Origin of the sequence: Rhizobium changzhiense (assembly GCF_013087625.1) — a bacterium.
Lineage (GTDB): Bacteria > Pseudomonadota > Alphaproteobacteria > Rhizobiales > Rhizobiaceae > Rhizobium > Rhizobium sophorae.
The window spans coordinates 1,340,861-1,396,598 of the sequence record NZ_JABFCQ010000001.1; the positions used below are offsets into that span (position 1 = coordinate 1,340,861).

The 55,738-nt window shown below is 61.6% G+C and carries 56 protein-coding genes and 1 pseudogene (1 of these 57 only partly in view); 27 read left to right on the top strand and 30 right to left on the bottom strand.

The window, feature by feature from the left end; genetic code table 11:
- The 7 genes from G9X68_RS06670 to G9X68_RS06700 form a co-directional block, all read left to right on the top strand.
- Positions 1 to 138: the 3' end of a UxaA family hydrolase gene (locus tag G9X68_RS06670; RefSeq protein ID WP_171601733.1), read on the top strand. The gene continues 1,365 nt to the left of window position 1, outside the view; only the last 138 of its 1,503 coding nucleotides appear in the window; the start codon falls outside the window, past its left edge; its stop codon occupies positions 136 to 138.
- Positions 139 to 185: 47 nt separating this feature from the next.
- Positions 186 to 1,205: an aldo/keto reductase gene (locus G9X68_RS06675; protein ID WP_171601734.1), complete on the top strand. Its 1,020-nt coding sequence runs from the start codon at positions 186 to 188 to the stop codon at positions 1,203 to 1,205.
- A gap of 9 nt (positions 1,206 to 1,214) precedes the next feature.
- Positions 1,215 to 1,661: an RbsD/FucU family protein gene (locus tag G9X68_RS06680; RefSeq protein WP_171601735.1), complete on the top strand. Its 447-nt coding sequence runs from the start codon at positions 1,215 to 1,217 to the stop codon at positions 1,659 to 1,661.
- A 208-nt stretch (positions 1,662 to 1,869) separates the two neighbouring features.
- Positions 1,870 to 2,859, top strand: coding sequence for an ABC transporter substrate-binding protein (locus G9X68_RS06685; protein WP_171601736.1), 990 nt, complete (start codon positions 1,870 to 1,872; stop codon positions 2,857 to 2,859).
- Between the two features lie 104 nt (positions 2,860 to 2,963).
- Positions 2,964 to 4,517 (top strand): sugar ABC transporter ATP-binding protein, encoded by a 1,554-nt coding sequence (locus G9X68_RS06690; protein WP_171601737.1) that lies wholly within the window; start codon positions 2,964 to 2,966, stop codon positions 4,515 to 4,517.
- 121 nt (positions 4,518 to 4,638) lie between these two features.
- The gene (locus tag G9X68_RS06695; RefSeq protein WP_003545129.1) at positions 4,639 to 5,613 is read left to right on the top strand and encodes an ABC transporter permease; all 975 of its coding nucleotides are present in this window, start codon (positions 4,639 to 4,641) and stop codon (positions 5,611 to 5,613) included.
- 63 nt (positions 5,614 to 5,676) lie between these two features.
- Positions 5,677 to 6,696: a zinc-binding alcohol dehydrogenase family protein gene (locus G9X68_RS06700; RefSeq protein WP_171601738.1), complete on the top strand. Its 1,020-nt coding sequence runs from the start codon at positions 5,677 to 5,679 to the stop codon at positions 6,694 to 6,696.
- Between the two features lie 397 nt (positions 6,697 to 7,093).
- On the opposite strand, the gene G9X68_RS06705 is transcribed toward G9X68_RS06700, so the two are convergent.
- Positions 7,094 to 7,819, bottom strand: a complete 726-nt coding sequence (locus tag G9X68_RS06705; protein WP_171601739.1) for a copper homeostasis protein CutC — start codon at positions 7,817 to 7,819, stop codon at positions 7,094 to 7,096.
- A complete protein-coding gene (locus G9X68_RS06710; protein WP_171601740.1) occupies positions 7,816 to 9,060 on the bottom strand; it encodes a LysR family transcriptional regulator in 1,245 nt (414 codons plus the stop codon). Before G9X68_RS06710 ends, G9X68_RS06705 begins: the two co-directional genes overlap by 4 nt.
- Before the next feature lie 420 nt (positions 9,061 to 9,480).
- Between G9X68_RS06710 and osmF the strand changes: the two genes are divergently transcribed.
- The 6 genes from osmF (at position 9,481) to G9X68_RS06740 (ending at position 16,311) form a co-directional block, all read left to right on the top strand.
- A complete protein-coding gene (osmF, locus tag G9X68_RS06715) occupies positions 9,481 to 10,389 on the top strand; it encodes a glycine betaine ABC transporter substrate-binding protein OsmF (protein WP_077977455.1) in 909 nt (302 codons plus the stop codon).
- A gap of 85 nt (positions 10,390 to 10,474) precedes the next feature.
- Positions 10,475 to 11,641, top strand: coding sequence for an ABC transporter permease (locus G9X68_RS06720; protein ID WP_171601741.1), 1,167 nt, complete (start codon positions 10,475 to 10,477; stop codon positions 11,639 to 11,641).
- On the top strand, positions 11,638 to 12,582 hold the full coding sequence (locus G9X68_RS06725; protein WP_171601742.1) for an ABC transporter ATP-binding protein: 945 nt from the start codon (positions 11,638 to 11,640) through the stop codon (positions 12,580 to 12,582). The genes G9X68_RS06720 and G9X68_RS06725 overlap by 4 nt, the downstream gene beginning before the upstream one ends.
- Positions 12,579 to 13,328 (top strand): ABC transporter permease, encoded by a 750-nt coding sequence (locus G9X68_RS06730; RefSeq protein ID WP_171601743.1) that lies wholly within the window; start codon positions 12,579 to 12,581, stop codon positions 13,326 to 13,328. The genes G9X68_RS06725 and G9X68_RS06730 overlap by 4 nt, the downstream gene beginning before the upstream one ends.
- A 49-nt stretch (positions 13,329 to 13,377) precedes the next feature.
- A complete protein-coding gene (locus G9X68_RS06735) occupies positions 13,378 to 13,773 on the top strand; it encodes a VOC family protein (protein ID WP_168307861.1) in 396 nt (131 codons plus the stop codon).
- An 81-nt stretch (positions 13,774 to 13,854) separates the two neighbouring features.
- Positions 13,855 to 16,311 carry a glycoside hydrolase family 2 protein gene (locus G9X68_RS06740; RefSeq protein ID WP_171601744.1) on the top strand — a complete coding sequence of 819 codons (2,457 nt, stop codon included), beginning with the start codon at positions 13,855 to 13,857 and terminating at the stop codon, positions 16,309 to 16,311.
- A 141-nt stretch (positions 16,312 to 16,452) separates the two neighbouring features.
- Here the strand turns inward: G9X68_RS06740 and G9X68_RS06745 are convergent, their stop codons facing one another.
- The gene (locus G9X68_RS06745) at positions 16,453 to 16,845 is read right to left on the bottom strand and encodes a PRC-barrel domain-containing protein (protein ID WP_171601745.1); all 393 of its coding nucleotides are present in this window, start codon (positions 16,843 to 16,845) and stop codon (positions 16,453 to 16,455) included.
- Between the two features lie 244 nt (positions 16,846 to 17,089).
- Between G9X68_RS06745 and G9X68_RS06750 the strand changes: the two genes are divergently transcribed.
- The 3 genes from G9X68_RS06750 to otsA all read left to right on the top strand — a co-directional run bounded on the left by G9X68_RS06750 (position 17,090) and on the right by otsA (position 22,650).
- Complete coding sequence (locus tag G9X68_RS06750) at positions 17,090 to 18,790, top strand: long-chain fatty acid--CoA ligase (protein WP_171601746.1); 1,701 nt, start codon at positions 17,090 to 17,092, stop codon at positions 18,788 to 18,790.
- A 137-nt stretch (positions 18,791 to 18,927) separates the two neighbouring features.
- Positions 18,928 to 20,553, top strand: a complete 1,626-nt coding sequence (gene pgi, locus G9X68_RS06755) for a glucose-6-phosphate isomerase (RefSeq protein ID WP_171601747.1) — start codon at positions 18,928 to 18,930, stop codon at positions 20,551 to 20,553.
- A gap of 690 nt (positions 20,554 to 21,243) precedes the next feature.
- Positions 21,244 to 22,650 (top strand): alpha,alpha-trehalose-phosphate synthase (UDP-forming), encoded by a 1,407-nt coding sequence (gene otsA / locus G9X68_RS06760; protein WP_171601748.1) that lies wholly within the window; start codon positions 21,244 to 21,246, stop codon positions 22,648 to 22,650.
- Positions 22,651 to 22,789: 139 nt separating this feature from the next.
- Here otsA and G9X68_RS06765 read toward each other — a convergent pair whose 3' ends face one another.
- From G9X68_RS06765 to G9X68_RS06775, 3 genes are all read right to left on the bottom strand, one after another.
- A complete protein-coding gene (locus G9X68_RS06765) occupies positions 22,790 to 23,716 on the bottom strand; it encodes a carbohydrate kinase family protein (protein ID WP_171601749.1) in 927 nt (308 codons plus the stop codon).
- Between the two features lie 62 nt (positions 23,717 to 23,778).
- Positions 23,779 to 24,468, bottom strand: coding sequence for an orotate phosphoribosyltransferase (locus tag G9X68_RS06770; protein ID WP_168307867.1), 690 nt, complete (start codon positions 24,466 to 24,468; stop codon positions 23,779 to 23,781).
- Between the two features lie 71 nt (positions 24,469 to 24,539).
- A complete protein-coding gene (locus G9X68_RS06775) occupies positions 24,540 to 25,196 on the bottom strand; it encodes a TetR/AcrR family transcriptional regulator (protein WP_171601750.1) in 657 nt (218 codons plus the stop codon).
- A 101-nt stretch (positions 25,197 to 25,297) separates the two neighbouring features.
- Here G9X68_RS06775 and G9X68_RS06780 point away from each other — a divergent pair, with 101 nt between their 5' ends.
- The 3 genes from G9X68_RS06780 (at position 25,298) to G9X68_RS06790 (ending at position 27,699) form a co-directional block, all read left to right on the top strand.
- The gene (locus tag G9X68_RS06780) at positions 25,298 to 26,119 is read left to right on the top strand and encodes an NmrA family NAD(P)-binding protein (RefSeq protein WP_171601751.1); all 822 of its coding nucleotides are present in this window, start codon (positions 25,298 to 25,300) and stop codon (positions 26,117 to 26,119) included.
- A gap of 2 nt (positions 26,120 to 26,121) precedes the next feature.
- Positions 26,122 to 26,604, top strand: coding sequence for an anthrone oxygenase family protein (locus G9X68_RS06785; RefSeq protein ID WP_244956116.1), 483 nt, complete (start codon positions 26,122 to 26,124; stop codon positions 26,602 to 26,604).
- Between the two features lie 537 nt (positions 26,605 to 27,141).
- A complete protein-coding gene (locus G9X68_RS06790; protein ID WP_171602173.1) occupies positions 27,142 to 27,699 on the top strand; it encodes a hypothetical protein in 558 nt (185 codons plus the stop codon).
- Positions 27,700 to 27,734: 35 nt separating this feature from the next.
- Here the strand turns inward: G9X68_RS06790 and G9X68_RS31815 are convergent.
- From G9X68_RS31815 to G9X68_RS06830, 8 genes and pseudogenes are all read right to left on the bottom strand, one after another.
- Positions 27,735 to 27,890 (bottom strand): annotated as a pseudogene (locus G9X68_RS31815) (diguanylate cyclase domain-containing protein); the annotation flags it as partial.
- A 29-nt stretch (positions 27,891 to 27,919) separates the two neighbouring features.
- The gene (locus G9X68_RS06800; RefSeq protein ID WP_168307871.1) at positions 27,920 to 28,456 is read right to left on the bottom strand and encodes a glyoxalase superfamily protein; all 537 of its coding nucleotides are present in this window, start codon (positions 28,454 to 28,456) and stop codon (positions 27,920 to 27,922) included.
- A gap of 204 nt (positions 28,457 to 28,660) precedes the next feature.
- Entirely contained in the window at positions 28,661 to 29,839 is a 1,179-nt protein-coding gene (locus G9X68_RS06805; RefSeq protein ID WP_168307872.1) for a GGDEF domain-containing protein, read from the bottom strand.
- A 180-nt stretch (positions 29,840 to 30,019) separates the two neighbouring features.
- On the bottom strand, positions 30,020 to 31,066 hold the full coding sequence (gene pyrC / locus G9X68_RS06810; RefSeq protein WP_171601753.1) for a dihydroorotase: 1,047 nt from the start codon (positions 31,064 to 31,066) through the stop codon (positions 30,020 to 30,022).
- Positions 31,067 to 31,241: 175 nt separating this feature from the next.
- Positions 31,242 to 31,874: a nucleoside triphosphate hydrolase gene (locus G9X68_RS06815; protein WP_168307874.1), complete on the bottom strand. Its 633-nt coding sequence runs from the start codon at positions 31,872 to 31,874 to the stop codon at positions 31,242 to 31,244.
- Entirely contained in the window at positions 31,871 to 32,653 is a 783-nt protein-coding gene (locus G9X68_RS06820; RefSeq protein WP_131619478.1) for an ATP-binding cassette domain-containing protein, read from the bottom strand. The genes G9X68_RS06815 and G9X68_RS06820 overlap by 4 nt, the downstream gene beginning before the upstream one ends.
- Positions 32,654 to 32,655: 2 nt before the next feature.
- Positions 32,656 to 33,720, bottom strand: coding sequence for an ABC transporter permease (locus tag G9X68_RS06825; protein ID WP_168307875.1), 1,065 nt, complete (start codon positions 33,718 to 33,720; stop codon positions 32,656 to 32,658).
- 155 nt (positions 33,721 to 33,875) lie between these two features.
- Positions 33,876 to 34,895 (bottom strand): sugar ABC transporter substrate-binding protein, encoded by a 1,020-nt coding sequence (locus G9X68_RS06830; protein WP_003545066.1) that lies wholly within the window; start codon positions 34,893 to 34,895, stop codon positions 33,876 to 33,878.
- Positions 34,896 to 35,120: 225 nt separating this feature from the next.
- Here G9X68_RS06830 and G9X68_RS06835 point away from each other — a divergent pair, with 225 nt between their 5' ends.
- The 4 genes from G9X68_RS06835 to G9X68_RS06850 all read left to right on the top strand — a co-directional run bounded on the left by G9X68_RS06835 (position 35,121) and on the right by G9X68_RS06850 (position 39,676).
- Complete coding sequence (locus G9X68_RS06835; RefSeq protein WP_168307877.1) at positions 35,121 to 36,368, top strand: ROK family transcriptional regulator; 1,248 nt, start codon at positions 35,121 to 35,123, stop codon at positions 36,366 to 36,368.
- Positions 36,352 to 36,828 carry an RbsD/FucU family protein gene (locus tag G9X68_RS06840; RefSeq protein WP_168307878.1) on the top strand — a complete coding sequence of 159 codons (477 nt, stop codon included), beginning with the start codon at positions 36,352 to 36,354 and terminating at the stop codon, positions 36,826 to 36,828. Before G9X68_RS06835 ends, G9X68_RS06840 begins: the two co-directional genes overlap by 17 nt.
- Before the next feature lie 228 nt (positions 36,829 to 37,056).
- A complete protein-coding gene (locus G9X68_RS06845; RefSeq protein WP_171601754.1) occupies positions 37,057 to 37,731 on the top strand; it encodes a hypothetical protein in 675 nt (224 codons plus the stop codon).
- 397 nt (positions 37,732 to 38,128) lie between these two features.
- Positions 38,129 to 39,676: a putative bifunctional diguanylate cyclase/phosphodiesterase gene (locus G9X68_RS06850; RefSeq protein WP_171601755.1), complete on the top strand. Its 1,548-nt coding sequence runs from the start codon at positions 38,129 to 38,131 to the stop codon at positions 39,674 to 39,676.
- A 53-nt stretch (positions 39,677 to 39,729) separates the two neighbouring features.
- On the opposite strand, the gene G9X68_RS06855 is transcribed toward G9X68_RS06850, so the two are convergent.
- Entirely contained in the window at positions 39,730 to 40,695 is a 966-nt protein-coding gene (locus tag G9X68_RS06855) for an SDR family NAD(P)-dependent oxidoreductase (RefSeq protein WP_171601756.1), read from the bottom strand.
- A 50-nt stretch (positions 40,696 to 40,745) separates the two neighbouring features.
- Positions 40,746 to 40,919: a hypothetical protein gene (locus G9X68_RS06860; RefSeq protein ID WP_244956117.1), complete on the bottom strand. Its 174-nt coding sequence runs from the start codon at positions 40,917 to 40,919 to the stop codon at positions 40,746 to 40,748.
- 118 nt (positions 40,920 to 41,037) lie between these two features.
- Here G9X68_RS06860 and G9X68_RS06865 point away from each other — a divergent pair, with 118 nt between their 5' ends.
- Positions 41,038 to 41,634, top strand: a complete 597-nt coding sequence (locus tag G9X68_RS06865; protein WP_171601757.1) for a TetR/AcrR family transcriptional regulator — start codon at positions 41,038 to 41,040, stop codon at positions 41,632 to 41,634.
- A 63-nt stretch (positions 41,635 to 41,697) separates the two neighbouring features.
- Here G9X68_RS06865 and G9X68_RS06870 read toward each other — a convergent pair whose 3' ends face one another.
- Positions 41,698 to 42,111: a winged helix-turn-helix transcriptional regulator gene (locus G9X68_RS06870; RefSeq protein ID WP_244956141.1), complete on the bottom strand. Its 414-nt coding sequence runs from the start codon at positions 42,109 to 42,111 to the stop codon at positions 41,698 to 41,700.
- 175 nt (positions 42,112 to 42,286) lie between these two features.
- Between G9X68_RS06870 and G9X68_RS06875 the strand changes: the two genes are divergently transcribed.
- Positions 42,287 to 42,583, top strand: coding sequence for a YciI family protein (locus tag G9X68_RS06875; RefSeq protein ID WP_171601759.1), 297 nt, complete (start codon positions 42,287 to 42,289; stop codon positions 42,581 to 42,583).
- 179 nt (positions 42,584 to 42,762) lie between these two features.
- A complete protein-coding gene (locus tag G9X68_RS06880) occupies positions 42,763 to 43,578 on the top strand; it encodes an oxidoreductase (RefSeq protein WP_171601760.1) in 816 nt (271 codons plus the stop codon).
- A 145-nt stretch (positions 43,579 to 43,723) separates the two neighbouring features.
- On the opposite strand, the gene G9X68_RS06885 is transcribed toward G9X68_RS06880, so the two are convergent.
- Positions 43,724 to 44,464 (bottom strand): SDR family NAD(P)-dependent oxidoreductase, encoded by a 741-nt coding sequence (locus tag G9X68_RS06885; RefSeq protein WP_171601761.1) that lies wholly within the window; start codon positions 44,462 to 44,464, stop codon positions 43,724 to 43,726.
- A gap of 81 nt (positions 44,465 to 44,545) precedes the next feature.
- On the opposite strand from G9X68_RS06885, the gene G9X68_RS06890 reads away from it, so the two are divergent.
- On the top strand, positions 44,546 to 45,214 hold the full coding sequence (locus tag G9X68_RS06890) for a TetR/AcrR family transcriptional regulator (protein WP_171601762.1): 669 nt from the start codon (positions 44,546 to 44,548) through the stop codon (positions 45,212 to 45,214).
- Between the two features lie 132 nt (positions 45,215 to 45,346).
- Here G9X68_RS06890 and G9X68_RS06895 read toward each other — a convergent pair whose 3' ends face one another.
- The 12 genes from G9X68_RS06895 to G9X68_RS06950 form a co-directional block, all read right to left on the bottom strand.
- The gene (locus G9X68_RS06895; protein ID WP_171601763.1) at positions 45,347 to 45,700 is read right to left on the bottom strand and encodes an ADP-ribosylation/crystallin J1; all 354 of its coding nucleotides are present in this window, start codon (positions 45,698 to 45,700) and stop codon (positions 45,347 to 45,349) included.
- Positions 45,701 to 45,936: 236 nt separating this feature from the next.
- On the bottom strand, positions 45,937 to 46,359 hold the full coding sequence (locus tag G9X68_RS06900) for a hypothetical protein (RefSeq protein ID WP_171601764.1): 423 nt from the start codon (positions 46,357 to 46,359) through the stop codon (positions 45,937 to 45,939).
- A gap of 28 nt (positions 46,360 to 46,387) precedes the next feature.
- The gene (locus G9X68_RS06905; protein WP_171601765.1) at positions 46,388 to 47,425 is read right to left on the bottom strand and encodes a 4-hydroxyproline epimerase; all 1,038 of its coding nucleotides are present in this window, start codon (positions 47,423 to 47,425) and stop codon (positions 46,388 to 46,390) included.
- A 15-nt stretch (positions 47,426 to 47,440) separates the two neighbouring features.
- A complete protein-coding gene (locus G9X68_RS06910) occupies positions 47,441 to 48,151 on the bottom strand; it encodes an SDR family oxidoreductase (RefSeq protein ID WP_171601766.1) in 711 nt (236 codons plus the stop codon).
- Between the two features lie 9 nt (positions 48,152 to 48,160).
- Entirely contained in the window at positions 48,161 to 49,411 is a 1,251-nt protein-coding gene (locus tag G9X68_RS06915; RefSeq protein WP_171601767.1) for an NAD(P)/FAD-dependent oxidoreductase, read from the bottom strand.
- 177 nt (positions 49,412 to 49,588) lie between these two features.
- Positions 49,589 to 50,866: an alpha/beta hydrolase gene (locus G9X68_RS06920; RefSeq protein ID WP_171601768.1), complete on the bottom strand. Its 1,278-nt coding sequence runs from the start codon at positions 50,864 to 50,866 to the stop codon at positions 49,589 to 49,591.
- A 642-nt stretch (positions 50,867 to 51,508) separates the two neighbouring features.
- Positions 51,509 to 52,390: an aldo/keto reductase gene (locus G9X68_RS06925; protein ID WP_003545036.1), complete on the bottom strand. Its 882-nt coding sequence runs from the start codon at positions 52,388 to 52,390 to the stop codon at positions 51,509 to 51,511.
- Positions 52,391 to 52,698: 308 nt separating this feature from the next.
- Complete coding sequence (locus G9X68_RS06930) at positions 52,699 to 53,334, bottom strand: TetR family transcriptional regulator (RefSeq protein WP_171601769.1); 636 nt, start codon at positions 53,332 to 53,334, stop codon at positions 52,699 to 52,701.
- Between the two features lie 19 nt (positions 53,335 to 53,353).
- Positions 53,354 to 54,025: a class I SAM-dependent methyltransferase gene (locus G9X68_RS06935; RefSeq protein WP_171601770.1), complete on the bottom strand. Its 672-nt coding sequence runs from the start codon at positions 54,023 to 54,025 to the stop codon at positions 53,354 to 53,356.
- Between the two features lie 292 nt (positions 54,026 to 54,317).
- A complete protein-coding gene (locus G9X68_RS06940; protein ID WP_171601771.1) occupies positions 54,318 to 54,623 on the bottom strand; it encodes a hypothetical protein in 306 nt (101 codons plus the stop codon).
- A 154-nt stretch (positions 54,624 to 54,777) separates the two neighbouring features.
- Complete coding sequence (locus G9X68_RS06945; protein ID WP_171601772.1) at positions 54,778 to 55,149, bottom strand: cell surface protein; 372 nt, start codon at positions 55,147 to 55,149, stop codon at positions 54,778 to 54,780.
- Positions 55,150 to 55,338: 189 nt separating this feature from the next.
- Positions 55,339 to 55,659 (bottom strand): hypothetical protein, encoded by a 321-nt coding sequence (locus tag G9X68_RS06950; protein WP_171601773.1) that lies wholly within the window; start codon positions 55,657 to 55,659, stop codon positions 55,339 to 55,341.
- Positions 55,660 to 55,738 lie beyond the last annotated feature (79 nt).

The window sequence follows — 55,738 nt, forward strand, 5'->3', positions numbered from 1 at the left end:
GATGCGACGATCAGCGGCAAGGGCCGCGAGATCTTCGAGCTCATCGTCGATACGGCCTCGGGCAAGAAGACCAAGAGCGAGCTCTTCGGCTACGGCGATAATGAATTCGTGCCATGGCATCTCGGTGCGACGCTCTGAAATCTGCGCGCGACGCTTAAATAGACAGTTCTTCGCGAGGAGGCGTGATGAAGACGAGAAAGATCGGCAAGACCAAGCTGGAGGTGACCGAAATCAGTTTCGGTGCGGCCGCTCTCGGCGGCCTCTACCGCGCCTGCCCGCGCGAGCAGGCGATGGAGACGCTGCAGGCGGCCTGGGACAGCGGCATTCGCTATTTCGACGTGGCGCCCTGGTATGGGCTCGGCCTTGCCGAGCGGCGGGTCGGCGATTTCCTGCGCGACCAGCCGGATGGCAGTTACGTGCTTTCCACCAAGGTCGGCCGGCTGCTTCGGCCGGTGCCGACCGGCACCGTGCCTGATTACAGCTATGTCGATTCGCTCTCCTTCGATGCCGACTACGACTATTCCTATGACGGCATCATGCGCTCGGTCGAGTTCAGCTATGCGCGCCTCGGCCTCAACCGCATCGATATTCTTTATGTGCACGATCTCGGCGTCTACACACACGGCGCGGCGAAGAATGCGGTCCACCAGAAACAGTTTCTCGATTCCGGCGTCAAGGCGCTGGAGGAACTGAAGTCGTCTGGCGCGATCTCCGCCTTCGGCCTCGGCGTCAACGAGGTGCCCGTCTGCCTCGAGGTCATGCGCCATTCCGATCTCGACTGCATCCTGCTCGCCGGCCGCTACACGCTGCTCGACCGCTCGGCCGTTGCCGAACTGCTGCCGCTCTGCCGGCAGAAAGGCACGTCGCTCGTCGTCGGCGGCGTCTTCAACTCCGGCATCCTCGCCACCGGCCCGGTGCCGGGTTCGCATTTCGACTATATGCCGGCTGATGACGAGGTGCTTGCCAAGGTCGGCGCCATGGAGACGATCGCCAAGAGCCACGGCGTGCCGCTGGCAGCGCCCGCCCTGCAGTTTCCGCTGCGCGAGGCGATCGTCGCATCGGTGCTGATCGGCACGGCCAAGCCCTCGAGCCTGACGCGCAATATGGAGATCGTCGAGCCGCGGCTTGCCGACGAGATCTATGCCGAATTCGAACCCTATACGCTGGTTGCGCCGCCGCTCGGCGCCGAAGCCGTCCGAGTCTGAGGAGAGACTATGCTCAAGGGTATTCATCCGCTGCTTGGCCCCGACCTGCTCCATGCATTGAAGACCATGGGACATGGCGACGACATCGTCATATCGGACGCCAATTTTCCCTCGGGCTCTATGGGCCCGCCGGTCATTCGTGCCGACGGCGTCAGCGCCACGGCGATGGCCGAGGCCATCCTGACCCATATGCCGCTCGACACTTTCGTGCCGGAAGCGGCGTGGCGGATGGAGGTGGTCGGCGATCCCGATGCGATGCCGGAGGTCTGCACCGAGTTCCAGCAGATCGTTTCCAAGCACGCCGGCGATTTCCGCATCGTCCCGGTGGAGCGTTTTGCGTTTTACGCGATGGCCCGCAAGGCCACCTACATCGTCGCGACGACGGAATTCCGGCTCTACGGCAACCTGATCTTGAAAAAGGGGGTCGTCCATCCGCACGAGGTCGACAAGGCCTGATCCCTATTTTAGGGTATCATTGTATTGGAATAAAATCAGTTGCTTGGCGGGAGTTTACCAAAGCAAAAAAGCCGGTTTGGCACTCTTGCAATTTGATTGCGCCTCGGCTAGCTTCACCTGGCAAATGTTTTTTATCGATAAAAATCGTCCGCCTGCGTTCAGCGGCCGATTTATTCGGAGGAGAACGCACCCTGAGAGGAGAACCCTTATGAGCATCGTGAAATCCCTTCTGTCCCGCCGCGCCTTTACCGCGCTTGCGGGCGCCGCCGTCATCGCCACGGCGATGCCGGCACCGTCGTTTGCCGCCGACGTGACGATCCCGATCATCGTCAAGGACACGACGTCCTTCTACTGGCAGATCGTTCTGGCCGGCGCCCGCAAGGCCGGCAAGGATCTCGGCGTCAACGTGCCGGAACTCGGCGCACAGGCCGAATCCGACGTCAACGGCCAGATCAGCATTCTTGAGAACGCCGTCGCCGGCAAGCCGGCGGCCATCGTCATTTCGCCGACTGAATTCAAGGCGCTCGGCAAGCCGATCGACGAAGCCGCCAAGTCGGTACCGATCATCGGCATCGACTCGGGCGCCGACTCCAAGGCATTCAAGTCGTTCCTGACGACCGACAACGTCCAGGGCGGCCGCATCGCCGCCGACGGTCTTGCCGCCGCCATCAAGGAGATGACGGGCAAGGAAGAAGGCGAAATCGTCATCCTCACCAACCTTCCGGGCGTCGGCTCGCTGGAGCAGCGCCGCGAAGGCTTCCTGGATCAGGTCAAGACCAAATATCCGGGTCTGAAGGTGATCGCCGACAAGTACGGCGACGGCCAGGCGACGACCGGCCTCAACATGATGACCGACCTGATCACGGCCAACCCGAACCTCGTCGGTGTCTTCGCCTCGAACCTGATCCTGGCGCAGGGCGTCGGCCAGGCGATCGCTGAAAACAAGCTGGGCGACAAGATCAAAGTCATCGGCTTCGACAGCGACGACAAGACGGTCGGCTTCCTCAAGGACGGCGCGATTGCCGGCCTCGTCGTTCAGGACCCCTACCGCATGGGCTATGACGGCATCAAGACCGCGCTTGCCGTCTCCAAGGGCGAGAAGGTTCCGGAAAATGTCGATACCGGCGCCAACCTCGTGACCAAGGCGAATATGGCCGATCCGAAGATCGACGCGCTCCTGAACCCGAAGATCAAGTAAGACGAGAGAGGCCGCGCCGGCTCAAAAACCGGCGCGGCCTTTTCCATCCGTGCTATGTTTTGCAGGGGATGGAGAGCAGACGCGACACAAGGAGGAGAGGTCCCATGATCGGACTGGAAGAGGTCAGTCATCGCCATGATGACAGCGCGACGCTGAAAGAAGCCAATCGAATTCCCGCCGGATCGCCTATCCTCGAACTCAAGGGCCTGCAGAAGAATTACGGTCATGTGCAGGCGCTGAAGCCAGCGACACTGACCTTTCTTGCCGGCGAAATCCACGCGATCGTCGGCGAAAACGGCGCCGGCAAATCCACCCTCATCAAATTGCTGACCGGCGTCATTACCCGCACCGCCGGCGAAGTGCTGTGGTGCGGCCAACCAGTGGCACTGGCGACGCCGAACGAGACAATTGCGCGCGGCATCAACGCCGTGCACCAGGAGGTCGTGCTCTGCCGGCACCTGACGGTCGCCGCCAATCTCTTCCTCGGAGACGAGGTCAACCGCTTCGGCCTGATGCGCAAGAAGCAGATGGAGAAGATGGCACAGGCCGTGCTCGACGATCTCGGCTTCGGCCTGCCGGCGGGTGCACTGCTGAGCGAGCTGACCATCGGCCAGCAGCAGCTGGTGGCAACCGCGCGCGCGGCGATGCGCGGCACGCAATTCCTGATCTTCGATGAACCCACCGCCTATCTCACCCGCCAGGAATCGGCGCAGCTCTTCAAGCTGATCCGACGCTTGCAAGGCGAAGGCGTCACCATCGTCTATATCAGCCACCGCATGGAGGAAGTCTTCGAGCTTGCCGACCGTGTCTCGGTGCTGCGCGACGGCACGCATGTCGGCACGCGCCTGATCGGCGAGACCAACGATGCCGAACTGATCTCGCTGATGATCAACCGCTCGATTGAACAGATCTACCACAAGGAAGAAATTGCGATCGGCGAGACGATCCTCACTGTCAACGGCCTCTCCGGCCCGGGCTTCGAAGATGTATCGCTGAGCGTCAAGGCGGGACAGATCGTCGGCCTCTACGGCCTGATCGGCGCCGGGCGCAGCGAATTTGCGCTCGGGCTCTACGGCCGCCAGCCGACGACATCCGGCGATGTCGAATGGATGGGCAAACGTGTCGACATCCGCAATGAACGCACCGCCATGGAGCTCGGCATTGCGCTGGCGCCGGAAAGCCGGCGCGACCAGGGGCTTTGCCTCAACCTGCCGATCGGGCTGAACATCAACCTGCCGGTGTTCGGGCGGCTGAGCCACGGGCCGGTGATCAACCACGCGCGCGAATCGGCCAATGCCGACCAGCAGATCCGCAATCTCAGCATCAAGACACCGAGCCGGCGCGTTCCGGCCTCCAGCATGTCGGGCGGTAATCAGCAGAAGATCGTCATCGGCAAGTGGCTGAGCCACGGCGCCCGGCTTTTCATCTTCGACGAGCCGACCGTCGGCGTCGACGTCGGCACCAAGGCGGAAATCTACCGGCTGTTCGCCCAGCTTCTGAAGGACGGCGCCGGTATCATCCTGATCTCCTCCTACCTGCCTGAGGTCTACGAACTGGCCGACCGGCTGCACGTCTTCCGCGCCGGCACAATCGTCGCGAGCCATGATTATCACGCGGCGACGCATGAAGAAGTGCTCAGCGAAGCGATCGGCGTCTGAGCACAAGCAATTCCAGCAAAAGTGCGCTGCGGTTTTGCGTCCGGAAATTGCGTAAAACAAATAGATGGAGAATTCCCGCGCTTCGGAGAAAAGCGGAAATTCTCTAAGAGGGAGAAAATTCATGACTGCCACCCCCACCGAAATCGTCGCGCCGCCGCCGCGCCGGAAAATGAACATCCTGTTCGGCCTGACGCTGATCGGCCTGCTGATCTTCCTCTGGATCGTGCTTGGCGTCGTCACCCCGAGCTTCTGGACGCCGCTCAATATCTCGAACCTGCTGCGTCAGGGCGCGATGACGGCAATCCTGGCGCTCGGTCAGACCTTTGTCATCATCACCGCCGGCATCGACCTTTCGGTCGGCGCCATCGTCGGCTTCTGCACCGTGATCATCGCCTGGCTGCTGCAGGCGGGCGTGCCGGTCTGGGGTGCGATCGCCCTGACGCTGCTGATGGGTGTGGCGATCGGCGCCTTCCACGGCTTCGGCATCGTGCATATGGGCCTGCCGCCGTTCATCATCACGCTGGCAACCCTGACATCCCTGCGCGGCATCGGTCTGCTGATCACCAACGGCTCGACGATCAACATCACCAATGAAGGTTTCAGCAATTTCGCCCGCGCCGATTTGCTCAGTATTCCGAGCCTGTTCTGGATGGTCATCCTGGTGGCGGTCCCCTCCTTCATCTTCCTGCATTTGAGCCGCTGGGGCCGGTATCTCTTCGCGGTCGGTTCGAATGCCGAGGCGGCGCGCCTATCAGGCGTCAATGTCAAGGGCATGATCTACCTCGCCTATATCCTGTCTGCCTCCTTCGCCGCCTTCGTCGGCGTGCTGCTTGCCTCGCGCATCGCCATCGGCAATGCGACACAGGCGGACGGCTGGGAACTGCAGGCGATCGCCTCCTCCGTCATCGGCGGCACCAGCCTGTTTGGCGCGGTCGGCTCGGTGCATGGCCCGCTGATCGGCGCCTTCATTCTCGCCACGATCAACAACGGCGCGAACCTTCTGAACGTCAACTCCTTCTGGCAGCGCATCATCACCGGTCTGCTGATCATCGTGATCGTGTTCTTCGACCAGCTGCGACGCCGCCGGAGCAATTGAGCGACAAGAGACAGCCGGCCTGAACAAGCCGGCTTCCTCCATCTCAGGAATGCGAGATCCGTCATGAAAGCAGTTCTTTGCCGGGAGCCCGGCGTGCTCGATATCGTCGAGCGTCCTTCGCCAGCGGCTCCCGCCGCCGGCTGGGTGCGGCTTGCCGTCAGCCATGTCGGCATTTGCGGCACCGATTACCACATCTTCGAGGGCAAACATCCCTTCCTCGAATATCCGCGGGTGATGGGGCACGAGATCTCGGCAACGGTGCTGGAAGCGGGCGACGGCGTTGCCATGGCGGTCGGCACGCCCGTCATCGTCAATCCCTATCTCTCCTGCGGGCAGTGTATCGCCTGTCGTCAGGGCAAGCCGAATTGCTGCACCAATATCAAGGTGCTCGGCGTCCATACGGATGGCGCCTTCTGCGAGGAGATTTCAGTCCCGGCCGAGAACCTTTATGCCGCCAAAGGTGTAAGCCTCGAAGCGGCGGCGACGACCGAGTTCCTGGCGATCGGCGCCCATGCGGTGCGCCGTTCGATGACCGGCGCCGGCGCGCGGGCGCTGGTCATCGGCGCCGGGCCGATCGGGCTCGGGGCGGCGATCTTCTCGCGCATTGCAGGACATGAGGTGACGCTGCTCGATACCAGCACCGAGCGGCTGCAGATGGCGTCGGAACGCTTCGGCTTCACTTCCGGCATCGTTGCCAACGAGGTGACAGCGGAGGCCGTACGGGAAAAGACCAATGGCGACGGTTTCGACGTGGTCTTCGACGCAACGGGTTACGGGCCTTCGATGGAAAAGGCCTTCTCCTTCGTCGCCCATGGCGGCGCGCTGGTGCTGGTCAGCGTCGTCAAGGACGATATCCGCTTCTCCGACCCCGAATTCCACAAGCGCGAGATGATGGTGATCGGCAGCCGCAACGCCACTCGCGTCGATTTCGAACATGTGGCGGATTCAATCGCCAAAGGCCTGGTGCCGGTGGACAAACTCATCACCCACCGCACGACGCTTGCCGATGCGCCGCGCGACCTCGCGCGCTGGGCGCACGAAAAGAATGGCCTGATCAAAGCGGTGATCAGGGTGGGCGCTTAGGGCAATTTCCGGAACAGTCAGAAGCGGCTGAGTTCTGTTCAGGAGCACGGCTGTCCGGTTCGCGCTTGTGGCTGCCCCTCACCCTACCGGGCGTGCCATGCGAGAGCATGAGGGGAACGGCGAGGGCGCGGCATATCCTCTTCTCCCCTCGGGGAGAAGGTGCCGGCAGGCGGATGAGGGGGCCGCACGGCACACCCTTCACGTAAAACCTATTCCGCCGCGCCGATGGTAAGCGCCTGAACACGGTTGATCCGATGCCGGCCCGGTCGAAGTCCGCATAAGCGTTGTTGAGAAGACCGGCTTCGCCGACCCCCTCATCCGCCCTACGGGCACCTTCTCCCCGCTGGGGAGAAGAGGGAATCGAGATGTTGCGGCATATCCCTTCTCCGCAGTCGGGCTAACCCGCCGCCTCAATCGCCCTGCGCATCTGCCTGACGACGGCGACATCCGTCTTGTTTGTGCTTTTCGCCTCGAAACCGAAAGCCACGGCGCGCGGATCGCGGCTTTCAACCGGTGAGCTGCAGGAACCGTGGACCTCGCGGGCGCCGGTCGCCCGTAATATTTCACCGACATTGGCGGGGCGGATGCCGCTGCCAGGCATGATCGAAATGCGCCCGGCCGCCTTTGCCGAGAGGCGCTTCAGCGTTTCGAGACCGTCGGTAGCCTTCAGCGAGCAGCCGGAGGTCAAAATGCGTTCGCAGCCGAGCTCGACCGCCTGTTCCAGCGCCTGGTCGGCATCCGGCACCAGATCGAAAGCGCGATGCAGCGTCGAGCCGAGGCCTGCGGCATGCGCCTTCAAACCGTGGATCAACGGCATGTCGAGAGTGCCATCCGGCCGGTTGGCGCCGATAACCACACCGGCAAGGCCAGCGGCGCGCACGGCATCGATGTCGATCATCATCGCCTCCTCATCTGCCCCGTCGAAGATGAAGGGGCCGGCATGCGGGCGGATCATCGCGTAGACCGGAATGGGTGCCCGGGCGGCGATCCGCATCAGGCTCGGCACCGGCGTCAGGCCGCCGAGTTCCAGCGCCGAGCAGAGCTCGATGCGCCCGGCGCCACCCTCGATCGCGGCGGCAAGGCCTTCGGCGCTGTCGACGCACACTTCCAGCAAGATCGTCACGCTGCAGTCTCCCTGGCTCCGGCGTCCGTCAGCGTTATGGTACGCGCGACGGATTCCGACGTAATTCTCGCCGCCGCCTCGATGATCATTGCGCAGGCATCGGCGGCGGCTTTGCGATGGTTGAAGGCGACGTGATAGGACATCGGCAGATGCTCGTCGAGATCGACGATGCGCACCTTGTCGGCAATCGGCATGGCGCTGACGCGGCCGAGGAAGGAGACGTAACCGTGATTGGCGACGAGGTCGACGATGACAGGCAGTGAATCCGCCGCGGTGATATCCTGGCCGCGCAGGCGCCGGTTGGGCGCGCGTTCATAGCTGAAGGCCATGGCAGCATGGCCGAGGCCGGTACGCGGGCTCGGCATGCAGATCGGGTGGCCGGCGACGAGATCGGCGACACTGGTCTCGGTGCTATCAGGCGGGGCGATCACCACCATGTCGGTCTGCAGCAATTCGCGATGGCGGAAGCTTTCCAGCCCGAAGACCGAATCCAGGATCGCGACATCGATGCGGCCGCTCTTCAGCGCCTCGCGCAGATCGTCGGCGGTCATCGAGACCAGCGAGATCGCATTGTTATTGCGGCGGAGATTCCATTCCGAGACTAGAGTGCCCAGGCAGCGCGCCACCCAGCTTTCCGATCCGGTCGGGATGATCGAGCCGATGCGCAGCGACCGGGCGGTGCGCCGATAACGCTCGTCGGCCGACGATTTCAGGTCGTTCCACGCCTGGCTGATCGCCATGAAGATCTGGTAGGCGCGCCTGCCCTCCTCCGTCAGCACCGAGCCCTGCGCCTGGCGCTCGAACAGGCGGTGCTTAAGAAATTTCTCAAGATTGGCAAGCTGAAGCGAAAGCTGCGGCTGACCGAGGCGAAGGCGGCGGGCGGCCCGGTTGATGCTGCCCTGGTCGGCAACTTCGAGAAAACGCTCCATGGTGACGATCTTGACGGGAATGCGCGATGCCCAGGCCCCGTCGATCTCGGCGGCGGCGCCGTGACCGGCCCATTGGCCGAGCTCAGCGATCGCAGCCATGATCGGCTCCAGGCCTTCCAGCACCCTGCCGCTCGCAATCAGCGTCGCCAGCTCGCCTGAGGCGCGTTCCGTCAGCGTCATCGCCAGTTCGGTCTCGAGATTATGGATTGCCGTCGAGACGGTGGAGGGCGACAGCTGGAACCGCCGCGCGGTCTCGCGGACCGAACCGGAGGTCAGGACATGGCTGGCAATGAACAAGGCACCAAGATGCAAACGGCCACCTCCGGAAAGCGCTGGAAAAACTGGACGATATGATGTGTTCACGAAAAAAGATATCCCTGCCTCCGGAGAGGCGGGCTATCGTTCCCGTCATAAAAAATCCCGGCGGCGGGAAACCGCGAAAGAGCCGGGGAATATCGTGGAAACACGCAAGGGGACAAAAACAAATCGCGCCGGCCTTGGAAAAGGGAATGCGTTTCCGCGCGCGGAGGTGCATTCGCCGCCATAATCGTGCCGCGACCGCAAATACTGGAGGGGGCTTGCATCGATTTTTCGGGCATGCACGCTATTTCCATCACGCACGCAATTCCGGCATGATGGCGGCTTGGTCGCCCTCGCCGGCGGATTTCCTATGCGCAGGCCTCCCGCCTGGGGCTTGAGCCACATTCAACGGGTTTGAAAAGGGGACTTTCTATGCTGAAGAAACTCGCACTTGCCGTATCGCTCTCCGCCTTCGCGGCGGGCGCGGCCCATGCCGCGGATGTCGTCGTCTCGTCGAAGATCGACACCGAAGGCACGCTGCTCGGCAACGTCATCGCGCTCGCTCTCGAAGCGAACGGCATCAAGACGCAGGACCGCATCGCGCTTGGCGCAACACCCGTCGTGCGCAAGGCGATCACCGCCGGCGAAATCGACATCTATCCGGAGTATACCGGCAATGCCGGCTTCTTCTTCAACAAGGCCGATGACGCCGCCTGGAAGAACATCGACCAAGGTTATGAGCTGGCGAAGAAGCTCGACTACGACGCCAACAAGATCGTCTGGCTGACGCCGTCGCCTGCTAATAACACCTGGGCGCTCGCCGTACGCAGCGACGTCGCCGGCCCGAACAACTTGAAGAGCCTCACCGACTTCGGCAAATGGGTTGCCGGCGGCGGTGCTGCCAAGCTTGCCGCCTCCGCCGAATTCGTCAATTCGGCCGGCGCGCTTCCCGCCTTCCAGACGACCTACGGCTTCCAGCTGAAACCCGACCAGATGGTCGTTCTTTCCGGCGGCGATACCGCGGCAACGATCAAGGCGGCCGCCGATCAGACGAACGGCGTCAACACCGCCATGGTCTACGGCACTGATGGTGCGATCGAAGCGGCCGAACTGACCGTTCTCGAAGACGACAAGAATGTGCAGCAGGTCTATGCCCCGACGCCGATCATCCGCGAAGAGGTGCTGAAGGCCAATCCGAAGATCGAGGAAGTGCTCTCGCCGATCTTCAAGAGCCTGACCGCCGACGAGTTGCGCAAGCTCAACGCCAAGATCCAGGTCGACGGCGAGCCGGCAAAGTCGGTTGCCGAAGCCTATCTCAAGGAAAAAGGCTTCCTGAAGTAGTCATAGCCCGCTCCGCCCATCAAGGGCGGAGCCTCCTTTGCTGACAGGGTTGGGCTGACAGGGTTGGCCAGACAGGGTTGATTTGATGGAAGAAACCTTAGCGGTCCGCAAACTGGACCGGCTCGGCGTGGCTCTGGTGGCCGGCGGTATCGCGGCGACAGCACTGATGCCCTTCATCTACGTGAAGGCGAACCGCATTGCCGCCGGCAAGCCGATGCTGCTGATGCAGCTTCTTCCCCAGCCTTCCGTCATCATCCTGACCGTGCTTCTCCTTCTCACCGCCTTCGCCACGCTGTTCCTCACCAATGCGGTAGCCCGGCTTGTTATCGCCACGCTCTGCCTTGCGGCGCTGATCGTGGCGATCGGCCTCGTCTCGACGGCGGCAACGCCGCCCGGCAGCACGGTGGCGCGCATGACGCCCGGCGGCGGCTTCTGGGTGCTGTTTGCCGTGATCGGCCTCGTCATATCCGATGCGCTGGTGAAGATCCGGTTGGCGCCCTGGATGCGGGTCGCAGCCCTTGCAGCCTACACGGCGCTGCTCTTCATCTCGCTCTCCTCCGGCCTGCTCGACAGCCTTTCGATCATGAAGGAATTCTCAACGCGGGCCCCGCAATTCGAGACCGAAGCGATCTCGCATCTGCTGCTGGCGTTCGGCTCGCTTGCCATCGCCATTATTCTCGGCCTGCCGCTCGGCATCCTCTGCTTCTGGGTGCCGAAGCTGCGGGCCATCGTGCTGCAGGGGCTCAGCCTCATTCAGACGATCCCGAGTCTGGCACTCTTCGGTCTGTTGATGCTGCCGCTCGGTTACCTCGCCACCCATGTGCCGCTCGCCGCCGCGATTGGCATCCGCGGCATCGGCACGGCGCCTGCCTTGATTGCGCTGGTGCTCTATTCGCTGCTGCCGATCGTCGCCAACACCGTCGTCGGCCTCCAGGGCGTCGATCCCTCGGTGCGGGATGCTGCGGCCGGCATGGGGCTGACTCGCTTACAGATCCTGACCGGCATCGACATGCCGCTCGCCTTCCCGGTTATCCTCACCGGCATCCGCATCGTGCTGGTGCAGGCGATCGGCATGGTGACGATCGCCGCGCTGATCGGCGGCGGCGGCTTCGGCATCTTCATCTTCCAGGGGCTCGGCCAGACGGCCATGGACCTCGTCCTGCTCGGCGCCGTGCCGACCGTCTTCTTCGCCTTCTCATCGGCCGTCATCCTCGATGCGGTCATCGACAGCATCCGGGGATCCGCCGCATGACCATGATCGAGATCAGGAACGTCACCAAGCGCTATGGCGCCGCCACTGTCGTCGACGACGTCTCGATGAGCGTCGAAAAGGGCGAGATCACCGTCATCGTCGGCACGTCGGGCTCGGGCAAATCGACGCTGATGCGGATGATCAACCGGCTGGTGCCGATCACCGAAGGCGAGATCTTCGTCGGCGGGCAAAATGTGATGGACGTGCCGGTGACCGAGCTTCGCCGCAAGATCGGCTATGCCATCCAGGGGCACGGCCTCTTTCCGCACCGGACCGTGGCGCAGAATATCGCCACCGTCCCGCAGCTCCTCGATTGGGATTCCGCCCGTATCGCCAAACGGGTCGAGGAACTGCTCGGGCTTTTCAACCTCGATCCGGCAACATTTGCCGACAAATATCCGCATCAGCTCTCCGGCGGCCAGCAGCAGCGCGTCGGTGTCGCCCGGGCGCTGGCGGCCGAACCGGAACTGCTGTTGATGGACGAACCCTTCGGGGCGCTCGATCCCGTCATCCGCGGCAAGGCGCAGGACGATCTGTTGGCGATCCAGAAACAGTTCGGTACGACGGTTATTCTCGTCACCCACGACATGGACGAGGCCTTCCATCTCGGCAACCAAATCGCGGTGATGAGCCAGGGCAGATTGCTGCAATGCTCGACGCCGGAAAAGATCCTCACCGACCCGGCCGATCCCTTCGTGCAGCAATTGACCGGCACCTCCGACCGGGCGCTGAAGCTGATGTCGCTGTTGCCGCTGAAGGAAAGCATGGAGCCGGCAAAGAACGGTCTCGCCTATGCCCTGCCGCAATCGCTCAGCCTGCGTGATGCGCTGGCCGAAATGATCTGGCAGGGGGTCGACGAGGCGGCCGTTGAGAACGGCGAGAAGGCTCCGGTTGGATCGATCTCGATGACCCGGCTTCTCGAACTGGGCCGCAAGGCATGAAGCTCGTCGTCGCCAATCTCTTCCGCCTGGCGGCGCTCGCCCTGCTCCTGATCCTGCTGTTCAGGACGGAGTGGCTTTCCTTCCTGCTCACGCCGCTGACCAGCAACAATGCGCCTGCCGTCTATACGCAGAACAGCCTTGCTTCGCTTGCCGCCGGCCACCTGCAGCTGGTGATCGGATCAATCGTCTGCAGCGCCGTGCTTGCCGTTGTCGGCGGCATCTTCGTGACGCGGGAAAGCGGGGCTGACTTCCTGCCGCTGTCGCGTGCCATCGCCAATGCCGGACAGACCTTTCCGCCGGTCGCGGTGCTGGCGCTCGCCGTTCCCGCCACCGGCTTCGGCGCCATGCCGACTCTGATTGCGCTCTTTCTCTACGGCCTGTTGCCGATCTTTGAAAACACCGTCGCCGGCTTGAAGCAGGTTTCGCCGCAGGTGCTCGATGCCGCCGACGGCATGGGCATGAACGGCACGCAGCGGCTGTTTCGCGTCGAGCTGCCGCTTGCCCTGCCGCTGATCCTCGAGGGGCTGAAGGTCGCGACCGTGATCAATATCGGCACGGCGACGATCGGCTCGACGGTGGCGGCCAAGGGCCTCGGCGAGGTGATCATTGCCGGGCTGATTTCCGACAACACCGCCTTCATCCTGCAGGGCGGCCTGATCGTCGGCCTGATGGCGGTGCTGATCTATGATGCCATGGGCTTGGTCGAAGGAGCGATTACGCGAAGAATCGGCTTGCGCGCGGCGTGAGAGGACGGGTACCAAGACTGCGGCGCTGGTAGGGCAATGGGAGGCAGACTTGGCGAAGATGATCCACTCTATGATCCGCGTTCTCGATGAGGCGCGCTCCGTCGAATTCTACGAGAAGGCATTCGGCCTTTCGGTCGCCGACCGCGTCGATTTCGAAACCTTCACGCTGACTTACATGAGCAATGCCGAGACCGGCTTCGAGCTGGAACTGACCGTCAACAAGGGCCGGACCGCGCCCTACGATCAGGGCAATGCCTATGGCCATCTCGCCGTTTCTGTCGAAGAGGTGGCGGTCGAGCGGGAGCGGCTGTCGAAGCTTGGGCTCAAGCCCGGTGAACTGGTGGAGCTCAACCGCGACGGCAAGCTCTTCGGCCTGTTCTTCTTCATCAGCGATCCCGATGGCTACAAGATCGAAGTGCTGCAGCGCCACGGCCGTTTTCTCTAAGGCATCCGACGCCGAACCACCGATACGTTCCAAGCCACAGATAATCCCACAGCTTCAAGCGGCATGCATGAGGAGCCCGCCATGATCGAAAAGACTGCGCTCAATTCCGGCTGGACGCTCTCCTGTAACGATACAGGCAGGCCGGGCCTGCCGGCTGCAATACCGGCGACGGTGCCGGGCTGCGTGCATCTCGACCTTCTCGCCAACCGGCTGATCCCCGATCCCTATATCGACGTCAACGAGATCACCAATGACTGGATCGGCAAGACCGACTGGACCTATCGCTGCAGCTTCGAGGCGATGCCTGGTGATGGCAGGGTGCAGGAACTGGTCTTCGACGGGCTCGATACGGTCGCAGTGATATCCCTGAACGGCGAAGAGATCGGCCGTACCTTCAACATGCACCGCACCTATCGTTTCGATGTTTCGGCACTGCTGAAGGCCGGCGCCAACGAACTCACGGTCACTTTCCGCTCCGCCTACGCCTATGGCGCGGAGATGGAGAAACATTACGGCTACCGTCCCAACAACTATCCGGGGCCGGGCAATCTGATGCGCAAGATGGCCTGCAATTTCGGCTGGGACTGGGGGCCGACGCTGGTAACAGTGGGCCTCTGGAAGCCGGTCCGGCTGGAAAGCTGGGATCGGGCGCGGCTTGCCGAAACTCGGGTGTCGGCAACGCTTGCCGGCGGCGACGGGCTGGTGAAGGTGCATGCCAGACTGGCGCGGCATGGCGACAAGACGCCGTTGAGGCTCGTCGCCGCAATCGGCGGCGTGACCATGACGGTGGCGGTTGGGCCTGACGAAGACGAGGTTTCCTTCGAGCTCGCTCTCCCCTCGCCACAGCTCTGGTGGCCGCACCATCTCGGCGCGCAACCGCTCTACCCGATGACGCTGAAGTTGGTCGACGAAACCGGCGACGATGTACTTGACGCTCTCGAGCGAGAACTGGGTTTCCGCTCCCTGCGGCTCGATACCTCGGCCGACGAACATGGCTCGGCCTTCACCTTCGTCATCAACGATGTGCCGCTCTTCATCTGCGGGGCAAACTGGATACCGGATGATTGTTTTCCGCCGCGGGTTACGGCTGAGCGTTATACCGCGCGGATCGAGGAGGCAAAGGCCGCCAATATTCATATGCTGCGCGTCTGGGGCGGCGGCATCTTCGAGGCCGACGAGTTCTATGAGGCCTGCGACCGCGCCGGCATGCTGGTCTGGCAGGATTTCCTCTTTGCCTGCGCCGCCTATCCGGAGGAAGAACCGCTCAGAAGCGAGGTCGAAGCGGAGGTGCGCGACAATGTCGTGCGGCTGATGGCGCATGCCTCGCTGGTGCTGTGGAACGGCAATAACGAGAACATCTGGGGCTTCGACGAATGGGGCTGGCGGCCGATCATCAAGGCGGGCGAAAGCTGGGGCCTCGGTTATTATCTCGGCCTGCTGCCGAAACTCTGCGCCGAACTTGATCCGGACCGGCCCTATTATCCCGGCAGTCCCTATTCCGGCTCGATGGAGATCGAACCCAATGCCGACGCACATGGCTGCAAACATATCTGGGACGTGTGGAACGATGTCGGCTACGAGGTCTACCGCAATTACATTCCGCGCTTCTGCTCCGAATTCGGCTGGCAGGCGCCGGCGGCCTGGGCGACCATCGAAGAAAGTGTGCACGACCAGCCGCTGACGCCGCAATCGAACGGCGTCTTCCACCATCAGAAGGCAACTGAGGGCAATGACAAGCTGATCCGCGGCCTCTCTGGCCATCTGCCGGAGCCACGGACAATGGACGACTGGCACTTCGCCACCCAGCTCAACCAGGCGCGCGCCATCCGCTTCGGCGTGGAGCACATGCGCTCGCATCGGGATATCTGCAAGGGCGCAGTGGTCTGGCAGTTCAACGATTGCTGGCCGGTGACCTCGTGGGCAGCGCTTGATTCAGCCGGGCGCCGCAAGCCGCTCTGGTATGCGTTGAAGGCCGCCTATGATCCGCGCCTGCTGACGATCCAGCCGCGCGGCGGCGGACTTGCGGCGGTCGCCGTCAATGAACGAACCCTGTTCTGGCGGGCGAAGATGAGCGGCAAACGCCTGAAGCTCGACGGCACCGTGCTTGCCGAATTCGAATTCTGGCGCCTGCTCTGCGACCGCTTCGAGGCAAAGGAATTTCCGCTGCCCAAGGATATCGTCATGCCCGACGTATCGAAGGACGAGGTCATTGTCGTTGAGATGTTGGACAGGCGCGCCTTCCACTATTTCGTCGAGGATATCGAGCTTGCCTTACCAGCACCGCGGCTGACGGTCGATGTCGTCGGGATCGACGGCGGGTATCAGGTCAAGGTGACGGCGCAAAACTTCCTGAAGGATCTATGCCTGATGGCGGATCGGTTGGATCCGGCTGCCGTTGTCGATTCGATGCTGGTGACGCTGCTGCCGGGCGAGAGCCATGTGTTTGTGGTGAGGACGGCAAGGACGATCGTGGCAGAGGACATTGTCGTCGGCACCGTATTGCGCTCGGCCAATGATCTTGTTGTCGGTTCGCGCTAGTGGCTGCCCCTCACCCTTACCCTCTCCCCGTAAAAACGGGGAGAGGGGACGTGCCATGCAAGAGGGGAGCGAGCCAGTCGCCAAACACCAAAAAGGCCCCGCATGCCGCGGGGCCCTTCCAGCTCGGTCTATCGGACGACGTTACATCCAGTAGGGCGGCACGCCGTAGTAATCATAGACCCGGCGGCCATTATCGTTGTACCAGGTGTCGTCATCGTCCGAATAGCTCGGGGCGCCTTCGATCTGCTCCTTGGTCAGGTCAATGCGATAGCCGTCCAGCTGGGTGTCGTAGTTCAGCTTTTCCCAGGGAAGCGGATAGTGATCGTGACCGATGCCCAGGAAGCCGCCGAAGCTCAGCACCGCATAGGCGACGCGGCCGTCGAGCTTTCCGATGATCAGGCGTTCGATCGAGCCGATATGCCTGCCATCCGGACCATAGACGCGGGTGCCTTCGACGCGGTCACTGGCGATCAGTGATTGCGTGTCCTTGACATTCGGGTCACGGCGGGTGGCGTCGGTATCCTGGTTCAACATTGTGCACCTCCTTTGTTGCTTCTGATGAGTGTGCAAGATCAACGTCATGGCGGACTCAAAGTTCCCCATCCTTCCGACGATCGTGCAGCGACCGAATGTTGACGTTTACGTCAAGGTTAGTATAGCTTCATTCGGCTTGAACCGTTCAAGCAATGGCATAAGCTGCCGGACTGGAAGATGGAGGATCTTTCTAGTCGATTGCCGGCTCGGCGCCGGCGGCGGCAGCAAGGGAGAGAGGACAAAGATGAACAGCATTTCCGTCCATCCGAACGGAGCCAAGCCCGACAAACCCTGGCTTGCCGCCTATCCCGATATCGTTCCGGCAGAGATTCCGCCGCTGGAATATGCTTCGCTTACCGAACTGCTCGAAAAATCCTGCGCCCGTTACGCCGACCGGACCGCCTTTTCCAGCATGGGCAAGGCGATGCGCTACCGCGAGCTGGAGAGCCAGACGCGCAAACTCGCAGCCTGGCTGCAAAGCACCGGCCTTCAGAAGGGCGACCGCGTCGCCGTGATGATGCCGAACGTGCTGCAGAATCCGATCGCGACCTACGCCATTCTGCGCGCCGGCCTGGTGGTGGTGAACGTCAACCCGCTCTATACGCCGCGCGAGCTCGAACACCAGTTGCGGGATTCCGGCGCCAAGGCGATCTTCGTGCTGGAGAATTTTGCCCGCACGGTGGAGCAGGTCCTCAACAAGACCGATTTGCGCCATGTCGTCGTCACCTCGCTCGGGGAAATGCTGGGGCCGAAGGGGCTGATCGTCAATTTCGTCGTGCGCAAGGTGAAGAAGCTCGTTCCCTCCTGGTCGATCCCTCAGTGCAAGAGCTTCGGTCAGGTGCTGCGCGAAGGTGCGGGAAAGGAGCTCCGGCCGGTCACCCTAACAGGCGGCGATATCGCCTTCCTGCAATATACCGGCGGTACGACGGGCGTCGCCAAGGGCGCGGTGCTGACGCATGAAAACCTGCTCGCCAACAAGCTGCAGCTATCCCTCTGGCTGCGATCGGCCTTCGAGCGCAAGAAAGAGCCGGAGGTGCTCAATTTCCTCTGCGCCCTGCCGCTCTACCACATCTTTGCGCTGACGGTGAATTCGCTGATGGGCATGTCGCTTGGCGCCCACAATATCCTGATCGCCAATCCGCGTGACATTCCCGGCCTCGTCAAGGAATTCGAAAAATCGAAGGTGCATATCTTCCCCGGCCTCAACACGCTGTTCAATGCGCTGATGAACAATGCCGATTTTGCCAAGCTCGACTTCTCCTCGCTGATCATGTCGCTCGGCGGCGGCATGGCCGTCCAGCGCCCGGTCGCAGAACGCTGGCTGAAGATGACGGGCACGGCGGTGACGGAAGGCTACGGCCTTTCCGAGACATCGCCTGTTGCCACCGCCAACCGCTTCGATTCGCCTGAGTTCACCGGCACAATCGGCCTGCCGCTCCCCTCCACCGACCTCGATATCCGCGACGAGGAGGGCAATTGGCTGCCGCTCGGCCAGGTCGGCGAAATCTGCATCCGCGGGCCGCAGGTGATGGCAGGCTATTGGCAGAAGCCGGAAGAGACGGCGCGGGCGATGACCAACGACGGCTACTTCCGCTCGGGCGACATGGGTTTCATGGACGAACGCGGCTATACCAAGATCGTCGACCGCAAGAAGGACATGATCCTGGTTTCGGGCTTCAACGTCTATCCGAACGAGATAGAGGAAGTCGCCGCCATGCATGCCGGCATCCTCGAGGCCGCAGCCATCGGCGTCCCGGACGGACATTCGGGCGAGGCGGTGAAGCTCTTCGTGGTCAGGAAGGATCCCAACCTGACGGAAGCCGAGGTGAAAGCCCATTGCATCGCCAACCTCACCAACTACAAGCGCCCGCGCTTCATCGAATTCCGCACCGAGCTGCCGAAGTCGCCGGTCGGTAAGATCCTGCGCAAGGACCTGCGCGGCTGAATTTGACGATCTGATGAAATTAAAGCCATCCGCTTGCCGCGGGTGGCTTTTTTCTATTTCGGCAGGTGGCTGAACTTGATTTGCGGGTGAGAAAGCGAATAGTTTCCGCAACCTTTCCGCCTCCAAAGGAGCCTCCCATGAACGCCATCGTCGAACAGCTGAAAAGCACCGCTGATGCCACCAAGGCAACCGATATCCGTGCCGCCTTCGCCGCCGATCAGCAGCGCTTTTCGCGCTTTTCCGTCGCGCTTGACGACCTGCTGATGGATTTTTCCAAGACGGCGGTGAATGACGACATCCTCAAGCTCTTGGTGAAGCTCGCCGAAGAAGGCGGCGTCGAGGCAAAGCGCGAGGAAATGTTCTCCGGCAAGGCGATCAATTTCACCGAGGATCGCGCCGTTCTGCACACCGCGCTGCGCAACCGCTCCAATACGCCGGTTCTGGTCGACGGCAAGGACGTCATGCCCGACGTCAATGCGGTGCTTGCCGCCATGGGCAAGTTTGCCGACGACGTCCGCTCCGGCACGCTGAAGGGCGCGACCGGAAAGGCGATCACCGACGTCATCAATATCGGCATCGGCGGCTCGGATCTCGGGCCGGTGATGGCGACGCTGGCGCTTGCCCCCTTCCATGACGGACCGCGCGCCCATTTCGTCTCCAACATCGACGGCGCCCATATCGCCGATATCCTGAAGCTGGTGCAGCCGGAAACGACGCTGTTCATCGTCGCCTCGAAGACCTTCACCACCGTTGAGACGATGACCAATGCACAGACGGCGCGCAATTTCATCGCCAAGGCGCTCGGCGAAGCGGCCGTGCAGCACCACTTCGCCGCCGTTTCGACGGCACTCGACAAGGTCGCCGCCTTCGGCATCGACAGCGCCCGCGTCTTCGGCTTCTGGGACTGGGTCGGCGGCCGTTACTCGATCTGGTCGGCGATCGGCCTGCCGCTGATGATCGCCGTCGGCCCTGAGAATTTCGGCAAATTCCTCGACGGCGCCCATGCCGTCGACAATCATTTTCGTAAGGCGCCGATTACCGAGAACCTGCCGATGCTGCTCGGCCTGATCGGCTTTTACCATCGCAATGTGCTGGGTTACCCCACCCGCGCCATCCTGCCCTACGACCAGCGCCTGTCGCGCTTCCCGGCCTATCTGCAGCAGCTCGACATGGAATCGAACGGCAAGGGCGTCACCATCGACGGCACGCCGGTCGAAGGCAATTCCGGCCCGGTCGTCTGGGGCGAGCCCGGCACCAACGGCCAGCACGCCTTCTACCAGCTGATCCACCAGGGCACGAGCATCATCCCGGCCGAGTTCATGATCGCCGCCAATGCCTTCGAGCCGGAGCTGCGCCACCAGCACCAGCTTTTGATCTCCAATGTTCTCGCCCAATCGGAAGCGCTGATGAAGGGCCGCACCTTCGCGGAAGCCAAGAAGCAGCTGACCGACAAGGGCATGGACGACAAAAAGGCCGACTTCATCGCGCCGCACCGGGTCTTTACCGGCAACCGGCCGTCGATCACCTTCGTCTACGACAAGCTGACGCCCTATGCGCTCGGCCGGCTGATCGCGCTCTACGAACACCGCGTCTTTGTCGAAGGCGTGCTCTTCCGGATCAACTCCTTCGACCAGTGGGGCGTCGAACTCGGCAAGGAACTGGCGACGGGCCTGCTGCCGGTCGTCGAGGGCAAGGAGAGTGGGGCATCGCATGACTCCTCGACGCAGGGCCTGGTTGCGGCGCTGGCGAAGCTTGCGAAGTAAGCGATCGAGATTGCCCCTCACCCTAACCCTCTCCCCGTTCTGACGGGGAGAGGACGTGCCCTGCCAGAGGCGAGTGAGAAACGGAGAGGTTGCGGCATGTGCTCTTCTCCCCTTGGGGAGAAGGTGCCGGCAGGCGGATGAGGGGGCCGCGCGGCACATCCTTCACCTCATATCCTACCCTGCCTGCGCCCTAAACACGGTCGAGACGAGCGCGGTCGAAGCCCGTATCGACGTTGTGAAGACCGGCTTCGCCGGCCCCCTCATCCGCCCTACGGGCACCTTCTCCCCGCTGGGGAGAAGAGGGAACCGAGAGGCTGCGGGATATCCCTTCACCCTTTTATTGGGGTCTGAAGGATTGGTCGGACCCGTGGCTCGGCCAAGTGCTGGCCGCATCTGCCAGAAGGCATGATGAAGAACGGCCTGCGGTACGAAACCGGATGAACGTTCTTCCAATTAAAAAATTGTAGAATGAATTCTTTCAATTCATTGGAATCGCCCTAGATTCAAGCAAAATCTGTGCGGAAATGCTTCGTTCGTTGTTCTTGTTGGCATCTACACCGGGCCGCTCGCCTCCGGGTCGGCTCTGTCGATGTCGGCGCCTTTACTGCATGGTCCCTGCCAAGTTCAGGAGATGTCTCAAGACGCTCGTCACGCAGCGTTTTCATGTCCCATCTTCTTTAAAGGAAGCTCATGAGCCGTCTTATCGTCGTTTCCAATCGTGTTCCCATGCCCGCCAAAGATGGGAGCGCCGCTGCCGGCGGTCTGGCCGTTGCGCTGCAGGCAGCCCTGCAGGAGCGTGGCGGCATCTGGATGGGGTGGTCGGGAGACTCGAGCGGGGACAGGGAACCTGGCCCGCTGTCGCAACTGCAGAAGGGCAACATCACCTATGCGCTGACCGATCTCACCGACACCGACGTCGAGGAATATTATCGCGGCTTTGCAAACCGTGTTCTCTGGCCCATCTGCCATTATCGACTGGACCTCGCCGAATATGGCCGGAAGGAAATGGCCGGCTATTTCCGCGTCAACCGCTTCTTAGCTCACCGGCTGGCGCCGATGATCGAGCCGGACGACACCATCTGGGTTCATGATTACCACCTCATACCGCTGGCGGCTGAACTGCGCCAGATGGGGCTGAAGAACCGGATCGGCTTCTTCCTGCACATTCCATGGCCGCCGGCCGACATTCTGGTCACGATGCCCGTTCATGAAGAAATCATGCGTGGCCTCTCGCATTATGATCTCGTCGGCTTCCAGACCGATTACGACCTCCAGAATTTTGCCGGTTATCTCAGGAGGGAGGGAATTGGCGACGACCTTGGAAATGGATTGTTTGATTCCCATGGGCGGATATTCAAGGCCGGTGCCTATCCGATCGGGATCGAAACCGCGGGCTTCGCCGAGTTCGCCGAGAGGGCCGCAAACAATATCATGGTACAGAAGACCCGGCGCAGCATTGAAGGCCGGGACATGATCATCGGGGTCGACCGCCTCGATTATTCAAAGGGCATCATTCAGCGGCTGGAAGCGTTCGAACGCTTCCTCACCAGCAATCCTGGCTACCAGAACAAGGTGACCTATCTGCAGGTCACGCCGAAGTCGCGATCGGAAGTTCCCGAATACGAACATATGCAGAAGATGGTCGCCGAACAGGCAGGCCGTGTGAACGGTGCCATTGGAACGGTCGACTGGGTGCCGATCCGCTATGTCAACCGATCGATCAGCCGCAACGTGCTTGCCGGCCTCTACCGGCTGGCGACGATCGGGCTGGTCACGCCGTTGCGCGACGGCATGAACCTCGTCGCCAAGGAATATGTCGCCGCTCAGGATCCCGATCGCCCGGGCGTATTGTTGCTATCGCGCTTCGCCGGCGCGGCCCGAGAGTTGAAGGGCGCGCTGCTGGTCAATCCTTACGATGTCGAAGGCACTGCCAATGCCCTCGCCAGGGGTCTTGCCATGTCGCTGGAGGAGCGCCGCGACCGCTGGAGCATGATGATGGAGCATCTGCTAACCCACGACGTCTCGCTTTGGTGCGAAAACTTCTTGGGGGACTTGGTACTTGCTCTCGAGCTTCGACCGGAGCGTGACCCCGGATAGGCTCCTGATCGATCGACGTCGACCCGTCCTTCGGACCCGAGGGAAGAAGAGGGAATCGAGACGTTGCGGCATATCCCTTCGCCCCGCGAGCGGGGAGAAGGTGGCGGCAGCCGGATGAGGGGCGAAGCTGGCTTAAGCCTTAAAGGCCAATTTCACGCGCCCAGGGCGGATTGGCGCCGGCGCGGGAGACGGTGACGGCGGCGGCTTTGGCGCCGAGGGTCAGGGCGTTGCGGAGTGCCTTTTCGTCGAGCGAGGCGACCTGCGGTTTGGTGAGCAGATTATCCATCTTCAGCGAAGCCAGGATGCCGGCATCGAAGGTGTCGCCGGCACCGACCGTGTCGACGACGGTGACGCGCTCACTCGGCACCGTCACCTTGCGATCCTTGGTATAACCGGAAGCGCCTTCCGCGCCCTTGGTGATGACGACGAGCTTGGCGCCGTGGTTCAGCCAATGGGCGGCGAGCGCATCATGGTCGCCCTGCAGGCCGAACCATTCGAGATCCTCGTCGGAGAATTTGACGATGTCGGACTTCGCAGCCATGCGCTTGATGCGGGCCATATGCGACGGCTTGTCCTTGATGAAACCCGGACGGATATTCGGATCGAGCGAGATGACGCGGCGAGCGGCTTCGCGGTCGAGCAGGGCTTCATAGGTTTCGCCGCAGGGGCTCGGGATCAGGCTGATCGCGCCGAAATGCAGCGCTTCGCAATCGTCGCCGAGATCAGGCAGGTCGGCCGTGGTGATCATCCGGCCGGCCGTGCCCTCATCGTAGAAGGCATAGGTCGCCTGGCCGTTCACCAGCTTGACGAAGGCGATGGTCGAGGGACGCGGGGTGATGGCGCAGGGGCTGTAATCGACGTTGCTCGCCTTCAGCGTTTCGAGCAGGATTTCGCCCATCATGTCATCGGCAATGCCGGTGAAGAAGGCGGTGGGGATGCCGAGGCGGCCGAGCGCGATGGCGGTGTTGAAGATCGCGCCGCCGGCATAGGGCGCAAAGCCCTTTTCGCCGAGGGTCGTGTCCCTTGGCAGCATGTCGATCAAGGCTTCGCCGCAGCACAAAATCATCGTATTCCTCCCAACAGCACTGATACGTTCATCAACCGATTAAGCGAGCTTTTGTCAACCGGCTAGAGCGAAAGCTCACTAACGCCACCATTTCTTCCCGACCAGGCCAGCGGCGCATCGAGGAAGGCCTCGACCTCCGACAGCGTCTTGTCGTCGAAGAGTTTCTGCTCCTTGGCAACGGCCAGAACATTCCGCCAGGTGGCGATGTGATGCAGCCTGACCTTGCCGTCGCCAAAGCGCTGTTCGCCGAAAATGCCGTAGAAGAACAGCGCGATGCCGTGATCGACGATACCGCCGGCGGCACGGATGGCATCGATGAACTTGAACATGCTGCCGCCTGCCGTCGTCAGGTCTTCGATGACCAGCACCCGCGACCCTTCCGGCATGTTGCCTTCGATCTGGGCATTGCGGCCATGGCCCTTCGGCTGCTTGCGAACATAGATCATCGGCAGGCCGAGACGATCGGCCAGCAGGGCGGCGAAGGGAATGCCGGCGGTCTCGCCGCCGGCGATGCAATCGAACTGCTCGAAACCGGCGTCGCGCAGCAGGGTGCTGGCGGCAAAATCCATCACCGTCGAGCGGATGCGCGGGAAGGAGAGCAACTTGCGGCAATCGATATAAACCGGGCTCGCCATGCCGGAGGAAAGCTTATAGGGCTGATCGGCATTGAAATGGACCGCCTTGATTTCCCAGAGCATCTTGGCCAGCAATTCGGCCATCACGGCACGGTCGGGAAATGTGGTTTGGATCATGCGGCTCTCCTTCGGCTTGGATCCCTGCGGGAATAGCAGCAAGAGCCCGCCGTTTCCAGACGAAAGGCGGGCTATTGCTGCAGCAGGCGGCCGATATCAACGATCTGCATCTTCTTGAACAGGGCGACTGCCTGAGCGCCCTCCTCCGCATCCAGCGAAACGGCATAACGCACGCCGGCGGCAAGCAGCTGCATCGTCAGCCGGGCGATCGCGAGCAGCTCCTTCCGGTCGCGATCCGGCCATAGGCGGATAAGCACCGCGAGAAATGCCTGGGCATGGAATTCCATGTCCTCGGCATCGACCTGTTGCAGCAGCTTGTCGGTATGGGTCGCATGCCAGATGTCGCGCATGACAGGCTCGCGGCGGAAGAAGGCGTAATATTCGTCGACGATATTGGCGAGCGCGCCCTGCAGGGCTGCAGCGTCGGTCACCTTCGCCAGTTCCTCCTCGACGCATCGCCTGCCCTCTTCGTTGAAGCGCTCGGCCAATGTGCGGATGATCGAGGTCTTGTCCGGGAAATATTGGTAGAGGGCGCCGAAGGAGAGACCAGCCTTTTCGACAATCTCGCTCATCTTTAAGCCGTCGCTGCCATGGCTTTCGATCAGCTCGGCGGCAACCGCGAGGATCTTTTCGAAGCGCTCGCGGCCGCGCTGCTGGCTGGGAATGCGGCGCAGCTGGCCGGTAGACTCCTGCTGGCGTCTGCGCGTTGCGACCGGCTGTTCCGACATGCTCTCTCCTTTTCCACGTTGACAAACAAAATAAGAGAGATTATCTCATTTTGCAAATGAGAGAGTTTCTCTTGTTTGCAATGTTTGGGAGGAGTTTTGACATGCAAACTTCCGAAATCGTTCTCGTCGGTGGATCGGGAAAGACCGGCGGCCGCATCATCAAGCGCCTGGAAGAGCGCGGGCACAGCGTTCGCGCCGCATCGCGCTCCAGCGCCCGTCCCTTCGACTGGGAGGACAGGTTGACCTGGCACGGCGCGCTTGACGGCGCATCGAGCGCCTATGTCGCCTTCCAGCCGGATCTTTCCGTCGCCTGGGCGGCAGAAGCGATCGGGGCACTCGCCAAGGTCGCCAGGGAATGTGGCCTTGAACATATCGTGCTGCTCTCCGGCCGCGGCGAAGAGGGCGCGCAACGCAGCGAAGCGGCGCTGAAAGCCTCCGGCATTGACGCCACCATCCTGCGCGCCTCCTGGTTCTGCCAGAATTTCAGCGAGGGCGCCTTTGTCGAGCAGATCCTGGGCGGCCGCCTGCAGTTGCCGGCGGGCGAGATCAGCGAACCTTTCATCGATGCCGACGACATTGCCGATGCCGCCGTCGCCGCCTTGACCGATCCGCACCACCGCAACAAGACTTACGAACTGACCGGCCCGCGAGCGCTGACATTCCGCCAGGCGGTCGCCGAGATCGCCGCGGCCACTGGCCGGCCGATCGAATATGAGCAGGTGTCGATGGCGGATTTCACCGGCGGGCTTGCGGATGCCGGCCTGCCGCAGGACCTGATCGATCTTCTGAAGGAACTCTTCGGCCAGGTGCTCGATGGGCGCAACTCCGGCACCATGGGCGGTGTGGCCGAAATTCTCGGCCGTCCCGCCACCGATTTCAGCGAATATGCCCGCCGGACCGCGGCAACCGGACTATGGAGCTGACCATGCAGATCATTCTCATCATCTCCCTCGTCGCCGCGGCGATCGGCAGCGGTCTCGTCGCCGGTATCTTCTTCGCCTTCTCGACCTTCATCATGACCGCCTTCTCGCGGATTCCTGCAGAACAAGGCATCGCGGCGATGAATTCGATCAACGTGACGATCGTCCGCTCGCCCTTCATGGGCCTCTTCGTGCCGACGGCGATCCTCTGCCTCGTCATCGCCGTGCTCGCCCTGATCAACTGGCGCGGCGGGGCATCTTTTCTAATGCTGGCAGGTGCAGCCCTCTATGTCTTCGCCTCCTTCGTCTCGACCATCATCTTCAACGTGCCGATGAACGATGCGCTGGCAAAGGTCGGCGGCAACGGGACGGAAGCGGTTCAGCTCTGGACCACCTATGTCAGGGACTGGACGTGGTGGAACCATGTGAGAACGATCGCGTCGCTGCTTGCCTCGGTGGCCTTCGTGCGGGCGTTGATGATCGTTTGAGAAGCAAGCGGGAGAGCTGGCCGCTCCAGCTTATTTGCCAGCATCCCGGCTTCGGAAAGAGCGCCAGGCTGAGATCACAGCGAGCAACAAGAACAGCCCTGCCAAACCAGCCCACAGAGAGCCGCCTTGCGTCAGGTTGTCACCGTCGGGAGTGAGGCAACTGGATAGGGCCTGCGATATGCAATCTCGGAACTTCCAGTACCTTTCATAGAATAACCATCCGAAGACAATCGACAGAAGCGCTAAAATCAGCACCGAAACATATTTCATCTGGTTCCCCATCCTACCGACCAGGACTCATTTCCATTGAAACAACATCGATTGTGTGACTGTAGGTTCCAAGGACGGAGATGCAAGCGCCGACATCCAAGGAGCGCCATCCTTGTAGTTTGTCGTTGGTGTATAAAGTGGTTCCGCGACCTCCTAGACGTAGCCAAAATGGCTTTTACTGCCCTGATCGTGCCCCCTTGAAGCCGCCAGCCGAAATGTGTCACAGAGTGATTGACAGGTTGCGATGTAAAGAGCGGTACGTTGTCCATGGGGTCGAAGGAGAGTGTCAAGTGGCCGCTCGGTAAACTGGGCCGGATCCTTCTGACCATGTTACTTTTGCCGGCTGTACTTGCCATTTTCGTCCAGATACCCGGCTTTAACTTTCTGCCGTCAAACGAGTGGATCTCCAAGGCGGCCCTTCCTGCTCTCGCCGTCGGCGTGGTCTCTGCGGCATTGCCGTTTTGGCTCATTTTGAAGAGCAGGCGCGAGATCGACGGCGTGAGGAAAGGTTTCGGCCTGCTAATCGCTCCGATCGCTGGTTATTTCTGCGGAAAGCACCTCGTCATCATCGCGGTGCCGATGCTATTCGCCTTTATCGCTGGCCATCGGGTGGAGCTTTCTTTCACCGTCGTCGACGCCCATGAATGGGGTAGCAAAAAATGCCGGTCACCGGTTCAGGTCGAAGGGGTTCCGATGCTATTCGACGAAATTTGCCGTGTCCCTGAGAACATCAGGCGGGAACTTGGACCGGGACAGCGGATCGCCGTTTCGGGGCGAGGCACCAGTCGGGGTGTCTTTGTGGAAAGTCTGCGCCGGGTAGATTGAAGAAACGCCGCGCCTCGAAGGCTTTCCGGATGAGTTCGGCGGGGCATGATCTCCGTCGGCACCAGCGCAAACTCTTCGCCGCCGAGCCGGGCCGCGGTATCGCCGGGGCGGCAACGTGCCGTCAGTTCATCGGCGAAGACCTGGAGCACGCGGGCGCCGGCGGCCTGGCGATAGCGGTCGTTGACCGATTTGTCACCTATAAGCCAAGCTGCGCTGACAACTACGTCTGCTGGCAAAAGGCGATACGGTTGCTGAAGGGGTCGATGACGGTCATCTCCAGCCCCCACGGTGCTTCCTCGACGCCGGGCTTCATGTAGCGGTAGTCCTTGCCTGAGAGTTCGGCGTGATAGGCCCGCACATTGGCGACGCGGGCGAAGGCCTTGGCGCCGGGGCTGGCGTCGCCGGAATGTTCGCTGAGATGCAGCGCCATGCCGTCGCGCGAGACCTGACAATAGAGCGGGAAGTTTTCGCCGAAACGGTGCTCCCAATCGAGATGGAAGCCGAGGAAGCCGCAATAGAACTCCATGGCCTTTTCGACCGAGAAGATGCGGAAAATCGGCATCGGCGGCTCGATGCCGATGGCGGAGGGGTTAGCCCCTGCCGCATCGATCTTTGCCGAGAGGATATTCCATTGATCGAGCCCGAACTGGCGGGCGACGATTTCGAGGGTCTCGCTGTGGGTTAGCGAAATGTCGCGGTCGGCGAGAGCCTGCCGCAATGTTTTTGCCATGAGCTTGGCATCGCGAAAATCGCGCATGATGTCATCCTTCCGTTGGCGGCAAACAGGAAGATCAGTGCCCGCGTCTGCTGACCCGTTCGCCATCGATCGCCAAACGGCAAGGGATGTGAAGGATGGTATCTGGATGCATTCACCATAACGCCAAAGTGTCAAACGTCGGGCGTCGCGGGGCGGCTGGCCGCATCCGGCCGAGGGCGATATTATGAGAGGGCCGCTCAGGAATCAAGACGCGGTGCGCGATGCCTCGAGCGGAACCGCCTGCAGGTGGCTGGCAAGTTCGACCCGGTTGCGGCCGGCCCGCTTGGCGACGTAGAGCGCCTTGTCGGCGGCACTCAGCATGGCGTCGAAATCTAGGCTCTTCGAGCGGCCGGGCGCGACGCCGACGCTGACCGTACATTTCAGCACTTCGTTGTCTATCTGGATCTCGCGCGCCTCGAACGCCCGGCGGATGCGCTCGGCCGCGAGTTCAGCCCGGCCGGGCATGATCTCCTTCAGCACCAGCGCGAATTCCTCGCCGCCGAGCCGGGCGGCGATGTCGCCGGTGCGGCAATGGGCGGCGAGCTCGCCGGCGAAGGCCTTGATCACGCTGTCGCCGGCGGCATGGCCGAAGCGGTCGTTGACGGATTTGAAATGGTCGATATCGAAGACGATGACGGCGGTGGTGTTGCCCATCGGGCGCGTGCCGTACTCGTCGAACAGGGCGCGGCGGTTGAGCAGGCCGGTCAGCGGATCGGTGATTGCCTCGAGGCGATGGCGGGCGGCGAGCCGCCATTGATGCAGCGCCAGCGACAGCGCGCCGATCCCGGTCATGCCGGCGATGCAGACGGCCAGACTCAGATCTTCGGCCCAGTTGCTGGGGGCCTTGCCGAGCACCAGCTTGCCGTCTGATATCAGCACGGCGGCGCAAAGCACGAAGGAGATCGCCGTCAACGTATAAAGCGCTGTGATGCCGAGGAGCGGCGCCGGTGCTTCGGCACGGGCGAGCCAATATTGCCGGGCGGTGGCAAAGAGCAAAAGGGCGATGGCGAGATTGTCGACGATGAAAGCCAGACCGTCATACCCCGATAACATCGGCACCACGGAAAAGACCATCGCCGCGAGCGCACGGATCGCGATGGCTCGGATGGACAGGTGACCAGTGAGGAACTGTCTGCCCGCACCCCATATGGTGGCAAAACCGGCATGAAACAGCACGAAGTTGCCGACGCCGAACCACTTCTCAGGTGTCGTCACATAGGCGCTGTAGACAAAAATGCCGCTGACGACGAGGACCAGGCCGACGGTGGCGGTGAGCAGCACGGTTTCCGCCCGGCGGACAAGCCAGCTGCCCATCAGCGTCACGGCAAGGCAGGCCGCGGAAACGGCGAGCGCCAGCAAGAGGGAGTTATAGTCAAGCATCATGCTTCTCAGCCTCCGCGACTGCAGCCGCGCCGGATGATGTCGGCAGCTCATGGGGTCGGTGCTGAGGAATGTCTTATGCATCCGTTAACAAATGATGCACCGCACAATACAAATGTTACGCGTTTAACGTTAGGCCGGGATTTAGGATAAAAAATCCATTTAAAATTGAATTCTGCGAGCTTACGCCTGCTGGATCACCTGCCAGTGCAGGGGAAACATCGGATCGAACACCGTCACCGGGCCTGCGCCGGTTTCTATCTTGGCGGGAAAGATGATCGGGTCGGCCTGCCGTGACAGGGTGATGCGATCTTCGTTCGGCTGAAGCCCGTACCAAGCCGGTCCGTTCAACGACACGAAGGCTTCGAGCCGCTCCAGGGCGCCCTCCTGTTCGAAGACATGGGCGAGGCAGCTCATCGTATTGACCGAGGTATAGATGCCGGCGCAGCCGCAGGCGCATTCCTTCAGCGGGTCGATATGCGGGGCCGAATCCGTGCCGAGGAAGAAGCGCGGATCGCCGCTGGTGGCGGCGGCGCGCAAGGCCAGCCGATGGTTTTCGCGCTTGGCGACGGGCAGGCAGTAATAATGCGGGCGGATGCCGCCGACGAGGATGGCGTTGCGGTTGATGATCAGATGGTGGGTGGTGATCGAGCCGGCAAGATTGCCCTTGGCCGCCTTGATGTAATCGACGCCATCTGATGTCGTCACATGCTCCATCGTCACCTTCAGCTCCGGCAGGCGCTGCCGCAGCGGATCGAGCACGGTCTCGATGAAGACAGCCTCGCGGTCGAAGATATCGACCTCCGGCGTCGTCACCTCGCCATGGACGCAGAGCGGCAGGCCGATCTTTGCCATGCGCTCCAGCACCGGCATCGCCTTTTCCATGTCGCGGACGCCGCCATGCGAATTGGTTGTGGCGCCGGCGGGATAAAGCTTGACGGCGGTGATGAGGCCACTGTTCTTCCCCTCCTCCACGTCATCGGGGCTGGTATGCTCGGTCAGATAAAGCGTCATCAGCGGCTGGAAACGATGACCCTCCGGCAAGGCCTTGAGGATACGCTCGCGATAGGCCTTGGCGTCAGCAGTGGTGACGACCGGCGGCACGAGATTGGGCATGATGATGGCGCGGGCGAAGGTGCGGCTCGTATCGGCGATCACGCCTTCCAGCATGGCGCCGTCGCGCAGATGCAGATGCCAGTCATCAGGACGGCGGATGGTGATCGATTGCATGGCAGGCCTCCGAAGCGATGCGTCTGCGGCCTCGATAGCACTAAAGCGCGGCGCATTGAAATCGATTCATGCGACGCGCTTTAGCTCTTTGTTTCATGCATGTCGTCATCCCGGAAGCGCTGCACACTTCCAGGCGACATGCATTGGCTTTTACATGAAAACAATCGCCGCGGCATCACGCCAGCGCGATCTCCAGCGTCACATCGGCCGGGCGGCGGTTTTCGAGGATCAGCCGGCCGTTCGGCAGGTCGTTGCCGTAGACCTTGGCGTTGGCGGCCTCTTCGGTCAGGTTGTAACCGCGCCAGCGATCCCAAAGGCGCTCTTCCAGCACCTCGATTGGTGGGGCGAGCATGATCGTGTAGTCGAAGATGCCGTCGAGTTCAGCCCATTTGCCCTGCGTGAAGAGCAGATAATTGCCTTCGATGATAATGAAACGATCCTCGGGAGAGATCGGCCGGGCAGAGGCAATCGCAAGCTCGCGCGAGCGGTCGAAGACGGGGACGAGAACTTCCTGATCTGCGGGGCGAACCGCGCGGACGATATCCAGGAAGCCACGCACATCGAAGGTTTCCGGAATGCCCTTGCGGGCCAGCAGGCCGCGTTCGATGAGAATGGCATTGTCCATGTGGAAACCATCCATGGGCAGCACCGCGACGCTCTCGCCTTTCGCCTTCAGGGCGTTGGCCAGATTGTCGGCCATGGTCGATTTGCCGGCACCCGGCGGCCCGGCGATGGCGACGAGGAAACGCCTGGAGTTGCCGGCGCGGTTCAGAACCTCGCCGGCAATTTCGTCTACGCTCGCCGTCATGCCGCGACGGGCTCCGTCGGCACAGCCTTGGCGCCGGTCATGAAGGCGACGGCGTCGGACATGGTGTATTCCTTCGGATCGATCACCGTCAGCCGCCGGCCGAGACGGTGGATATGGATCCGGTCGGCCACTTCGAAGACATGCGGCATGTTGTGGGAGATCAGCACGATCGGCAGGCCTCGGGCGCGCACGTCGAGGATCAGTTCCAGCACGCGGCGGCTTTCCTTGACGCCGAGCGCTGCCGTCGGTTCGTCCATGATGATGACCTTCGAGCCGAAGGCTGCGGCACGGGCGACCGCGACACCCTGGCGCTGACCGCCGGAGAGCGTTTCCACTGCCTGGTTGATGTTCTGGATGGTCATCAGGCCGAGTTCGGTGAGCTTGTTGCGCGCCAGCTTTTCCATCGCCGGCCGGTCGAGCATTCGAAACATCGAACCGAGCACGCCGGGTTTGCGGATCTCGCGGCCGAGGAACATGTTGTCGGCGATCGACAGCGCCGGCGAAAGAGCGAGATTCTGATAGACGGTCTCGATGCCAGCCTCGCGCGCTTCCATCGGCGAGCGGAACTGCACCTGCCGGCCTTCCAGCGTGATCACCCCCTCGTCCGGGGTGACGGCGCCCGATATCGCCTTGATGAGCGAGGATTTGCCGGCGCCGTTATCGCCGATGACGGCGAGGATTTCACCCGGATAGAGGTCGAAATCGGCATTGTCGAGCGCGGTCACGCGTCCATAACGCTTGACGAGACCGCGGGCGGTGAGAAGGGGTTCGCGAGCCATGATTACACCGAAACCTTTCTGATCCACTGATCGATGGCGACAGCGGCGATGATCAGCACGCCTGTCAAAAGGACTTTCCATTGCGGGTCTGCGCCGAGCATGTTGAGGCCCATCGAGACGACGCCGACGATCATGGCACCGAAGAGCGTGCCGAGAATGGAGCCGCGGCCGCCGAACAGCGAGATGCCGCCGATCACGGTCGCAGTGATCGCCTGGAGGTTAAAATCGGTGACGGCCGAGGACGGCGAGATCGAGCCATTGCGGCCGATCGAGACCCAGGCGGCCAATCCGGCAATGACGCCTGAAATGGCGTAAACGGTCAGCAGCACCTTCTTGGTCTGAATACCCGAGAGCTTGGCCGCCTCCGGATCGTCGCCGACCGCATAGACATGCCGGCCCCAGGCGGTGTGATTGAGGACATACCAGAGCACCAGGACGAGCAGCACCATGGCGATGACGCCGAGGGTCAGCACGGCGCTGCCGAGCTTGAAGCTCACGGCGAAAAGATGCAGCAGCGGCGCCTTTTCGTCGACGTCGGTGTCGCGGATCGTCTCATTGGCGGAATAGATGAAATTCGTCGCCATGACGATATTCCAGGTGCCGAGCGTGACGATGAAGGGCGGCAGCTTCATGTAGGCGACGAGGAAGCCGTTCAGCAATCCGCAAAGGCCGCCGACGACAAGCCCGGCGACCACTGCAATCGGCGTCGGTATGCCATAAGTGATGGCGACATTGCCCATGATAACCGCCGAAATCACCATGATGACGCCGATCGAAAGATCGATGCCGGCGGTCAGGATGACCAGCGTCTGGGCGGCGCCGAGAATACCGACGATGGCGATCTGCTGCAGGATCAGCGTCAGCGTATAGGACGAGAAGAACCGTCCGCCGATCGTCATCCCGAAAATGATGATCGCCAGCACCAGCACGATCAGCGGCACGGCGGCCGGCGTCGAGTGGAGAAAATGCTGCGCGCGCTTGATCAGCGAGACATTCTCGGGCTCGAAGGAGGCAACGCTCTTGTCGCTGCCGTCGAGGACACGTTCGAATTCCTGTGTTCCGGTCATGGTTCCTCCTCCGCATCCGCGCGCCGAACTCGCGCGGGGGCCGTCACCGATATCCATCCGGTCTTTGATTAGCCGGTTCGTGAGGCGACGGAACATCGTCCGTCGAAAACGGCCGGGGATCAAGCCCCGGCCGATCTGCTTTCAACAATCAGGGCTCAGCCCCAGCACTTGTCCGTGCCTTCCTTGGTGTCGATCGACTTGACGCCGGAAACCGGCTTGTCGGTGACGAGCGAGACGCCGGTGTCGTAGAAGGACTTGCCTTCGGTCGGCTTCGGCTTTTCGCCGCTGTCGGCGAACTTCTTGATCGCCTCGACGCCAAGGGCTGCCATCATCAGCGGATATTGCTGCGAGGTGGCGCCGATGACGCCTTCCTTGACCGACTTCACGCCCGGGCAACCGCCGTCGACCGAGACGATCAGCACGTTCTTTTCCATGCCGACGGCCTTCAGCGCCTGATAGGCGCCGACCGCGGCCGGCTCGTTGATCGTGTGGATGACGTTGATGCTCGGATCTTTCTGCAGAAGGTTTTCCATGGCCTTGCGGCCGCCTTCTTCATTGCCGTTGGTCACATCATGACCGACGATACGAGCATCGTCCTCGTCGCCGATCTTGTTCGGGTCCTTCGGATCGATGCCGAAGCCCATCATGAAGCCCTGGTCGCGCAGAACGTCGACCGTCGGCTGCGACGGGGTCAGGTCGAGGAAGCCGACCTTGGCATCCTTGGCCTTGTCGCCCATCGTTTCCTTGGCCCACTGGCCGATCAGCTTGCCGGCGAGCAGGTTGTCGGTGGCGAAGGTGGCGTCGGCGGCATCGGCCGGCTCGAGCGGCGTGTCGAGAGCGATGACCAGCAGGCCGGCTTCACGCGCCTTCTTGACCGAAGAGACGATGCCCTTGGTGTCGGAAGCAGCAATCAGGATGCCCTTTGCGCCATCGGCAATGCAGCTTTCGATCGCGGCCACCTGGCTTTCGCTGTCACCGTCGACCTTGCCCGCATAGGACTTCAGCGAAACGCCGAGTTCCTTGGCCTTGGCCGTCGCACCTTCCTTCATCTTGACGAAGAAGGGGTTGGTGTCGGTCTTGGTGATAAGGCAGGCAGCAACGTCAGCCGCCATGACAGGAGCGGAAAAGGTGACACCAAGCGCGAGCGCGCCGAAAGCGAGAACAGATTTCTTCATGGAACTCCTCCCAGAGTTTGCCGGCGCCGCCCCTGCGGGGCCGGAATTTACAGAACGACACGTCGCCGTGGATGGCAATGCCTCCACCGGTCCCGTGCCCTTGACGACGGCAATTAAGAGCGAAAAGAAATCGCCTTGTCAATAAATAAATCCAATTGAATTATTAATCCGATGTGGCATGCTCGATCGAATTAGGGCATAGGCCAACAATCGGGAGGAGCGGCCATGTCGTCCTTGGATGGACCGGCAAACATACCGGTCCCGCCACCAATTCTGAATCCGGCCGGCGGTGCGAACCAGGTCAGGGTGCGAGCCTATAACGAACGGCTCGTGCTGTCGTTGGTGCGTCTCTACGGCGCGCTGTCGAAGGCCGATATCGCGCGCCGCAGCGGACTGTCGGCGCAGACCGTCTCCGTCATCATGCGGGTGCTGGAGAAGGAAGGGCTGCTGTCGCGCGGGGATCCGGTGCGCGGCCGTGTCGGCCAGCCGTCGATCCCGATGCATCTCAATCCCGACGCCGTCTATTCTTTCGGCCTGAAGATGGGCCGGCGCAGCGCCGATCTAGTGCTGATGGATTTCGTCGGCCGCATCCGCATGCAGCTGCACCGGACCTATTCCTATCCGCTGCCGGATGAGATCCTTGCCTTCGTCACCTCGGGCATCCGCGAACTCGAAGAGCGGCTCGACGACAAGCAGCGCGGCCGCATTGCCGGCCTCGGCATCGCCGCCCCCTTCGAGCTCTGGAACTGGGCCGAAGAGGTGGGCGCGCCGGCCGGCGCCATGGAGGTCTGGCGCGAGATCGACCTGCAAGCCGACATCGCCGCGCGCGTCTCGCATCCGGTCTTTCTGCAGAATGATGCGACCAGCGCCTGCGGCGCCGAACTGGTCTTCGGCGTCGGACCGTCCTATCCGGATTTCGTCTATTTCTTCATCGGTTCCTTCATCGGGGGCGGCATCGTGCTCAATTCGGCGATCTTTTCCGGCCGCACCGGCACGGCGGGTGCGATCGGGCCGCTGCCAGTGCGCGGCAAGGACGGCGAGACCAAGCAGTTGCTCGAAATCGCCTCGATCTTCGTGCTCGAAAACATGCTGCGCGAGCGCGGCATCGATCCCGAGCCGCTCTGGTATTCGGCCGACGGCTGGGTGGATTTCGGCGAGCCGATGGAAGCCTGGATCCAGGACAGCGCCAAGGCGCTGGCGCAGGCAATCGTCGCCGCCGCCTCGATCGTCGATTTCAGCGCGGCCGTCATCGACGGCGGCTTTCCCGATTGGGTGCGCAGCCGCGTGGTGCAGGCCACCATCGACGAAGCCGCCAAGCTCGACCTGCAAGGCGTCGTCATGCCCGAAATCATCGAGGGCGCGGTCGGCGCCCAGGCGCGCGCCATCGGCGGCGCCAGCCTGCCGATCTTCGCGCGTTACCTCACCGACCAGAACGTACTCTTCAAGGAGGTAGACCATGCTGAAAGGACTTGATCCGCTGTTGAGCCCGGAGCTGCTTTTTACGCTTCGCGCCATGGGCCATGGCGACGAGATCGCCATCGTCGACGGCAATTATCCGGGCGTCGAACATGCCCGCCGGCTGATCCGGCTCGACGGCCACCGCCTCATCCCGGTTCTCAACGCCGTGCTCAGCGTGCTGCCGATCGACGATTTCGTGGCGGAAGCAATCTTCCGCTCGACCGTCAAGGCCGAGCGCGACAAGCTCGACCCCGTGCATGAGGAGATGATCGACTGCTGTGCGCGCCACGAGCCGCACCGGCAGGTGGTGCCGCTGATCGGCCAGGATTTCTACGGAAGGGTGAAGACTGCCCATGCCTTGATCCAGACCGGCGAGCCCAGGCTCTACGCCAACATCATCCTGCGAAAGGGCGTGATCTATCCCAAGGAAGCGGACGCCCATGCGGCGGCCGAGGTGGATCCGTTCGTCTACTAGCAATTCCAGAAAAAAAGCGCAGCGGGGGTTTCGGGCCGGCTGAAGGTCAGTCTTTCGCCATTCGTTGGATGGATGTTACTGTGCGGCCGGTGGGTTGGTCCACCGCGCCGGCAAACCGCTTGCTAAGCCAAGTGCTGCGAACGGCGCCTCACCATCGGCGGCGGACGTCAAGCGGCTGCATAGACACGCGGGACTAGGCCGGTGAAACGATGAGGACACGGATCTCACATGGCACCTGACATGAGCGCGCCTCCTCGTCGCAGCACCACCGGCCTGCGCAAGTTTCTGGATCCCGAGCAGCAGCACGCTTGGATAGAAGGCGAGGCGGAGTTGATCGACGCCGAAGAACGCCTGGAGTCCCTGGAGCAGCGGTTCAAATATGTCCCACGGTTTCAGAAGCTGCTTCGTCGCCCGCAGGCGCAAGACGTTCTGGAAATTCTCAGGGTATACGGACAAACCTGCATCCCCATCCCGCGCGAGACCGAGCGTCACTACTGGTCGGTTTCGTGTCTGCCCTCGACGTCCGACAAGCCGCTCGTCCGCGTGAATGCGAGCTGGATGGAGCTTTTCACGCTCTATGCCGACGGCGAGGGCCTGCGTGCACGATTCCTGGTGCATCTTTCGCATTTCACCACGGATCATTCACCCGCGCAGGGCGACGTGGACGAGGCTTTTCTCGAGGACTGCGTCGCGACGCCCGAGGACGTCGGCTATTTTTTTCCGCGCGGCGACGACATTTTCGGCATCACTGTGCGGGGCTCGGCCTCGATCCGCAAGTTCCTCGCGGAGCGCCGCATCTTGTGCGCCATTCGGACTTTCAATGTGACGCATATGAACCGAGGTCGGAACGCCTATCAGGCGAGCCACTGCTACAGCCTGGCGGATACGATGCTGGCAGATTGATCGGCTCCGGGATGCGCCCTGCACCCATCCGCGGATTCTTCAGCCGTTCGAAAGAACGGCAGATTGCGGCGACCGTAGACACCATGAAACCGAATCCTCATCCGATTTGCGGCAAAGATATCCATTCTGCGCAGCGAAACTCCGTGCCTTCGTAAAGGCAACCCACCATTAACCTATCAAGCGCACAGATGACCTTTGGGATTTGTCGGTGCTGCGCGGCTCCATCAGCCACTGCGATACCGGCCCTCTTATTCCGCCCGAATGAATTGAGGCGGTCTTCGATCACGGCGTGGGACCGCCGATGCCGTGACGTTGCGCCATCCGTCGTCGGCATTCAGTGATAACGAGTGTACCAAACTGGCCATGACGGCTCTTCACACAACAGGAGCCTGTTCATATGCCTCGCATCCAACCAACCAGACCGCAAATGGAGATCGTTGCCTGGCTCGCGGTCTTCCTGCTTCTCTTCTGCCTATCTTGGTTCCTCCAATGGCATGAAGAGCTGGATGAGTTCATCGAGGAGCATCATGACTATCCGCTGGACCACGCGCTCCTCGCCCTCAATATCTCCGGGTTTCTCGGGCTCATTTATTCCGCGCTGAGAATTCGGGATCTTTCGAGGGAGGTCAGTCGCCGGCTGCAGGCCGAAAAGAATGTAGACTGGATTGCCTGTCACGACACGCTGACCGAACTGCCTAACCGCAGGTTTCTGGATTCCGTATGCGCGCAGGCGATGACCGATCAAAAGGCACAAGAAGCCTATGCCGTGTTCAGCATCGATCTCGACGGCTTCAAGAAGATCAATGACCTCCTGGGGCACGATCACGGTGATGCGGTGCTGAAGACTGTTGCTCAGCGGCTCTCCTCCCTCTTTCCCCGTGAACACGTTTTCCGCCTTGGCGGAGACGAATTCGTTGTTCTGGCACGGCGCACCGGAAATCCCGATCTTGTCGCGTTGGGGAACCGCATAGTGACGGTGATCGGCAAGCCGTTCACTTTCAATGGTGTCGCCGTCGACCTCGGCGCCAGTGTCGGCTTCGCGCTTTTCCCGGAGAACGGCGATGACCTCAGTCAAGTCATTCGACATTCAGACTGTGCGATGTATGTGGCGAAAAAGCAGGGGCGCAATCTGGTGAAGCCCTTCGTGCCTTCGATGCAGGACGAGTTGGCGAAGCGGGTTCGGGTGGAAGCGGATCTGAGAGCAGCCATCAAGAAGGCTGAGATCGTTCCCTACTATCAACCTCTCGTAGACCTGAAGACGAATAGGATTATCGGCTTCGAGGCCCTGGCACGCTGGAAGACGGCCTCCGGCGAATTCATCCCACCGAACGAGTTCATTCCTGTGGCAGAGGAAGCCGGCCTGATCGTCGAATTGACCGACCAACTGCTTCGCCACGCCTGCACCGATGCGCTTTCGTGGCCAAGTGAGCTTGTCCTGTCATTCAACCTTTCTCCGATCCAACTGAGCGACCGACTACTGGGGCTGCGAATTCTCAAGATATTGGGCGATGTCGGTCTGCCCGCGCATCGGATCGAGCTTGAGGTGACGGAGAGCGCCATCATCCAAGATGCCGTCACGGCACGAATCGTGCTCGACGATCTGGTGAACGCAGGCGTCAGGATTGCTCTCGACGACTTTGGAACAGGTTATTCCAGCCTCTCACAATTATCCAACTACCGGTTCGACAAGATCAAGATCGACAGGAGTTTCGTCTCCTCATTCGAGACCAATGACAAGCAAGACAAGGTGATCAAGGCGATCATCGCTCTCGGTGTGGGACTTGGCGTGACGATAACGGCCGAGGGTATCGAAGAGGAGAGCCAGCTTCAGCGGCTTCAGGACCTGGGTTGCGACATCGGCCAAGGGTATCTGCTTGGCAGGCCAGCGCCGGTCGCGGAGCTTGCCACAGGCCAGGTCAGCGCCAGAATTTTGCAACGCGGTTGATGGGGGCCGCGGTATGTCGGCTCTGAATGAGAGCCGATACGAGCTTACCGACTTCAAGTTACGCTTATCAATTCCTCACTTTTCGCCCAAAGTCGCTTGGCCTTGTCGGCGTCGAGCGCATAGGACCTGACGCCGTCGGCAAAGGGGTTGGGCGTGTCATTGATCGGCGCGACCGCGCAATCTTCGAGATAATGTCCACCGATTTCGTCCTTATCAGCCACGACTGCGGCCCAGACCGACGTTGCCGCCACCTGCGGGATGTCTTTCAGCTCTGCCGGCGGAAGACCGGCTTCGGCGCGGGCTTTGCCAACGGCCTCGAACAGGCCCTGCAAGTCTTCCTGCCGGAGATGGCGGGGCAGATCTGTGAGGCTATTGCCGGGCATCACCGAGGCGGCTCGAATGCCGCGGTCGCGATGCCGCGTGTCGAATTCCGCGGCGAAGAGAGACGTTGCCGTCTTCGATCGGCCGTAGGCGAGCCATGGATCGTAGGCCTGTCGCTCGAAATTCGGATCGTCCAGGTCGACATCGGCGACGCGATGCGCCTGGGACGACAGCACCACCAGGCGGCCGTTATCGGTAAGCAGCGGCTCGATCCGATTGACCAAGGCGAAATGACCGAGATGGTTGGTCCCGAACTGGAGTTCGAAGCCGTCGGCCGTCCGAGCGAACGGGGTTGCCATGACGCCGGCATTGGCGATGATGGAATCGAACGGCTGGCCGGCCGCCAACAGCCTGTCGGCACAGGCGCGAACGCTTTGCAGGGATGCCAGATCGAGCTCGATCAGCTCCAGGCTGCTACCTCCTTGCGACGCGGCGTCACGCACCGATGCCGTGACCCGCTCGGCTTTGGCGAGGTCCCTGACCGCGCCGACGACGCTTGCGCCGTGAGCCGCCAATGCGCGGGCGGTTTCAAGCCCAATGCCTGACGATACGCCGGTAATGAGAAACCGCTTTCCCTTGAGATTGACGCCGGCAAGCACCTCGTCGGCGGTCGACTTTGCACCAAATTTCTCGGTCATTTCTTTTCCTTCAATTGCGCGGGTAAGAGTTTCGTCTTGGTCTTCGACGTTCAGATTGCCAAGCCACCGGCCACGTCGATCACGCCGCCGGTGATGTAGCCGCCGTTCGGCCCTGCCAGATGACAGATGAGGGCAGACACCTCCTCAAGCGTCGCAATCCGGCGAATGGCGTGCAGGTTCATGAGCGCCTCGGGGACACCCTCGCCCAGCACCTCTGCCGGCATGTCGGTCCGCACCCCTCAGATTTCATAACATTCATTACGATAACAATCGGTATGAAATTTGACATGCGCCGTCAACCGGTTTAGTAACGGTCATTATGAAATAAGCTGGATTGACCTGATGGGACGCCATCGCGAATTCGATGTGGAGAAAGCGCTCGATGCCGCTTTATGCGTCTTCTGGCGCAAGGGCTACGAGGGCGCCTCCTATACCGACCTGACCGAGGCTGCCGGCGTCGAGAGACCCGCCCTCTATTCTGCATTCGGCAACAAGGAAGCCCTCTTCCGCCTAGCCCTCGATCGCTATTCCGAGCGATTCCTGCACTATATTCCGGAGGCGCTGCAGCTGCCCACGTCGCGTCAAGTTGCTGCACATATCCTCTTCAACGCAGCCGATCTCAATACGCGTTATGCCGACCATACCGGATGCCTCGGCATCAATGGCGCCGTGGCGGGATCGGATGACGCCGAACCTGTGCGGCAAGCGTTGATCGATTTCCGTGCGGCTGGTCAGGCGCAGCTTCGTGAACGCTTCGAACGGGCAAAGGCCGAGGGCGACTTGCCGGAGACGGCCAAAGCCGATGCCCTTGCAGCTTTCGTGATGGCTCTCACGCATGGCATGGCGGTGCAGGCCAAAGCCGGGTTCAGCCGTGAGATGCTGGAGGCCGTTGTCGAACAAGCGCTGTCCACCTGGCCGACCGGCCGTTTCACACTTTGATATCACGGTGTTACGCGACGGAGGCAAACTAAAGGCGGGGAAGATGTCCCCACCCTCAAAGGCCTACGCGCCGGATTTAGGCATAACGATGCGAATGGGGCGGCTACCGATCGGTGCGCCGGTTACACGGTCTATGGTTAGCGGATCGATCTCGGTTCCCGTCTCTTCATCGAAAAATTGGGTGACATCGCCACCGGCACGGTGCTTCCGGCCCCAGGCGCCGAGAGCAAACAGCACCGGCAGGAAATCTTGACCCGCTTCTGTCAGGACATACTCATCCCGGGGCGGCCGCTCAGAATAACGCCGTTTCTCCAGGAGCCCCTCCTCTGTCAGAGCCGCCAGCCGACTGGTCAACATGGTCGGTGCTATGCCCAGACTCTTGCGGAACGCGTCGAAGCGGGTCGACCCGGCATGAGCATCGCGCATGATCAGCATACTCCAAGCATCACCCACCAAGGCGAGGCTACGGGCAATCAGACAGGGCTGGTTTGAAAGATCTTCATATTGATATCTTTTTGATAGTGACTTAGTTGTAAATTGATAGTAACTGAATGCGGAACGATATTCCACCGCAAAGGACGGTCCAAATGCAGGCAGGGTCAGTCGATGGGCGTCGCTATCGTCTTTAGGACGTCAACTGAGGAGCCAAATCATGAAATACTACCTCTGCAAATACATTCCGCCGCGCACAGACTTTCTGGCGACCATGTCTGCCGACGAGCAGGAATGGCTGAAGCAGCACGGGATTTTTCTGGATGCGCTTCTCGATGAGGGAAAGATCGTCGCCCATGGTCCGGTGATGGATCCTGCCGGCGGCTACGGTGTCTCGCTTTACCAGATTGCCGATGATCAAGACATCGAGGCGATCACCTCGGAAGATCCCATCGTGAAAAACGGCGCCGGCTATTATGAACATCATCCGATGCTCCATCTAAAGGCGCGCGGCTGACGCTGCATTGGCCCTGATTTCCAAAGGGCTTTCGCCAGCGCTCACCTGGTGAACAAGTCACCCTCTATCCCCAACAACCCGGGTTCGAACGGATGGTCTCATCACGCCATCCGACCTGAAAACGACGACCAAAATATCCCACAACCCATCGCTCTTGGCGGTACCAAAGGAAAATTGAAATGAGCAGCAACAATAGGGGCGTCGCCGTCGTCACAGGTGCAGCGGCCGGTATCGGCCGCGCCACCGCAAAGGCTCTGGTAACCGCGGGCTACCGCGTCTTCGGAACCAGCCGCAAGGCGACAGTCGGCTCGGCCAATGGCATTACGATGTTGACCTGCGATGTGACGGACGGTCAATCCGTCGCCAGCATGATCGCCGAGATCATGAAACAGGCTGGCCGGATCGACCTGCTTGTCAACAATGCCGGCGGCGCGCTGATCGGCGGAGCGGAAGAGTCTTCCGTCGAACAAGCTCAGGCGCTCTTCGACCTGAACGTCTTCGGTATCATTCGCGTCACGAACGAGGTTTTGCCGATCATGCGAAACCAGCGCAGCGGCCGCATCATCAACATCAGCTCGGTCGTTGGCTTTATTCCGAGCCCGTTCAGCGCGCTCTATACTGCTACGAAACATGCCGTTGAAGGCTACTCCGAATCCCTCGACCATGAAGTCCGCTCGTTGGGGATCCGCGTTTTGCTTGTCGAACCGGCATTTACCCGCACGGCTCTCGACCATAACTCGACGCAGCCCGACCGGATGATTGGCGTCTACGATGGAGCCCGCAAAACGATGAATTCTGTCTGGAACAGCGCCATCAAAGCAGGCGATGCGCCCGAAGTGGTTGGCGAAGCGGTCGTCAAGGCAGCCACCGCGAAATCGCCGAAACTGCGCTATCCCGCCAGCAAAGCCGCCCGTCAACTGCACTTCCTGCGCCGCTTCGTTCCCGCCAGTGCATTCGACAAGAGCCTGCGCAAGCAGATGAAGCTGCCAGTCTGACACAGGCTGCGGCTCAACAATGCGTCTCATGCCGGTATCCGGCACGAGACGCAGGCAAGACACTAATAGCGATCGGCTCGCATTCGAAGGGACCGCTCTCTCTCGACCCCCATGTCTTTGCAGGCGCGAGGCAACAGATCCCGATTCAGGTGTTCAAGCCGCCATCCACTGTGAGGATGGTTCCTGTGATGTGCCTTGCAGCGGGGCTTGCGAGGAAAGCCACAGCCGCCGCCACATCTTCCGGCTCGCCGTAACGGCCAAGTGGGATCAGGGCACGCTGGAAGTCGGCGAAGTCGCCGTTGGCGGGATTCATTTCGGTGTCGGTCGAACCCGGCTGGACCAGATTTACGGTGATATCGCGAGATCCGAGTTCCCGCGCGAGGCCGCGGGTAAACGAGTGGAGCGCGGATTTTGTCATGAAATAGACCGTGCCGGTGTCACCGACGATGCGTTCGGCGCCGACCGAGCCGATCGTGATCACGCGGCCTCCCGCCTGCAGATAGGGAATGGCGGCCTGCGAAGCGAGCAGAGGCGACCGCACATTGACGTCCAGCAGCGCATCGATCTGCTCGACGCTGACATCGGCGATCGCACCGTAAAGCGCGATTGCGGCATTGTTGACGAGAATGTCGAGACCGCCAAGTGCTTGGGCCGCCTCGTCAACCGAGCGCTTCACGGCCGCCGGATCGGCGCTGTCGGCCTGGATGGCAAGCGCCTTGCGGCCCTTGCGCTCGATAGCCCGCACGACGTCGGCGGCGCGATCGGCCGAACGCTCATAAGTGATGGCGACATCAGCGCCGTTGTCTGCAAGCGCCAATGCGATGGCGGCGCCAATGCCACGCGAGCCACCCGTGACGAGGGCACGCTTTCCAGCCAGTTCTGTCATGATCTTCTCTTTCTGTAGTGATCGACACATAAATAGCTAAGCACGTTGCGATGGGGTGTCAATGGGTTTATATAATGATCGATGCAAAAATCGGATGAGATGTCGCACGTCAATGAAACCCCTGCCCGCAGTCGCGGGAGGCCGCGAGCGTTCGATCGGGAAGCCGCCCTGGCGCAGGCGACCCGCCTGTTCTGGATCAAGGGCTTCGAGGCGACATCGATCGCCGACCTCACCGAGGCGATGGGGATCGGATCGCCGAGTCTCTACGCGGCATTCGGCTCGAAGGAGGCGCTCTATGCCGAGGCGTTGCGCCACTATCGCGACAACAACGAGGCGCTCGTCTGGGCCGGCTTCTTTTCCGCAGGCACGGCCCGTGAGGCGGTGAGGTCGTTTCTGATGGATTCGGCCGCTGCCCTGACCGGCTGTGTCGTGGATATTCCCCGCGGCTGCATGGTGGCGCTCTCTTCGGTCGGCAGCGAGGGCCACGCGGAACTCGGCGAACTCGTACGAGCCGCCCGCGCCGTCACGCTCGAGCGCCTGAAGCTGCGCCTGAACCAGGCGATATCAGCAGGCGAAATTCCGGTCTCGACCGACGTCCACGCACTCGCCCGCTTCGTGCAGACCGTTCAGAACGGCATGTCGATCCTGGCCCGCGACGAAGCGACCCGCGGCGAACTGGAGGCCGTCGCCGAGCTGGCCATGCTGGGTTGGGACACTCGAACCGGGGATGCTGAGCGCAGGCTGGGCTGACCGCGTTTCGAATATCGTTACGCGGATGCTCCTGTGTCACCTTTTGGTCGCGGAAGCTTCGCGGGACCGCGGGAGCAACGGCGCTTGCATCGGCCAAGCCGAAGCGCACCATTCGCGAAGAACAGGAAACGGTTACGGAAACGTCTTCGTGACCTCGATCGTTCCGACGATCGCTGCGTTGAACTGATCCATCTCCTCTGCAGGTATCCAGTATTCGAGATGCGCCCGGCCGCCCGCTTCCTGGACCGCATAGCCGTCGAGGTAATCCTTTCTCACGTCAAACTTCGTCACGAAGCCTGACCCGCTCCTCGGTACATTCCAGTCGCGCGCGATCTTCACGGCATAATCTTCCGACAGCACGGGATAGAAGATCGGCTGGTCGGGCAAGCGCGGAGGAAATCCGCGCATGTCGAGATCGCGAATAAGCGCCAGTTCCTCAGGCCCGACCGGACGCCACAGGGTCACGGTCTCGATATCTTTGCTCATGTTCTTCTCTCTGCGGCAATCCGACAGTCTCTCAGCGAGCCAGCCTTTGGACGTCATTCAAACGGTTGATCTTCAGAGAAAGGCAAACCAATGCCGTGCTCGTAAAGGGTCGACTTATAGTGATTAAGGTAAGACCAAAGCGTATTGCGAAGCCCGTTCAAATCCTCGTAGCCCGGCGTTCCGCGACCAACTTTTTCACATGCATTGCCGCGCTAGCGAGATTCTTTGGTCAAAACTCAACATCCGAAAGGTTTGGGTCCGGCCCAACCACGCGTTCCGATGACAGGAGGCTCAATCGTCGTGAGCAACCAATCATCTGGACTACGCCAGAAAATCTCCTTGAAGCTCACTTTGATCTTCCCGATCTCTTGCCACCAGGCCATCAGCATATCAGGCGATCCCATTTCTCTTGGTTGAAATTGAAAGGGAACCCCATTCGAATTGAGATCGACTAGCTTGGAGTACAGGTCCTCGTTCTCCCAACGTTTGCCTTCGTCAACAAAGGTAATTTCTTGCCGAAGTTCATACGTGCCCGATATCCGGCTACCCCCAATCAGAACGATGCGGCCCTCCGACAGATGAGAAACATTGAGCGGCGGAGGCTCCCCATGTTTCCCAACTTCAACCGTGAAAGGAAGTCTCCGGCCGGGATAGCTCATTGAGATCCAATATGTTTCCGATAAACGCTCAAATCTCTCCCGCCGCGGGCCCCCAGACATCCGTCAGCGCAAAACCACCCGGATGCGGATCGAAGGGGTCGAGGGCCACCTGGGTCAGGCCGAAGGTGAAGCCGCGGCCGGTGATGGTGGGGATGACGGCGGGGCGGCCGGCCACCTCTGTCACCGCCTGGAGGCCGACTTCGAATTCGGAGCCGATGATCGATTTCGAGGTGAAGGTGTCGCCGACCTTGGCCTTGCCGCGGGCATAGAGCGTGGCGAGATTGGCGGAATTGCCGGTGCCGCAGGGCGAACGGTCTGCCCGGCCCGGCCACATGGTGGTGCAGGTGCGCACCGTGCCGTCGGCTTCGGTATCGCGGAACATGACATAGGCGACGCCTGAGATCGCCGGGATCTCGGGATGGACGACCTTGATGTCGCGGTTGATCAGCTCCTTGAGGATCATGCCGGCCTGAACGAGGCCGGCGGCATTGGCCTTCTCAATCGTCAGATTGATCTGGCCGACATCAACCAGCGCATAGAAAATGCCGCCATAGCAGATATCGGCCTTGATCTTTCCCCAATGCGGCGTGTCGATCCCGACATCGAGCTCATGCACGAAGGAGGGCACCATGGTGAGCTTCACCTTCTCGCAGCGTCCGTCGCGGCAGGTCGCCGTCGCCTTGACGAGGCCGGCGGCGGTTTCGAGCGTGACGATCGTCTCCGGCTCCTTCATCTCGACGATGCCGGATTCGAGCAAGGCCGTGGTGACGCAGATCGAATTCGAGCCGGAGCTGGCATGCGCCTGGTCCGGCTGCAGAATGATGAAGGCGGCATCCGCCTCAGGATGCCTTGCCGGCAGCAGCAGGTTGACGGAGCCGATCGGGGCGCCGCGCGGCTCGAGGCAGAGAAAGCGGCGGAGCTCGTCACCCTTCGGATCGGTGTTCAGCCAATGCAGCTGCGCGGCCACGGTATCGCCGGGGATCTTCGGCACGCCGCCGATCGCGACGCGGCCGATCTCGCCTTCGGCATGGACATCCAGCAACTGGATCGTGCGCTTCCATCTCATATCGAAAACTCCAGATCAGACGTGACGGGTGACGCCGCCATCGACGCGGATATTCTGGCCGGTGATATAACCCGCGCCGTCGGAGAGCAGGAAGGCCGCGGTCTTGGCGATCTCCTCCACATAGCCAATGCGCTTCATCGGGACCGTCTCGGCGGTCCCGGGCTTGTGGTTCAAGCTATCGATATAACCCGGCAGAATGCAGTTCATGCGGATATTGTCGGCCGCATAACGATCGGAATAAAGCTTGGTGAAGGCGCCGGCAGCGGCGCGGTAGGTGCAGGAAACCGGGAAGACCAGCGTCGGCTCATAAGCGGCGAAGGTGGTGATGTTGACGAAGGCGCCCTTGCCCTGTTTCAGCATGACCGGCGTCACCAGGCGGGCCATGCGGACTAGCGACAGGATCATCATGTCGGAACCGAGCGTCCAGTTCTCATCCGAAATATCGAGCAGGTCGCCCTTCGGCGGATGGCCGCTCAGGTTGACGACGGCGTCGATGCGGCCATAGGTCTTCATCGTCAGGTCGAAGATCGCCTTCAGATCCTCGGCCTTTTCGGCCACGCCGCGCGAGGCGACGCCGCCAAGTTCGGCCGCCAGCTTCTCGCAGCTTTCCGAAGGCGACATCAGCGCCAGCTGATAGCCTTGGGCGGAGAGCTCGCGAGCGATCGCCTCGCCCATGCCGCGGCCGCCGCCGGTGATCAGCGCTACGGGTTTAGTGGTATCGGACATCGGGGCCTCCTAATATCGGTCTATGCGGAACGGGGTCATATCGAGGGATGGTTTGAGCCCGGTCACCATATCGGCGATCACCAGCGCTGTCGTTGCCGAAAAGGTCAGGCCGAGATGGCCGTGGCCGGTCGCATAAAAAACGCCGGGCATCTTCGACGACGGCGAAATGATCGGGATCGTATCGGGCAGCGCCGGACGATGACCCATCCACTCCGTCGTCTCCTCGACCTTGAGGCCGGGCAGCGCACGCTGGGCATGGCGCACCAGCACCCGCGGACGGCGGAAATCGGGCGCGGCATCGAGACCGGCGAGCTCGACATTGCCGCCGACACGAATGCCGCCCGCCGTCGGCGTCACCATGAAGGCGCGGTGCGGCCAGATCACCGAATAGCGCATCGCGATGCCGGGCTTCATGATCTGCGTGTGATAGCCGCGCTCGGTTTCGAGCGGGATCGGCTCGCCGAGCTTTTCGGCAAGGAAACGGGTGTGGACGCCGGCGGCAAGCACCACCGAACCGGCCTCGATGCGGCGGTTATCCTCGAGGAGAACGACGGCGGTGCCATCGCCCCTGCGCTCGATATTCCGCACAGTGCCGGAGACGAAAGTCGTGCCCGCAGCCTTTGCGGCTTCGGTGAGTGTGACCACCAATTGATAGGGGTCGCGGATCGACTTGTTGTCGGGGAGCAGCACGGCTTTGGCGATCGCCGGCGACAAAGTGGGTTCGTAATATTGAATGGCACCGTTGCTCAACACCTCGAATTCGAGGCCGTAGCGCTGCATCCTGGCGAGGTGGCCGCGATCGGCGGCGAATTCCGCCTCCGTCTCATAGATCGCCAGACAGCCTTCTTCGGTCATCAAGTCGGGTGCGCCGATCGCCTGGAGCATCTCCCTGAAATCGCCAAGCGCCCGGTTCGACAGGCTCATGCCGGCATCCTCGATCTCTCGGAGACGCGACGGCCGGCCGGCAGCGAGGAAGCGCAGGAACCAGGGCAGCATCCTGGCGGCATAAGAGGGACGCAGCCAGACCGGGCCTTCGGGATCGAGCAGCCAGCCGGGGATTTTCTTCCAGGTCGAAGGGCCGGAACCGGCGGCAAAATCGAGCGCAATGCTCGCCATATTGCCGAAAGAGGTGCCACGTCCCGGCTCGCCCTTGTCGATCAGCGTCACCTGCAAACCACGCCGCTGCAGCTCGAAGGCGATCGAGGCGCCGATCACGCCCGCGCCGACGACGACTACGCTTTTCTTCGTCTCATCCGCCATGAATCAACCCATCGCACGGCAGACAAGATTGCCGCGATGAATCTGATATATCACAACGGCGGTGATGCCTAGAGCGGTTCAGCTTTTCATGGAAACGCAGAATCGCTCTAACCTCTTGTTTTACGCAATTCCCGGCAAAACCGCTTCGCACTTTGCCTGGAATTGCTCTGTGGAACTTTACTGGCTTTCCGGCAAGCCGGCGCCGACGCTGTCGCCGACCGAACCGACGGTGTTGTTCACCGACTGGCCGAGACGCTTCAGCTGGGCGTCGTAGTTGCGCCGCGTGCGCGGATCGAAGATCGCAATCGGCGTGCTGACGGCAACACTGACCGCACTTCCGGCGGTCTGGGCAGCGCCCATCGCCACGGCGCCGACGGCCTCGCCGAGACCGACATTGGAATCGGTGATCGTCTGGCCGGCAATCAGCCGGTCGCCGATCAGCTTTACCACCTCGGGGCTTTCGGCGAACTTGCCGTGGTTCAGCCGGTCGCCGCCCTTGAGCTTGGTGAGGTCGAGCACGGTGATGCCGGCCGCCTCGAGCTTGCTGCGGTAAGGTTCGGCGGAGGGATCGATCTGGCCGAGCCGGTCGACATTGCCGGAGATGCGCCGCGACAGCGCCAGAGCGCGATCGTCCTGCGAGACGAAGATGGTGAAGTGCGGCCTTTCCTTGCCGAGGCTCGCGAACTGGCGGCCGAAGACATCAACATCGAGATCCGGCGAGGCAAGGATGACATTGTTGATCTTCGGTGCGACGTGACCGTTGCGGATCGCCATCTGCCTGAGCGATTCGACCGTCAGCCAGGTGCCCATCGAATGGGCCATGATGGTGATGTCGCTGACAGCGGGATTGGCGGCGGTGCGGGTCAGCAGTTCCTCCAGCGCGTCGCGAGAATAGTTGGTGCTTTCCTTGTCGTAATTATAATCGAAGATGCTGCCGCGCGACGGCCAGGTGAAGACGACCGGAGCGACGTCGGCATGCGAATCATGAACGATCTGCGCGAAGCGGTAGACGGCATCCTCATAACGGTTGTTGAAGCCGTGGACGAAGACCAGCACGCGGCGGCTCTTCGGCATATGGGTCTTCAACCAGGTCTCGCCGGCCCGCTCGCCTTCCAGGGGATCGACCGAAACGGTGACGAAATTGCGCAACGGATCGGCCGGCAAGCGGCTTGGCCATTGCACCTGGCCGGCCTTGCGATTGGCTTCCGGCGGGATCGAGACCTCGACGGCATTGACGGCGAGCCCGGTGCCGCGTTCGCCGGAGAATAGCACAGCGGGATTGTCGTCGGCAGCGCGCGTCGTCGCAACGAGCAGGTCGACCTTGGAGGTACCGGGGGCCGCGGTGCCGGCCGCCTGCATGACACCGACCGGCCTGCCGCCGCAGCCGGTGAGCGCCATCGTTGCAACCAGAAGACCTGTCAGAGCCGCGGGCAAGCCGCCTCTTTTGCCGATCATCACCAAACTCCAATCGGTTCACGCACCGGACAGGCGGCGCCTGTTCAAATAGTCCGACGGGGCTTGCCGAGTCAAACCGCGAGAGGTGAAAGCCTTTTTGGGCATGAGAAAATAGAGACTTGGGAAAAAAGAAAAAAGCCCGACGCGGGAGGAGGTGCGCCGGGCTCTTGATCCTGACTGACAACTGGGAGGAGGAGTGTTGTCAGTCCGATGTAAGAGCGCTGGGAGGAGGAGTGCGCTGCTTACGAAGATAGTAATAGCCAATTCTTTTGATTCGGAATAGCGAAAATACCGCAATGCAGCAATGCGCTGGACGCAATGCTTGCCCTCAAAATAACAGACGCCCGCCTCATTTTGCAGCATGTTTGACCGGATGGTCAAATTATGCCGAAAATTGTGGCCCCGGCCTGGGGAACTGCCCCTCATCCGGCTGCCGGCACCGACCGGGGTGGAGCCACAGGTCTCGACCCGTCCTTCGGACCCCCGTAAACGGGGAGAAGGGACATGTCGCGCCCTCTCGATTCCCTCTTATCCACCGTGGCCTCCCCGTTCCTCGCCAACTGTCGCAGGGCACGTCCCCTCGCCCGTTTTTACGGGGAGAGGGTTAGGGTGAGGGGCAGACATATTTCGCCGGTTTGCCCGTCAAGCAGCCTTGAAGACCTTGCTGCCCTCGGCGTCGAGGGCCGAGAATTCCTCGTTCGAGAGGGTGATGTCGACGGCCGCGACGTTTTCCTCGAGATGCTTGACCTTGGACGTGCCGGGGATCGGCAGCATGACCGGGCTGCGCTTCAGCACCCAGGCGAGCGCGATCTGGCTGGGTGCTGCATTGTGCTTTTTGGCGATGGTATCGAGCAGCGAGCCGGGCTTGGCGAGGTCGCCGGCGGCCAGCGGATACCACGGAATGAAGCCGATATTGTGCTTGGCGCAGTAATCGAGCACGTCCTCGCTGGTGCGGTCGACGAGATTGTAGCGGTTCTGGACGGTCGCAACCTTGAAATGCTTCGAGGCGGCCTCGATGTCGGCAACGGACACTTCGCTCAGACCCGCATGGCGGATGAGGCCGGTATCGAGCAGCGATTTGATCGCATCGAACTGTTCCTTGGCCGGCACCTTCTGATCGATCCGATGCAGCTGCCAGAGATCGATCTGCTCGACGCCGAGATTGCGCAGGCTCTTATGCGCCTGCTGGATCAGATATTCCGGACGACCGACGGGCAGCCAGATATCGGGGCCGTGGCGGGTCAGGCCGCCCTTGGTGGCGATGACAGACTTGCCGCCATAGGGATGCAGCGCTTCCTTGATCAGCCATTCGGAGACATCGGGACCGTAGGAATCGGCCGTATCGATGAAGTTGACGCCGAGTTCCGGCAGGCGCTTCAGCGTACGGATGGATTCGGCATGATCGGAAGGCTCGCCCCAGATGCCCTTGCCGGTAACGCGCATGGCGCCGAAACCGAGACGATTGATCTCGATATCGCCGCCGATCTTGAAGGTACCTGATTTGGCTGCGTTGTAACTGGACATGGTCTTTCCTCTCTTATCAATCAATCATTGAAATCGGTCGAACGGTCGGAGGCGGGTCCAACAGCCGCGGCACGGATGCCGAGGCTTTCGGAGATGCCTTCGAGCGCGAATGTCTGCCCTGATCGAAAGCGATGCCCGGCATTCTGATGATCCGCCTGTCGCGGGATCATCAGAATGCGGCCGCTGCGACGCTTGCAGATATAGGACGGCCCGGTTCCGATAACAGGGCCTGATGGCAGGGATGAGCGGAAACATCGACATCGAGCTGATGTCGTTGAAAGTACACACGGAGGCCCAGGCGGCCCCGGTCAACGCCCGGCCTTTGCCTCGTTGCCGAATTCCGCCAGCATCTTCCAGAGGTCGGTGAAAATCTCCCGGGCGAAATCCTGCGGCGAAGCACTTGGCGGGCGCTGCCGCCAGAGCTCAGCCCCGACGCGCAGGGCACCGATGACGGTTGCCGCAAGGACGCGCATGCGGGGCCGCTCAAGCGGATCACCTCCCTTGCGCAGAAGCAGCGCCTCGGCGAGCTTCTGTTCGAGTTTGGCGTATTTCAGCTGGTCGCGGGCCTTCAGCGCCGGCGTGCGATGGATGAGGTCCCCAAGCGCCAGACCAGGCTCGTCGACGGCCGCGATGACGGTTGCGGTGATCGCCGCCTCGACCGCGGTGACGGAGGATTCGTCCGCCGGCCTTGCGGCGATTGCCGCCATCAGGCGATCGGCGAAGGCATCCTGCCAGGCGAAAACCACCTCTTCCTTGGAGGGGAAATAATCGAAGAAACTGCGCTTGGAGACATCGGCCGCCTCGGTGATGTCCTCGATCGTCGTGGCGTCGAAGCCGCGCTGCAGAAAGAGGGTCATCGCCGCCTGCTCGATACGCTCGCGCGTCTGCCGCCGCTTGCGTTCCCGCCTGCCTTCCGTCGCTTCCGTCCGCTTGTCCTCAGCCATTCCGGTCCGGCATCATCGTTCAGCCGCCGCTTTCGTTGGAAAAGGCGGCGACATCGTCGATGTCGGCCCCGCTCTCACGATAGCTGAAGCGCTCGCGCGACAGTTCCAGCGGCTTGCGGCGCGAAATCCGGTAGACCGAGGCCGGCGGCAGGTTGCGGACCGTACCGCCGATGCGCACCGCCTTCAGACCGAGACGGTCGAGGATCGGCCGCGGCACCGGGCAGCGCGGACCATAGGTGAACTGATAGACGGCGCCGCCAGGGCGCATGTAGGCGAAGGCGCCGGCCAGGATCGAGGCGATCTTGCGCGGCGACATGGAGAGCAGCGGCAGGCCACTGACAACCGCGCCGACCGGTTCGCCTTCGAAAATATCGGCATGGGCGAGATGGGCGGCATCCATCTGCAACACACGCGCCGTCGGAAAACGCGCCTGCAGCGATGAGATGAACTCCGGGCCGTACTCGATCAGGGTCAGATCCGCTTCGCTCACGCCGCGCGCCAGCAGCGCCCGGGTGAAGACGCCGGTTCCCGGGCCGAGCTCGATGATCGGCCCGTCGAGTGCGGCAATTTCACTGGTCATAATTCTGGCAAGCGAATCCCCCGACGGCGCGATGGCCGCGACCCGAAGCGGGTTACTGACCCAGGAGCGGAAAAAATGCAGGAAATCGGAGCATGCGGCCTTTGCAGTCATGACTATCCCACCTGTCTGAAATTCGATTGATTATGAGAAAGGACCATCGCGGCGAGCATGGCAATTCCAAGGCAGAGGCGTCAACGCTCGTCGCTGCGGCTTTTCGCAACACCCACTGTCAACAGTTTGCGCGATTCTGTACTTATTGCATTTTTGCATTCAGCGCAACATTTTCAGGCGGGCGACAATCGACCCAGCGAAACCAGTCACCCCGCATGCGAAAGGGCGACCCTGAGGCCGCCCCTTCGGCCCATTGCGGGCCGCTCACTATCGCGAACGCCGAAGCGTCTCGTCAGTAATTGCAGCTGGAGCCGCTCCCCGGGTTGAAGCCGAGCTTGCAATCCATCTTGAGAGGCTTCTTCGGGTTCATCATGTAAGGCGTCATCGGACCTGAGGTTTCCGAGCCGCGATCGCCGATCGAACCGGTCGTGCGCCTGTCGTGCTCAACCGTGGTTTGTTGTTGGGCAATCGGACGCTCGGCTGCACCCTGCTCCGTCGCGCTCGACTGGAGGGGAGCTGCCGTGGCCGAGAAGGCCGAAAGGCCGAGGATTGCGCCGAAGGCCGCGGCCATCAGGCCGTTCTTGAAAGTCGTGGTCATAATCGTCTCCGTGGGAGGATTCGTGGAATTTACGCCCCGGAGTTAGGAAGGCGATCTGTCACATACTACGGGGCTAAAGCAGAGGTCACGGATATGTGAGCGGCGGGCCGATCAAGAAAAAGGCGGCTCATCGCCGCCTTTTTCATTTGCCGGCTCAATAGCCGTTATCACAGGGCATGCTGCCGGGACCGATCGATCCGGAAAACGTAGGGTTGCACATTTCCGCAGCTGCCGGCCTGTTCACCGACGGGCGGGCGATAGAGCCCGTGGTGCCGGCCTCGACGCCGAAGGCGGCAAGCGGATACCAGTAGCCATCGGAATGGCGGCGGGTGCCCGGGCGCTCCGTGCGAAAGCCCTGGTAGCCATGCCAGGACCCCGCATGTGATTTATATTGCACCATTTTTACGTCCAAGACCGCAGGCGGCCGAGCCGTCTGAACGGGTGCTGCCTGCGCGGGGATGATCGACGTGAGGGCGAGAAGGGCGCCGAGCGCGGCGGTGGATGGGGCAAGTCTGAACATCTTCATGATAAACCCTCCTTATGGATTTATCTCGGGAAAATGCCTTTCAGATGAGCGGAGTTCCATGGCTCACACGCAATTCCAAAACTCGTGATTGCAGGCGATCCGGCGTGACTAAATCGCCGAAAAGCGTGAAAAGTCGCGATCAGGAAAGGGCTCGAACGGCGCTGGCGACGAAACGTGAATTCTCTGTTCTCAATTGGCGTATAATGCCCGGTAACCTTGGCCGGAGAGGCAAGCGACATATTGGCGATGGGCGGCGGCCCGCGCCGTGGTTTCGGCTTCCAACTCATCGGCCCCGGCATAGCCGGTCAGCTGGGCGCGCAGCTGATACTGCTTCCTCACCTCGTCATACATGGCGTTGCCGTCGGTCATGCAAAGGCCGTGCGCAACAGCAGGCGGATTGACCGGCACGCCGACCGCCAGGAGCACGGGATCATTGGCATGGTCGATGCAGCCGCCAAGGGTCGTCATCATCGCCAGGACAGCCAGAGCCCGAAAAATTCCCACCGCCATGCGTTCCTCCGGCTGAAGCGCCTTAAAGATCATCAGACCTGCGGATACATCAGGAAGGTTGCGCGAAACTAGGCATGCC

Excerpts from the sequence above, each read along its gene's own strand:
- G9X68_RS06675 (WP_171601734.1), top strand. The coding sequence starts at position 186 with ATGAAGACGAGAAAGATCGGCAAGACCAAGCTGGAGGTGACCGAAATC.
- G9X68_RS06680 (WP_171601735.1), top strand. The coding sequence starts at position 1,215 with ATGCTCAAGGGTATTCATCCGCTGCTTGGCCCCGACCTGCTCCATGCA.
- G9X68_RS06685 (WP_171601736.1), top strand. The coding sequence starts at position 1,870 with ATGAGCATCGTGAAATCCCTTCTGTCCCGCCGCGCCTTTACCGCGCTT.
- G9X68_RS06690 (WP_171601737.1), top strand. The coding sequence starts at position 2,964 with ATGATCGGACTGGAAGAGGTCAGTCATCGCCATGATGACAGCGCGACG.
- G9X68_RS06695 (WP_003545129.1), top strand. The coding sequence starts at position 4,639 with ATGACTGCCACCCCCACCGAAATCGTCGCGCCGCCGCCGCGCCGGAAA.
- G9X68_RS06700 (WP_171601738.1), top strand. The coding sequence starts at position 5,677 with ATGAAAGCAGTTCTTTGCCGGGAGCCCGGCGTGCTCGATATCGTCGAG.
- osmF (WP_077977455.1), top strand. The coding sequence starts at position 9,481 with ATGCTGAAGAAACTCGCACTTGCCGTATCGCTCTCCGCCTTCGCGGCG.
- G9X68_RS06720 (WP_171601741.1), top strand. The coding sequence starts at position 10,475 with ATGGAAGAAACCTTAGCGGTCCGCAAACTGGACCGGCTCGGCGTGGCT.
- G9X68_RS06725 (WP_171601742.1), top strand. The coding sequence starts at position 11,638 with ATGACCATGATCGAGATCAGGAACGTCACCAAGCGCTATGGCGCCGCC.
- G9X68_RS06730 (WP_171601743.1), top strand. The coding sequence starts at position 12,579 with ATGAAGCTCGTCGTCGCCAATCTCTTCCGCCTGGCGGCGCTCGCCCTG.
- G9X68_RS06740 (WP_171601744.1), top strand. The coding sequence starts at position 13,855 with ATGATCGAAAAGACTGCGCTCAATTCCGGCTGGACGCTCTCCTGTAAC.
- G9X68_RS06745 (WP_171601745.1), bottom strand. The coding sequence starts at position 16,845 with ATGTTGAACCAGGATACCGACGCCACCCGCCGTGACCCGAATGTCAAG.
- G9X68_RS06750 (WP_171601746.1), top strand. The coding sequence starts at position 17,090 with ATGAACAGCATTTCCGTCCATCCGAACGGAGCCAAGCCCGACAAACCC.
- pgi (WP_171601747.1), top strand. The coding sequence starts at position 18,928 with ATGAACGCCATCGTCGAACAGCTGAAAAGCACCGCTGATGCCACCAAG.
- otsA (WP_171601748.1), top strand. The coding sequence starts at position 21,244 with ATGAGCCGTCTTATCGTCGTTTCCAATCGTGTTCCCATGCCCGCCAAA.
- G9X68_RS06765 (WP_171601749.1), bottom strand. The coding sequence starts at position 23,716 with ATGATTTTGTGCTGCGGCGAAGCCTTGATCGACATGCTGCCAAGGGAC.
- G9X68_RS06770 (WP_168307867.1), bottom strand. The coding sequence starts at position 24,468 with ATGATCCAAACCACATTTCCCGACCGTGCCGTGATGGCCGAATTGCTG.
- G9X68_RS06775 (WP_171601750.1), bottom strand. The coding sequence starts at position 25,196 with ATGTCGGAACAGCCGGTCGCAACGCGCAGACGCCAGCAGGAGTCTACC.
- G9X68_RS06780 (WP_171601751.1), top strand. The coding sequence starts at position 25,298 with ATGCAAACTTCCGAAATCGTTCTCGTCGGTGGATCGGGAAAGACCGGC.
- G9X68_RS06785 (WP_244956116.1), top strand. The coding sequence starts at position 26,122 with ATGCAGATCATTCTCATCATCTCCCTCGTCGCCGCGGCGATCGGCAGC.
- G9X68_RS06790 (WP_171602173.1), top strand. The coding sequence starts at position 27,142 with ATGGGGTCGAAGGAGAGTGTCAAGTGGCCGCTCGGTAAACTGGGCCGG.
- G9X68_RS06800 (WP_168307871.1), bottom strand. The coding sequence starts at position 28,456 with ATGCGCGATTTTCGCGATGCCAAGCTCATGGCAAAAACATTGCGGCAG.
- G9X68_RS06805 (WP_168307872.1), bottom strand. The coding sequence starts at position 29,839 with ATGATGCTTGACTATAACTCCCTCTTGCTGGCGCTCGCCGTTTCCGCG.
- pyrC (WP_171601753.1), bottom strand. The coding sequence starts at position 31,066 with ATGCAATCGATCACCATCCGCCGTCCTGATGACTGGCATCTGCATCTG.
- G9X68_RS06815 (WP_168307874.1), bottom strand. The coding sequence starts at position 31,874 with ATGACGGCGAGCGTAGACGAAATTGCCGGCGAGGTTCTGAACCGCGCC.
- G9X68_RS06820 (WP_131619478.1), bottom strand. The coding sequence starts at position 32,653 with ATGGCTCGCGAACCCCTTCTCACCGCCCGCGGTCTCGTCAAGCGTTAT.
- G9X68_RS06825 (WP_168307875.1), bottom strand. The coding sequence starts at position 33,720 with ATGACCGGAACACAGGAATTCGAACGTGTCCTCGACGGCAGCGACAAG.
- G9X68_RS06830 (WP_003545066.1), bottom strand. The coding sequence starts at position 34,895 with ATGAAGAAATCTGTTCTCGCTTTCGGCGCGCTCGCGCTTGGTGTCACC.
- G9X68_RS06835 (WP_168307877.1), top strand. The coding sequence starts at position 35,121 with ATGTCGTCCTTGGATGGACCGGCAAACATACCGGTCCCGCCACCAATT.
- G9X68_RS06840 (WP_168307878.1), top strand. The coding sequence starts at position 36,352 with ATGCTGAAAGGACTTGATCCGCTGTTGAGCCCGGAGCTGCTTTTTACG.
- G9X68_RS06845 (WP_171601754.1), top strand. The coding sequence starts at position 37,057 with ATGGCACCTGACATGAGCGCGCCTCCTCGTCGCAGCACCACCGGCCTG.
- G9X68_RS06850 (WP_171601755.1), top strand. The coding sequence starts at position 38,129 with ATGCCTCGCATCCAACCAACCAGACCGCAAATGGAGATCGTTGCCTGG.
- G9X68_RS06855 (WP_171601756.1), bottom strand. The coding sequence starts at position 40,695 with ATGACCGAGAAATTTGGTGCAAAGTCGACCGCCGACGAGGTGCTTGCC.
- G9X68_RS06860 (WP_244956117.1), bottom strand. The coding sequence starts at position 40,919 with ATGCCGGCAGAGGTGCTGGGCGAGGGTGTCCCCGAGGCGCTCATGAAC.
- G9X68_RS06865 (WP_171601757.1), top strand. The coding sequence starts at position 41,038 with ATGGGACGCCATCGCGAATTCGATGTGGAGAAAGCGCTCGATGCCGCT.
- G9X68_RS06875 (WP_171601759.1), top strand. The coding sequence starts at position 42,287 with ATGAAATACTACCTCTGCAAATACATTCCGCCGCGCACAGACTTTCTG.
- G9X68_RS06880 (WP_171601760.1), top strand. The coding sequence starts at position 42,763 with ATGAGCAGCAACAATAGGGGCGTCGCCGTCGTCACAGGTGCAGCGGCC.
- G9X68_RS06885 (WP_171601761.1), bottom strand. The coding sequence starts at position 44,464 with ATGACAGAACTGGCTGGAAAGCGTGCCCTCGTCACGGGTGGCTCGCGT.
- G9X68_RS06890 (WP_171601762.1), top strand. The coding sequence starts at position 44,546 with ATGCAAAAATCGGATGAGATGTCGCACGTCAATGAAACCCCTGCCCGC.
- G9X68_RS06895 (WP_171601763.1), bottom strand. The coding sequence starts at position 45,700 with ATGAGCAAAGATATCGAGACCGTGACCCTGTGGCGTCCGGTCGGGCCT.
- G9X68_RS06900 (WP_171601764.1), bottom strand. The coding sequence starts at position 46,359 with ATGAGCTATCCCGGCCGGAGACTTCCTTTCACGGTTGAAGTTGGGAAA.
- G9X68_RS06905 (WP_171601765.1), bottom strand. The coding sequence starts at position 47,425 with ATGAGATGGAAGCGCACGATCCAGTTGCTGGATGTCCATGCCGAAGGC.
- G9X68_RS06910 (WP_171601766.1), bottom strand. The coding sequence starts at position 48,151 with ATGTCCGATACCACTAAACCCGTAGCGCTGATCACCGGCGGCGGCCGC.
- G9X68_RS06915 (WP_171601767.1), bottom strand. The coding sequence starts at position 49,411 with ATGGCGGATGAGACGAAGAAAAGCGTAGTCGTCGTCGGCGCGGGCGTG.
- G9X68_RS06920 (WP_171601768.1), bottom strand. The coding sequence starts at position 50,866 with ATGATCGGCAAAAGAGGCGGCTTGCCCGCGGCTCTGACAGGTCTTCTG.
- G9X68_RS06925 (WP_003545036.1), bottom strand. The coding sequence starts at position 52,390 with ATGTCCAGTTACAACGCAGCCAAATCAGGTACCTTCAAGATCGGCGGC.
- G9X68_RS06930 (WP_171601769.1), bottom strand. The coding sequence starts at position 53,334 with ATGGCTGAGGACAAGCGGACGGAAGCGACGGAAGGCAGGCGGGAACGC.
- G9X68_RS06935 (WP_171601770.1), bottom strand. The coding sequence starts at position 54,025 with ATGACTGCAAAGGCCGCATGCTCCGATTTCCTGCATTTTTTCCGCTCC.
- G9X68_RS06940 (WP_171601771.1), bottom strand. The coding sequence starts at position 54,623 with ATGACCACGACTTTCAAGAACGGCCTGATGGCCGCGGCCTTCGGCGCA.
- G9X68_RS06945 (WP_171601772.1), bottom strand. The coding sequence starts at position 55,149 with ATGAAGATGTTCAGACTTGCCCCATCCACCGCCGCGCTCGGCGCCCTT.
- G9X68_RS06950 (WP_171601773.1), bottom strand. The coding sequence starts at position 55,659 with ATGGCGGTGGGAATTTTTCGGGCTCTGGCTGTCCTGGCGATGATGACG.